Here is a 56099-nt window from a genome sequence, read left to right as displayed (position 1 = left end):
AGGAGATCTTCGGGCCTGTGGTAGCCGTGACGCCGTTTCGTGACTACGACGACGCGATGGGCATCGCCAACGACACGCTCTACGGTTTGGGGGCTGGCGTGTGGAGCCGCGACGGAAACACTGCCTACCGCGCCGGCCGGGATATCCAGGCGGGCCGGGTGTGGGTCAACTGCTACCACGTCTACCCGTCGCACGCGGCCTTCGGCGGCTACAAGCAATCCGGGTTCGGCCGGGAGGGCCACAAGATGGCGCTCGAGCACTACCAGCAGACCAAGAACCTTCTGGTGTCCTACTCCGATAAGGCGCTGGGATTTTTCTGATGGTCGCGACTTCGGCGCTGGGGAGAGCTCCCGCGGGCGTGGTGATAACCGCTGCCGCCGCCGAATTGCTGACCCGACTGCAGGACCGCCATGGCCCGGTGATGTTTCACCAGTCCGGCGGCTGCTGCGACGGTTCGTCGCCGATGTGCTACCCGCGTGTGGACTTTGTCGTCGGTGACCGTGACGTGTTGCTCGGCGTACTCGACGTAGGAGACGGAGTTCCGGTGTGGATCTCCGGTCCGCAGTACCAGGCCCACTATCGGGGAGCGCAGCACACTCAGCTGGTCATCGACGTGGTGCCGGGCCGCGGGGGTGGGTTCAGTCTGGAAGCACCTGAGGGCGTGCGATTCCTCAGTCGGGGTCGGCTGTTCACCGACGCCGAGCAAGAGCTGCTGCGGGCCGTACCGGTGATTACCGGCGCGGCTTTCGAGCGTGGCGAACGGCCGTCGACTCGGGGTTTTATCGTCGATCTCGACGACAAAACCCCGCCGCCCGGAGTGTGCGGGGCCGCCACTGGCCGATAACCGCAGTAAGGTCGTACACCGTGATCCCGCTTCCACGATCATGGCTGTTGACCAGCGCCATGCTGGTGGGTAACGCGGTCGGCGCGCTTGCGGGAGTGGCGGCCACTGTGCTGGTCCACGCTCGGGTGCGCCCGGATGTCGTCATCGCGCTTGTGGTCGGGATTCCCAGCGCGATTGGGCTGTTGGTGATCCTGTTGTCCGGGCGTCGATGGGTGACGACGATGGGTGCGTTCATTCTCGCGTTGGCGCCGGGTTGGTTGGGTGTGCTCGTCGCGATCCAGGTGGTCTCCGGTGGCTGACCAAGACGGTGACCAAGACCGTGAATCAAGCCCGGGGACGGAGCCGTTCGTACCTGATTTCGATGACACGGGTTCGCAGCCGCTGGCTTCGTTCGCCGGCCTCGAAAATGCCGAGACACCCGGCAAGGCGTCGCCGCCCGCGACCCCGGCGGAGGATTCGGACGCCGGGGAAGCGGCAGCCGCAGAGCCGGCCGCACCGGTTGTCGTACCGGGTCGGTACCTCTACCTGAAATGGTGGAAGTTTGTCCTGGTGATCCTCGGCGTCTGGTTCGCTGCGGCCGAGGTTGGGCTCAGTTTGTTCTACTGGTGGTACCACACGATCGACAAGACACCGCCGGTGTTCGTCGTCCTGGTCTACGTCGTCGCTTGTGCCGTGGGTGGCTTGATGCTCTCGATGGTGCAGGGCAGGCCGCTGATCACGGCGTTGTCGATCGCCGTGATGTCGGGACCATTCGCCTCCGTCGCCGCTGCCGCGCCGCTCTACGGGTACTTTTACTGCGAGCGGATGACCCGCTGTCTGCTTGGCGTCCTTCCGTACTAGCGGCCCACCGGGCACAGCTCTCGGTCGGTTGCCGCTCTGGCCTCGGCCAGCGTGTCGAGCCTTATCGCTAGCCGAGCCGTGAATTGGTTCTCCGGTTGTCGGATGTCCAGACCGATCGCGCGCGAAATTCGGTCGAGTTTGTTCAGCAGCGTGTTGCGATGGACATCGAGTGCGCGGGCGGCGTCAGTGATGTTCCCGCCTCGGGCCAGGTAACCCGTCAAGGTTTCCAGAAGATTCGGACCCGACCGCAACGGCTCGACGAACTGCTGAATCAGTTGCCGGCTCTCCTCAGAGTCGGCGATTTCGGCGAGCATCGTGAAGCTGCGCAGGTCCTGATGAGAGGTGGCGCAGGTACGGCCGAGCCGATGCGCGATGTCCAAAGCGATTTGGGCGTCGCGATAGCTGTCGGAGACTTCACCGGCGCCGCGGGCTGGTTGTCCGTAGGCGACGGCTACCGCCTTCCCACAACGCAGCTCAAGTGCACGGCACATTGATTGGGCCAAGGCGGCCATCTCGTGGCTTAGCGCTGACTCGTCAGCACCGCGCAGGGTACGCACCACCACCAAAACATCGCCGATAACGGTCGCATCGGCGCGCACCGACTGGTCCGCGAAGATGTGGGCAGCATCGCGGACCAATCGCAGCGTTCTGGCTGCCCGATTTCGTACCGGTGGCGGTAACAAGCCGCGGGCAACGAACACGCCGAACGTCGAATCCGGGTCGATCTCGTGGTGCTCGGCACGGGCCCGCAGTTCGTGGTCGCTGAAGAAGGCGCCGTGCACCAGCGCTTGGATGAAGTCATCGCGCGCCCGGTCTTCGGCCTCCTCGACGCTGCGCTGGCGCAGCAGTTCGATGCCAACAACGGCAGCCGCCTGTTCGGTGAGGACGCGGTGACGGGCCAGATCGTGGGGGCCCAAGACGGCAAACGGGACGAGGACGATTACCCAGCCCTCGACGGCCTTACCGACCTTGATTTCATGGGCAATCGATGTCCAGGTTCCGCCGCTGGCACCAACGACGCGTTCCATCCGGCTGCCCTGTTCGGTCAAACGACGTGCGGAGGGTATACCGGTTGCAAGCACGTGGCGAGCCGAGTCGGCGAGCGCTTCAATGTCGTTCACGCCAAGTCCAGCCTGGGCAATCACCTGACCGCGAGCGTCGAGGACCATCGCGGGGTTGCGGGCCAGATTGCAAACCTCACGAATGAGGATCTCCAGGCCTGCCCCACGGTGGAACAGCCTCGCCAGCAACGCATGCACGTGCATCGAGTACCGCATCACCGGCACTTCCTGATTCAGGGTCAGCGTCGCGAAAAGGCGGCTAAGGGCGGCAAAGCCGACGCGCGCGGCCATCTCGATGACCACCAGTCCGGTGGGGAGACCCGAGCGTGGAACCTCTGCTGGTATCGGCCCGTCAACCACCAGAACCGCCGCACCCCGGGTGGCTAGCGAGGCAAGCGGGATGCCGCCGCCGGCCAAGGCCTCGGCGCGGGTATACACCGCCACCGCCTCGAGTCGATTCGGCAACGCTGGTACTTCAGTCAGCGGCAGAATCCAGGTCAACGCGCGATCGAGCTGGTCAGCGCCGGTCACAACACGGGCACCGGACATCAGTGCTTCATCGAGCAGCCGGCGAACCGTCAATTCGTTGGTATCGATCGATAGCTCGGAATAGTGGGTAATCGGAGCGGCCATGATCTGCCCTTCTGTGTGCTGCGGCCGGTCGCGTCCCGCGGATGCCGGCGGGCGTAGTCTCGACACGTTAGTTGACAGTTGTCATCATATCTGATTAGTGTCATCTGTCAACTATGTCCATGGATGCCGATACAACCACTGCGCGCGTCCACGCACGGCGCGAATAACCTAGACAAGTGGCACGTCCGAAGCTCATCGAGGAGGTCGAGCTCCTAGACCGCCTACTCGACGCATTCGCCGATCTGGGTTATGAGGGCACGAGTCTGCGTGAGCTATGCCGACACCTCGGGATGAGCCACAATCTGATCCATCGGCGTTATCAATCCAAGGATGCCGCCTGGCACGCCGCGGTCGATCACGGTTTCGCGGACTTGTACGCAGCGCTACAGGTGCCGCCGGATGAGGTGCCGTCGGATCTTTTCGAGGTTCTACGGCTGCTGATGGTCAAATTCTCCGAAGCGACGCTGCGGCGACCGGCGTTGGCCCGGATCATCCAGCACGAAGCCGCAATATCTGGTCCACGGTTCGAATACATGCTCACGCATTACATCGGTCCGACCCGCGAGGCCTCCGCCGCGCTTCTGGCGCAGCTGCAAGCCGCCGGCGTAGTTCGGGAGGGCGCGGTTGAGACCGTGTACTTCTTCTTGACCACATGGGGAATCGGCGGGCTGGCGAGCGCTTCCGACGAGCTGCGCGGAACCGGCGAATCCGAACGTTCTCGCCAACAGCTGGCGCGACTGGCTGTCGACGTGGTGGGGGATGGCCTGCGTGCGCCCGCACCTAATTAGCCGCGAATCTTGGCCCAATGAAGGTCAGGGTATGCGCGCCGCGCATAAAGGTGCGCAAGCGCATGGAAGTCGGCAAGCCGAACAACCAGACTCTCAAATGGTGAGAGTGATATTGCTATCATTCGCTCTTCCGTTGGGTCGATTTCCATCGCTATAAATAGCACTATCCCGCGCAGTCTATTGCGTGACACCGAGGGCGAGATGAAAGGCGAGACTATACCGGCTTGTAGTCCCAGTTCGGATTCCGGAGAATAATCAGTCGGATTGATCCGGCAAGCCTTTGCGACCCGCCGGGGGAGCTGGAATTTCTCAGCTACCTGGTGTAACAAATGACGATTGATCGTGAAGTCACCCACACCGGTGAGCAGGAAGTGCTGTGTGTGGAGACGAACCGTCACTGTTTTGTTGACCAGCAGCGCAGCGTTACTTAAGAGGCCATTGAGCAGGGCTTGCTTCGTGCACGCTTTCACCGAAGGTGGATGCCGAACGATTGCGTTGTATGCCCCGAGATGCGACACGATTTCGTGAATAAGTTCAAAGCTGCGCCAGGAAAGGGTGGCGACACCGAGCAGGTTTTCGCGTTGCTTTAATTGCCCTATTGCTGCAGGATCGGGGAGTGCCGCCCAAATATCCTCAATCGGAGGAAGTGTCTTAATCAGTCGTTCGACGGTGAGGTGCGACCACCTCGGCCACCCATTAACGGCGGGCATGTTGTCCATGGTCATGTTGGCCTCGCCATCATAACCGAGTCCGCAGGCTCGGATCGGCAATCGGCGGGAACGAGACTGGCCGACGTCGTTTCCACTCCTTCGCTCGCAGTAATCCGGAGTGGTGCCACAGGGACGGTGTCGAAAAGAGCGAAAGTCGCCAGTCCTGCCCGCGATCTAGGCAGTTGGAGCCACTAGGGTGGGGGCCGTGACTCACTATGACGTCGTCGTTCTCGGAGCCGGTCCCGGCGGATATGTCGCGGCGATTCGCGCCGCGCAGTTAGGCCTCAACACCGCAATCGTCGAACCCAAATATTGGGGCGGAGTCTGCCTCAACGTCGGATGCATCCCGTCCAAGGCGCTGTTGCGCAACGCCGAACTTGTCCACATCTTCACCAAGGACGCCAAGACTTTCGGCATCAACGGCGAAGCCAAGTTCGACTACGGGGTCGCCTTTGACCGCAGCCGCAAGGTGGCCGACGGCCGTGTGGCCGGCGTGCACTTCCTGATGAAGAAGAACAAGATCACCGAGATCCACGGCTATGGCAGGTTTACCGACGCCAACACGTTGTCGATTGAGCTCAACGATGGCGGTACCGAAACGGTCACGTTCGACAACGCGATCATCGCCACCGGCAGCAGCACCCGACTGGTGCCCGGGACGTCGCTGTCGGCCAACGTCGTGACCTATGAGGAACAGATCCTGTTGCGGGAGTTGCCGAAGTCGATCATCATCGCCGGAGCCGGCGCGATTGGCATGGAGTTTGGCTATGTGCTGAAGAACTATGGCGTCGACGTGACGATCGTGGAGTTCCTGCCGCGTGCGCTGCCCAATGAGGACGCCGAGGTCTCCAAGGAGATCGAGAAGCAGTTCAAAAAGCTCGGTGTCAAGATCCTGACCGGAACCAAGGTGGAGTCCATTTCCGACGATGGTTCGCAGGTCACCGTGGTCGTGAGCAAGGACGGTAAATCCGAGGAGCTTACGGCCGACAAGGTATTGCAGGCCATCGGGTTCGCGCCCAACGTCGAGGGCTACGGACTGGACAAGGCGGGCGTCGCGCTGACCGACCGCAAGGCCATCGGCATCAACGACTACATGCGCACCAGCGTCCCCCATATCTACGCGATCGGCGACGTCACCGGGCTGCTGATGCTGGCGCACGTCGCAGAAGCGCAGGGCGTGGTCGCGGCCGAAACCATTGCCGGTGCAGAGACTTTGGCTCTAGGCGATTACCGCATGTTGCCGCGCGCGACCTTCTGCCAACCGCAGGTCGCCAGCTTCGGGCTCACTGAACAGCAGGCCCGCGACGAAGGTTACGACGTCGTGGTCGCCAAGTTCCCGTTCACCGCCAACGGCAAGGCGCACGGCCTTGGCGACCCCAGCGGTTTCGTCAAGTTGGTGGCCGACGCGAAGCACGGCGAGCTGCTGGGCGGGCATTTGGTTGGCCACGACGTCTCCGAACTGCTGCCCGAGCTCACGCTGGCGCAGAAGTGGGACCTCACGGCCACCGAGTTGGCGCGCAACGTACACACTCACCCGACGATGTCAGAGGCGCTGCAGGAGTGCTTCCACGGCCTGACCGGCCACATGATCAACTTCTGAGCAAGATGAGCACCGATACTCCCCAGACCCCCCAGACCATTGTGGGTGGCATCGGCGGTTTGGCCGCCGGCTACATCCTGTGGCTGGTGGCCATTTCGATCGGCGATGATCTCACGACCGCCAGCAAATGGAGCCTTGCGGTCTTGCTGCTGTCGGGTGTGCTCACGGTCTGCGCCGCGGTGGGGGGCTGGGGGCTGCGCTGGCGCCGCAAGTTTGCCTGGTCGGCGTTTGCGTTCGGGTTGCCGATCTTTCCGGTCATTCTGACGTTGGCCGTGCTGGCCGAGATCTATTTCTAGCAGTCAGCGCGGGTTGTCCAGCGGTATCTCGAGTGCCGTGATCGTGGCCGCCAGCCCGTCGTAATGAGTTGCCAGCATGCAGAATTCGATCAACCGGGGCCGGTTGAGGTGCGTCGCCAGCTGTTGCCAGGTGTCCGCGGTGATCGACCGGTCCTTGATCAACTCATCAGTCGCCATTAACAGCGCCTGTTGTCGGGCGCTCAAAACCTTTCGGGGACCGTCGGTTTCAGGAGTGTCAGGCCAGGCGAATATGGTGGCTTGCGTCTGAGGATCGAGCCCTGCCCCACGCGCCATGCGGCGATGGTGCTGCAACTCGTATTCGCAGGAGCGCAAATGCGCGACGCGCAATATCACCAGCTCGGTATCGATGCGGGCCAGCCGCCCCCGCAACACCCGGCCGCCATAGAGCAGCCAGGCCCAGAACAGGGACTGACGGTAGCCCAGCGTGGTGAACAAATGCATCTCCGGCGCTCGCACAGTGCGTGCACCCAGCTTGGCCAGCACCCAGTTGACCGGCCCCAGTTGGCGGAACCTGCCCGACGGGATGCGCGCGAGCTGGCCGTCTTGAGGGGCGGTCACGGCTGCTTCACCAGGTAAGGGGACACCGTGCTGCGATGCTCGTCGAGATCGAGTGCGCGCCCGAGCGCGGGAAATGCCCGTTGCGGGCAGTTGTCGCGCTCGCAGACCCGGCAACCGGCGCCGATCGGTGTCGCGATATCCCCCGACAAGTCGAGTCCTTCCGAGTAGACGAGCCGGTGCGCATGCCGCAATTCGCAGCCGAGCCCGATCGCGAAGGTTTTACCGGGCTGACCATACCGGGCAGCGCGGCGCTCAACGGTGCGGGCCACCCACATGTAGTTGCGGCCGTCGGGCATCTGGGCGATTTGCACCAGGATCTTGCCGGGGTTGGCGAACGTCTCGTAGACGTTCCACAACGGGCAGGTGCCGCCGCTGGAGGAGAAGTGAAAGCCGGTGGCCGACTGACGTTTTGACATGTTTCCGGCGCGGTCGACCCGGACGAACGAGAACGGCACGCCCCGCATCGAGGGCCGTTGCAGAGTCGAGAGCCGGTGCGCGATCGTCTCGTAGCTCACCGAGTAGAAGGCCGACAGTCGCTCGACGTCGTAGCGAAAATTCTCGGCGACGTCATGAAACTGCCCGTAGGGCAGCACCGCGGCCGCGGCGAAGTAATTGGCCAGCCCGAGCCGGGCCAGGGTGTGCGACTCCTGGCTGGTGAACTTGCCCTCTTCGACCATGCCGTCGATCAGGTCGCCGAACTCGAGATACGCCAACTCGGCGGCCATCTTGAATACCTGCTGACCCAAGGACAGGTGATTGCTGATTTCCAGCGTTTTGGTCTTGGGGTGGTAGCGGTGCAACACCGTGTCGCCGAGATCGATCCTTCTGGTGATGCGGACTCCGTGTACCTCGGTGAGCCGCCGAGTCAACTCGCGGGCCAGGTCGCCGTGATGCATCCGCATCTGAATCGTCAGGTCTTCGGCGGCGCTGTCCAGCTCGTGCAGGTAGTTCTGCCGTTGATAGAAGTAGTCACGTACTTCCTCGTGGGGCATGGTGATCGAGCCGCTGCCGCTGCCGTCGGAATATCGCTCCTCGGTGGCGGCGGCCAGCTGTGCGGTGGTGATTCGGTAGCGCCGGTGCAGATTGACCACCGCGCGCGCGAAGGCGGGATGAGCCCCAACCAATTCGGCCACCTGGGTTGGGTCGATGTCGAGATCCAGATCGCGGTCCATGGTTACCTCGCGTAGCTCGGCAACCAGCCGGGTGTCGTCCTGAGAGGCGAAGAAGGTCGCATCGACCCCGAACACCTCGGTGATCCGCAGCAGAACGGCCACCGTCAGGGGGCGGACGTCGTGTTCGATCTGATTGAGATAGCTCGGTGAGATCTCCAGCGTCTGCGCCAGTGCGGCCTGGCTGAACCCGCGCTCGTTGCGCAGCTGACGGACCCGGGAGCCGACGAACGTCTTGGGCACTCAACTGAGCGTACGCGCGGGTGTGAAGGCACGGTTCGCAGACTTGGCACGGCCCGTCGATTGGTGTTTCGAGGACGGCATTGGCATGATTCGCACCGAAAGCCTGGGTCAACCTGGGAGGCGGACGAGGAGGAAACAGGGAGCGACGCCGTGAGCCTGGACAAAGAGTTGATGCCGGTACCGGACGGTCACCCCGACGTGTTCGACCGCGAATGGCCGCTGCGCGTGGGGGATATCGACCGCACCGGCCGGCTGCGCTTGGACGCGGCCTGCCGGCACATCCAGGACATCGGCCAGGACCAGCTGCGCGAGATGGGCTTCGAGGAGACCCACCCGCTGTGGATCGTGCGCCGCACGATGGTCGACCTGATCCGGCCCATCGAGTTTCAAGACATGCTGCGATGTCGACGCTGGTGCTCGGGCACCTCGAACCGCTGGTGCGAGATGCGGGTCCGCGTAGATGGGCGCAAGGGGGGCCTGATCGAATCCGAGGCCTTCTGGATCCACGTCAACCGGGAAACCGAGATGCCGGCCCGCATCGCCGACGACTTCTTGGCGGGTCTACACAAGACCACTTCGGTTGATCGGCTGCGGTGGAAGGGCTATTTGAAAGCCGGCAGCCGCGATGACGCGACGGAGATTCACGAGTTTCCGGTCCGGGTCACCGACATCGACCTATTCGACCATATGAACAACTCGGTGTACTGGAGCGTGATCGAGGACTACCTGTCCGCTCACCGCGAGCTGCTACAGGGACCCTTGCGGGTGACCATCGAGCACGAGGCGCCCGTTGCGCTTGGCGACAAGCTGGAAATCATCTCGCACATCCATCCGGCCGGCTCCACCGATCAATTCGGTTCCGGACTGACCGACCGGACTGTTACAACGCTCACATATGCGGTTGGCGACGAGACGAAAGCCGTCGCATCGCTCTTCTCCCTGTAGCCGCAGCTACAGCCCAGCTAAATCCATGATGACCTGCGAGTATTCGATTACCGGCTGGTAGCTACTGAAACGGTTCAGTTAACCGTGTCTTTGCAAAGTTAGCAAAATCATGGAAAGTCGTTGCTTAAATTGGCAACGGAAATGGGTGGACCTGCATAGACGGGCTGTGCCATGGTCGTGGCAGCACACCAGTGAAGTTGAGCCTCTAGCACCGCTGGTTGGTGCGGCATCAGCGATTCAGCAAGCATGTTAAGGAGCATTCGATGTCTGTCGTTGGCACGCCTAAGAGCGCCGAGCAGATCCAGAAGGACTGGGACACCAACCCGCGCTGGAAGGGCATCACCCGTACCTATACGCCCGCCGAGGTGGTCGCGCTGCAGGGCAGCGTGGTCGAGGAGCACACCCTGGCCCGCCGCGGTGCCGAGGTCCTGTGGAGCCAGCTGCATGACCTGGAGTTCGTCAACGCGCTGGGCGCGCTGACCGGCAACATGGCCGTCCAGCAGGTGCGTGCCGGCCTGAAGGCCATCTACCTGTCGGGCTGGCAGGTCGCCGGCGACGCCAACCTTTCCGGCCACACCTACCCCGACCAGAGCCTCTACCCGGCCAACTCGGTGCCCCAGGTCGTCCGTCGCATCAACAACGCGCTGCTGCGCGCCGACGAGATCGCCAAGGTCGAGGGCGACACGTCCGTCGAGAACTGGCTGGCGCCGATCGTCGCCGACGGCGAGGCCGGCTTCGGCGGTGCGCTGAATGTCTACGAGCTGCAGAAGGCCATGATCGCCGCGGGCGCAGCCGGGTCGCACTGGGAGGACCAGCTCGCGTCGGAGAAGAAGTGTGGTCACCTCGGTGGCAAGGTGCTCATCCCGACCCAGCAGCACATTCGCACGCTGACCTCGGCTCGCCTGGCGGCCGACGTCGCTGACGTCCCGACCGTCGTGATCGCGCGCACCGATGCCGAGGCGGCCACGTTGATCACCTCCGACGTCGACGAGCGCGACCAGCCGTTCATTACCGGCGAGCGGACCAAGGAAGGGTTCTACCGGGTCAAGAACGGCCTGGAGCCTTGCATTGCGCGGGCTAAGGCCTACGCGCCGTACTCCGACCTGATCTGGATGGAGACCGGCACGCCGGACCTGGAGCTGGCGGCCAAGTTCGCCGAGGGCGTCAAGGCCGAGTTCCCGGACCAGATGCTGGCCTACAACTGCTCGCCGTCGTTCAACTGGAAGAAGCACCTCGACGACGCGACGATCGCCAAGTTCCAGAAGGAGCTGGGCGCGATGGGCTTCAAGTTCCAGTTCATCACGCTGGCCGGCTTCCACGCGCTGAACTACTCGATGTTCGACCTGGCCTACGGCTATGCCCGCAACCAGATGAGCGCGTACGTCGAGTTGCAGGAGCGCGAGTTCGATGCCGAGGAGCGCGGCTACACCGCGACCAAGCACCAGCGCGAGGTCGGTGCCGGTTACTTCGACCGCATCGCCACGACGGTGGACCCGACTTCGTCGACCACTGCGCTGACCGGCTCCACCGAAGAGGGCCAGTTCCACTGAGTTAGGTTGAGTTAGTCTGCCGAGCAGACGCGGAATCGCACTCCTGCAGCCCAATTGATGCGATTCTGCGTCTGCTCGCGCATTTGAGGAGGAACAGTGATCCAACGAGTGGGCGTGATCGGGGCCGGACAGATGGGATCCGGTATCGCCGAGGTGTCGGTGCGCGCCGGCGTCGGCGTGACCGTGTTCGAGACCACCGAGGCGCTGATCACCGCGGGACGCAACCGCATCGTCAAGTCGCTGGAGCGTGGCGTCAGCGCGGGCAAGGTGACGGAGCGCGAGCGCGACCGTGCCCTGGGCCAGTTGACGTTCACCACCGACCTGAATGACTTGGCCGATCGGCAACTCGTCATCGAGGCCGTCGTCGAGGACGAGGCCGTCAAGGCCGAGATCTTTTCCGAACTCGACCGTGTCGTCTCCGACCCCGACGCGGTATTGGCGTCGAACACCTCCAGCATCCCGATCATGAAAATCGCGGCGGCAACCAAGAACCCGCAGCGGGTTTTGGGCCTGCACTTCTTCAATCCGGTGCCGGTGCTGCCGCTGGTCGAGTTGGTGAGCACGCTGGTCACCGACGAGGCCGCCGCCGCTCGCACCGAAGAGTTTGCCAGCGCGGTGCTGGGCAAACAGGTTGTGCGCTGTTCGGACCGGTCCGGCTTCGTGGTGAACGCGCTCCTGGTGCCCTATCTCCTATCGGCCATCCGGATGGTTGAGGCCGGGTTCGCCACCGTCGAAGACGTCGATAAGGCCGTTGTTGCCGGGTTATCTCATCCGATGGGCCCGTTGCGGCTTTCGGATCTAGTCGGTCTGGACACCCTCAAATTAATCGCCGACAAGATGTTCGAGGAATTCAAGGAACCGCACTATGGGCCGCCGCCGCTATTGCTGCGGATGGTCGAGGCGGGTCAATTGGGCAAGAAATCGGGCCAGGGTTTCTACACGTACTGAACGCCGGTCACTTTTCCAATGTGAACTGGTCGATGTCGGTGTAGCCCTCGCGGAATAGTTTCGCGCAGCCCGTCAGGTACTTCATATACCGGTCGTAAACCTTCTCCGACTGGATCGCAATCGCCTGGTCCCGCTTGGATTCGAGCGCCGCCGCCCACAGGTCCAGGGTTCGCGCGTAGTGCAGCTGCAAGGACTGGATCCGAGTCACCTTGAAGCCCGCCGCCCCGGCATGCTCTTCGACCGACGGGATGGTCGGTAGCCAGCCGCCCGGGAAGATCTCCGCCAAGATGAACTGGGTGAAGTGAACGATTTCGTGGGTCAGCGGCAGGCCCTTCGCCCTGGCCTCTTTAAACGTGGGACGGGCGATGGTGTGCAGCAGCATGATGCCGTCGCTCGGCAAGACGTTGTAGGCCATCCTGAAGAAGCGCGGATAGCGTTGGCGGCCGAAATGCTCGAACGCACCGATGGAAACAATGCGGTCGACGGGTTCGTGGAACTTCTCCCAGCCCTCCAGCAGGACCTGCCGGCTCCGGGGGGTGTCCATTTCGTCGAACATCTTCTGGACGTGGGCGGCCTGGTTTTCGGACAGCGTCAGGCCAACGACATTGACGTCGTACTTCTCAATGGCGCGCTTCATAGTGGCGCCCCAGCCGCAGCCGATGTCCAACAGCGTCATCCCGGGCTCGAGCTTCAGCTTTCCCAGCGACAGGTCGACCTTGGCGAGTTGCGCCTCTTCCAGTGTCATGTCGTCGCGCTCGAAGTAGGCGCAGCTGTAGGTCTGGCTGGGGTCGAGAAACAACCGGAAGAAATCGTCGGATAGATCATAATGGGCTTGCACGTTCTCAAAATGCGGCGTGAGCTGCACGGACATTACGCTTCGAGCCTTTCTGTTTCCGGAGGCGAGCATGGCGCTCGGCAATGGCGCACCCTGTTCTGCCCCCGATGCATCTCAAGCATGCTATCTGTTGTAAATAGTTCTAGCCGCATTCCGCGCGGCAATACCGGCCGGTCCGAATTCACCACGAGCGCAGCACAACGCCGATTGTGAGGCCCACAACCAGCAGCGCACCGGCCTGGCGCACGTGTAACCACGCGAGTGCGGCATACCAGAGCGGCCACACCGGAAACTTCGGTGGTGGCTGGTCAGGCGGCTCTCGACGGAAATACGGCCATACTTTGGCCAGCCGGGGCAGCGCCAAGCCGACTAGCAGCGCGGGCCACGCCATCGCCCCCATCGCGACGGCAACAACGACCAGGACGTAGAAGCCGAGCATCATGGCCAACGTCACAGCGCGAGCCCGGGCGGCGCCCAGCAGGACCGGCAATGTGCGGATGCCGAGCGGTTGGTCGTAGGGGATCTTGTCGATGTGCTTGCCCATCAGCACCGTCGTGCACAACAGTCCGTAGGGAAGCGACGCGAGCACCACGTTCCAGCCGACCGCGCCCACCGCGGCGTAGTACGTGCCGCACACCATCAGCGGACCCCATACGACAAAGACGTCGGGTTCGCCCAGACCACGTTTCTTGAGTCGAAGCGGTGGTGCGGTGTAAGCAACGCTCAGCGCGAATCCGCTGAGCGCAAACGCCGCCACGGGCCAGCCGCGAGCCCACGTCAACGCGACGAGGATCGCCAAATCGGCGAGGTTCACCACGAGTATCGCCAGGCCCAGCGTGCGACGGCTGATCAAGCCGGACAACACCGGGTGCGGGGCGTAGAGGGCGCGGGGGTAGTTGGCGCTGTCGGTACCGACCTCGGTGTCGTACAGGTCGTTCATCAGGTTGTTGGAGGTGTGTGCCAGCGTGATCCCGACGACGGCCAGGACCAGCCAGCGCCAGTCGAACCCTGGTTGACCAATCGCCAGGAGCGCCGCGACGAGGCCGGAGACCAAGGTCATCGGCAGCAATGCCGCGCGGGTTACGACGAGCCAGCGCGTCACCGCATCGATCGGCCCGTCGGGTGGCGGGTTGGTGGTGCTCAGTGCGTATGACCACGACTTCAGCCGTGAGCCAACGCTCAGCCCAGGCATCTCACCAGCCTAGACCGGTCTGGAACGATCCCGCGGCGGCACGATGGGCGAGGGATGCGGTTGCTCCCGGAACTTCTCCAGCGATCCACCGACCTCGACGATCCCGCACAGTGCGTTCCAACTGAGCATGGTCAGGTAGTCGATCAGCTCGTCGCGACTCATCCGCGGGTCCGACATCCACGAGTGGGTCGCCAGCTGCACGCCGCCGACAATCAGGTAGGCCCACGGCTCCGCCCCTCCGGCGTCCATGCCCGCCTGCTGCATGCGCCGGCGCATCATTACCGCGAGCATGCGGGCAATGATCCGCTCGGAGTCGGCGATCACCTTGCTCTTGCTAGCCGAACTGTTAGCCATCACGAACCGATACGGCTCGGGTTCGTCCGCCACGGTGTCGACATACACCCGGATGATTTCGCGGGCCAGGTCGAAACCGTCCAGGTCGGACGTCAACGCCGCGGCCATATTGGGAATCAGCGTGGTCTGGGTGAAGCGCATCATCACCGCGGTCGTCAGGTCGTTCTTGTCGACGAAATACCGGTAGAGCACCGTCTTAGAGACCCCGATCTCCGCGGCTATCTCGTCCATGCTCAGGAAGCGGCCGTGCCGGCGTATGGCCACGATCGTGCCATCCACTAACTCATTGCGGCGCTCTACCTTGTGCTGATGCCAGCGCCGTTTGCGACCATCCGTCTTCACTGTCACGGCCGGGATACGCTCCGCCACTCTCGCCGATTCCCATTCACTAGACGACTTGATACTACGGCGTGTGGAGGCTGTTCCGGCGTAGCGGCGGTGTCTGCAGAAGCTTCCGAAAACAGGTGGAGTCACATTAACTGAGCTTTCCGATAGCGGATGATGGTGTGGTGACACATAGAGCCTTCCCGACAGGGGGATCGTCGGGGTCGCCGCGGGTACGCGTGTCTTTCGCGGAGTCGTTCGCCGGGGCCGATCCGGAGGCCGACGCCGAGCGGCGGACGGCGCTGCGCCGGATGAAAGTGGTAGCTCTGAGCTTTCTGGTTGGCGCCACCGTGGTGTTTCTCGCGTGCCGCTGGGCACAGGCGCATGGGGCGGCACCGCTTTGGGTCGGCTACGTCGGCGCCGCCGCGGAGGCCGGCATGGTGGGCGCCCTGGCGGACTGGTTCGCGGTGACAGCGCTGTTCAAGCATCCGCTGGGCATCCCTATCCCGCACACCGCCATCATCAAACGCAAGAAAGACCAGCTCGGCGAGGGCTTGGGCACCTTTGTGCGGGAAAACTTCCTGTCCGCAGAAGTTGTGGAGACCAAGCTGCGTGACGCGCAAGTGCCGAGCCGCTTGGGTAAGTGGCTGTCCGAACCCGTACATGCCCAGCGGGTGGCGAGCGAGACGGCCACGGTGTTGCGGGTGCTGGTCGAGCTACTGCGCGACGAGGACGTCCAGCACGTGATCGACCGGATGATCGTGCGCCGTATCGCCGAACCGCAATGGGGTCCGCCTGCAGGCCGACTGCTGCAGACGCTGCTGGCCGAGAACAGGCAGGAGGCTCTGATCCAGCTGCTGGCCGACCGGGCATTTCAGTGGTCGCTGAACGCGGGCGTGGTCATCCAACGTGTGGTCGAGCGCGACTCACCGACATGGTCGCCGCGATTCATCGACCACCTGGTCGGCGACCGCATCCACCGCGAATTGATGGACTTCACCGACAAGGTGCGCCGCAACCCCAACCACGAATTGCGCCGTTCGGCGACCCGCTTCCTGTTCGACTTCGCCGACGACCTGCAGCACGACCCGGCGACTGTTGCGCGCGCCGACGCGATTAAAGAGCAACTGATGGCGCGCGACGAGATCGCCAACGCCGCCGCGACGGCGTGGAAGACGCTCAAACGGTTGGTGCTCGAGGGTGTCGACGACCCGTCCAGCGCGCTGCGCACCCGCATTGCCGACGCGGTGATCCGAATCGGGGAATCGCTGCGCGATGATGCCGAGCTGCGTGACAAGGTGGACAACTGGATGGTGCGCGCCGCGCAGCAGCTGGTCTCGCAATATGGGGTGGAAATCACCGCGATCATCACCGAGACGATCGAGCGTTGGGACGCCCAGGAAGCCAGTCGGCGCATCGAATTGCACGTCGGTCGCGACTTGCAGTTCATTCGGATCAACGGGACCGTGGTTGGGGCGCTGGCAGGGTTGGTGATCTACGCCGTCGCGCAGCTGTTGTTCTGAGAGGGTGCTAACAAAGCGCTTGCAAAAGCAAGCACCTGTCCGTACCCTGGTGTCCATAAACGACCACGCTGACGCAAGGAGTGCTCCAATGGCACCGGAGGAGAAGCTGGGCGCCAAGGTGTCCAACAAGGCCTCCGACATCGGCAGCTTCATCAGGTCGCAGCGCGAGACGGCCCAGGTTTCGATGCGGCAACTCGCCGAGCGGTCCGGAGTCAGCAACCCGTACCTGAGCCAGGTCGAGCGGGGACTGCGCAAGCCGTCCGCCGACGTCCTAGCCCAGATCGCAAAGGCGCTGCGGGTTTCCGCCGAGGTCCTCTACGTGCGGGCCGGGATTCTCGAGCCCAGCGAGTCCAGTCAGGTGCGCGACGCGATCATCACCGATACGGCGATCACCGAGCGTCAGAAGCAGGTTCTGCTGGACATTTATGCGTCCTTTACCCAACAAAACGAAACCCAACAGAACGAAGCGAACCGCGAGGAGTGTCCGAGCGATCCGACATCGAACGATTGAGTAGGCCGTCGGCCGACTGCAGCGACGCAATCGGTTGAGGGACTTTACATATCGCACGAGTCACCGCGATTACGTCTAGATCACCGGCTGTCGGGTTATCCAAGAGGAAGGGAAGTCGGGCCGGCAGTGTAAGGACTTCGCTCGGCGGCGCCCAGATACACAACCCACCACGAGCTCGAACCAGCAACCGACCCGACGAACCAGGAGGTTTCCCCGCAAGTCGCGTGCACTGTCAATCCGCGGGTCTTGACGATTCCTGTCCGCAGGAGCCGACGCTTGCCTCTACTTCCAGACCACAGATCGAATAACGCCGATAACGAAGAAACAATGAAAGGAAACACCATGGCCGAAAATTCGAACATCGAGGACCTGAAGGCTCCGTTGCTTGCCGCGTTGGGTGCCGCCGATTTGGCCCTGGCCACCGTCAACGACCTGATCTCCAACCTGCGTGAGCGCGCTGAGGAGACCCGCTCGGACACCCGCACCCGCGTTGAGGAGAGCCGTGCTCGCCTGACCACGCTGCGTGAGGACCTGCCCGAGCAGATCACCGAGCTGCGCGAGCGCTTCACCGCCGACGAGCTGCGCAAGGCCGCGGAGGGTTACCTCGAGGCCGCCACCACCCGGTACAACGAGCTGGTCGAGCGCGGCGAGGCCGCTCTGGAGCGGCTGCGCAGCCAGCCGGGCTTCGAGGACGCGTCGGCGCGCGCCGAGGGCTATGTGGACCAGGCTGTCGAGCTGACCCAGGAGGCCCTGGGGACGGTCGCCTCGCAAACCCGCGCGGTCGGTGAGCGTGCCGCCAAGCTGGTCGGCATCGAGCTGCCCAAGAAGGCACAAGCCAAGAAGGCCCCGGCCAAGAAGGCTGCACCGGCGAAGAAGGCGGCCCCGGCCAAGAAGGCTCCCGCGAAGAAGGCAGCGGCCAAGAAGGTCACTCAGAAGTAGTTCGGACCTGCACCATTCGACTCCGAGTCGTCCTCAGGGCGACTCGGACCAGAAAGGGCAATCGACTCCGAGTCGTCCTGTGGGCGACTCGGAGTCGACGTGTTGGACGAAACCCGCATAGTCTTATTGCGTGAGCCACCTCGTGGGTACCGTCATGTTGGTCTTGCAGATCGCCGTCTTGGTGACGGCCGTGTACGCGTTTGTGCACGCGGCGCTGCAACGGCCCGACGCTTATACCGCAGCCGACAAACTGACCAAGCCGGTGTGGTTGGTGATCCTGGGCGTAGCGGTCGCGCTGACCTCCATCCTGGGCTTCGTTTTCGGCGTGCTCGGAATGGTTATTGCCGCATGCGCGGCCGGAGTGTATCTGGTCGATGTGCGGCCCAAGCTTCTCGAAATTCAAGGTAAGTCGCGCTAGCGGATGAAAGCAGTGGTGGCCGCTCCGGCGGCCGTGGTTGTCGCGCTCCTAGCCGCGGCTCCCGCCGTCGCCGACCCGGATACCGGCGTTTCGAGCTCGACACCGTCTCCGCCGTTCGTCGACCACACCGAATGGACGCATTGGGGTGGCCAGAATCTGACTAGCCTGCGGGTTTATCCGACGCCATCGGGGCGCGTGGCCTCACGGCGGCCCGGAATGACCGCGGCCGTCGACGAGGCCTGGGCCGAGGTGCTCACGCGCTCACCGAACGCCGACAGCGCTGGCATGCGCGCACAGTTCGTCTGCCACTGGCAGCTCGCCGAAATCGCAGAACCCGGCAAGACCAGCTGGAACCTCGAGCCGTGGCGGCCGGTCGTCGACGACGCCGAGATGTTCGCCTCCAGCTGCAACCCGGGCAGCCCGGAAGAACCGTTTTAGTGCCCAGCTCTCCTACGCGGAAGCAGCTGGCGGCATTGGTCGATCACACCCTGCTCAAACCCGAGGCGACCCAGGCCGATGTGGCTGCCCTGGTTACGGAGGCCGTCGAGCTAGGGGTCTACGCGGTCTGCGTGTCGCCATCGATGGTGCCGATGGCGGTCCAAGCCGGCCTCCAAGCCGGCCTCCAAGCCGGCCTCCAAGCCGGGAATGTACGGGTCGCGGCGGTCGCGGGGTTCCCTTCGGGCAAGCATCTGTCCGCCGTCAAGGCTTTAGAGGCGGCCGAGGCAGTGGCGTCCGGTGCGAATGAGATCGACATGGTCATCGACGTGGGCGCCGCGCTGGCCGGAGCTTTCGATGCCGTGCGGTCCGACATTGAGGCGGTGCGTGCCGCGGCAGGCGGGGCCGTGCTCAAGGTGATCGTGGAGTCGGCGGTGCTGCTTGCCCAGGCAAACGCGCACACGCTGACGGACGTGTGTCGCGCCGCCGAGGACGCCGGAGCGGACTTCGTCAAGACCTCGACCGGATTTCACCCCGCTGGCGGGGCGACGGTGCGTGCCGTCGCGTTGATGACCAAGGCTGTCGGTGGGCGCCTGGGGATCAAGGCCAGCGGTGGCATCCGCACTGCCGCCGATGCGATCGCGATGCTTGACGCTGGCGCCACCAGGCTGGGCCTGTCCGGCACTCGAGTTGTGCTCGATGGACTCGGGCCGGCCTGACCGAGCCTCAGAGGTTGGCGAAGCAGGGGTTCTGGCCGCCGCTGGGGATGGTGGCGTTCCGGGTGGAGAAGTGGCTCACCACGCCGGTCGGGGTGACCTGCACGCTGTCGGCGTGGATCCCCATCGGATAGTTCTTGGTCAGACTGCCCGTGAACTCGTTGAGCGTCGACTGCACTGACTCCTTTGGCAGCGAGAAGCCCAACGTGTTGAAACTGACGATCTGCAGCTCGATGCCCTTGCCGGAGACCACCGGCTTGGCCACGATGTCGTTCAGCATGCCCTTCAACTCGATCGTGCCGTCGCTGGGGTGAGTGGTCACGCTGTTGGTGACGAACTCGCCAAGAATTGGAATCGCGTTTTGCACCGACTGCTTGATGCCTTCGGATGACCAAGTGATGGTGGCGTCCAGCGCGCCGAGGGTGCCATTGGAGTCAGGGGCGTCTTTGAGCTGAACGTTTTGGATGCTGAGTTGCAGCTTCATGCCTTTGGCGTCGCGGATCTGGTTGCCCGCCGTCTCCACCGAGATGTTGGTGAAATGGCGCGTGGCAACCTGCCACAGCACCAGCGGTGCCACGCCGAACGACGCGGTCGCCTGGTCCTTGACCTCGCACGCCACCGCCGCGGCGACCTTGCTGTTGGCTTGATTGCGAAGGTAGAGCTCGGCGCCGATCAACCCGGCGAGAACAAGCGAAAACACGATGATGAGAACCAGAACGATGGACAGTGGGTCGCGACGCCGGCGTCGTTTGGTTTTTCCCGGTTCCGGTTCTTGCATCGGTGTGGCGAGCGGTGTCGTACGGTTTGCGGACCGGCTGGCCGCGGCTGGGTTTTCGGGTCGCTGAGCGTCGGCATTGGCTGCAGTCAAAGGCTGGGTTTCTTGCGGCACCTGGCTAGCCGCGGTCGGGGCTTCCTGGCCGCGACCAGCTTCGGGCGGGCCCTGATGCAGCCTTCCGCCCGGGGGAGTGCCCGGTACCGGAGGTCGACCGAGAGGGCCTTGATTGCCCGGACGCGCCCACGCCGACGGATCGTTCGGTGGTCCTTGTGGATTCGTCACCCCCGCGATTCTGCCCTATCAACCTGAGCAAAGCTTGAGCGGTTGCGCAGCACCGCGATCTTGTCGCGGGCCGCGGTGACGTTGTCAACGTCGAAATCGCCGACCACCAGCTGCGGATGGGCTCCGGCCGACGCCACCACCTCGCCTAGCGGCGAGACCAGCAGGCTGCCGCCCACTCCGGTCGGTGCTCCGGCGCTGGATAACACGTCACCGGGGTCCGCTTGGCCGACGGCGGCGACGTAGCTAGTCGAATCCAGTGCCCGCGCCCGAGCCAGCAATGTCCATTGCTCGAGCTTGCCGGGACCAGAGCCCCAAGATGCGCAGATCACGATCAACTGGGCTCCGCGATCGGCCAACTCGGTGTAGAGCGCTGGAAACCGGATGTCGTAGCAGATGGTCAACCCCACCGCCACGTCGTCGACCGAGATCACCACGGGCTCGTGCCCGGGGGCGACGGTACACGACTCGGTGAAACCGTACGCGTCGTAGAGGTGAATCTTGTGATAGTGGGCGTCTGGTTGATTGGGTGTGCCCGGGCCGGCCGCGATCAGGGTGTTTGTCACCCGTCCGTTGCCGGCAGGGGCGAACATGCCGGCGATCACGGTGATTTCCGCGTCGGTTGCGATCCGGCGGACACCGTCTGCCCACGATCCGTCGACGGGTTCAGCGATCGGTCGCAGCGGAACCCCGAACCGGCACATGGTCGCCTCCGGGAACACCACCAACTTCGCGCCCGCGTCGGCGGCGCGCTCGGCGTACTCGCGCACCAACTGCAGATTCGCTGCGGGGTCGGTGCCGCTGAGGATTTGCGCCAGTGCGATCCGCATGTGCGCCAGCCTAGGCCCGGCGACGATGCGCGCCGCTTGCGGCGTGAGGAGGAGCTGGGCGATCCAGCCTAGGCCCGGCGACGATGCGCGCCGCTTGCGGCGTGAGGAGGAGCTGGGCGATCCAGCCTAGGCCCGGCGACGATGCGCGCCGCTTGCGGCGTGAGGTGGGGGTACCCCCAGCCGCGGAGCGGCGAGGGGGCGAGCTGGGCGATCCAGACCCGGCGCCCGCTCAGACGTTGTTGGCGATCCACTTCGTGGTGAAGCGCTGTTCAAGTGCCACCAGCTCGCGCAATTGGGTGCCGATGAGCCGCTCCAGCTTCCCGCCGATCAGGGGAATCCGCACCTGGATGGTGATCTGCGCGGACATCCGAGAGCCGCCCGTTTCGGCACTAGGGGACAGCACGGCGGTACCCCACAGGTTTACCGGGGCGCCCACGATCGATCCCGCAATGGACGCGGTTGCGATGCCATCGCTAATCGGGGTCCAGCTCTCCTCTCGCCGCACGGACAGATCGCCGCGATGCAACTGGGTGACCAGGCCCGGCAGGTTATGGCTATGCAACGTCTGGACGGTGACCACCTCGATGGTCCCGTCGTTTCCGGACTCGCCACCGATGCGCAGCGACTCAATGGACGCGACGTCGACCGGGGTTTCGGCCAGCCTCGCCGTCCAGTAGTCGGTCTCGTAGAAAGCCCGGTGAACTTCTTCGACGCTGCCCTCGTAGTTGGCCGACATGTCGAATGAACGCGGCATAGCAGGTGAGGCTACCGTTACGGGCCATGAAACGGCGCGAAGTCGGTTCGCTGTTTGCCGGTGCCCATGTCGCCGAGTCGGTGCCCCTGGCGCCGTTGACGACGCTGCGCGTCGGGCCCGTCGCACGGCGTGTAATCACGTGCGCCAGTACCGATCAGGTGGTCGCGGTGTTGCGGCAGCTCGACGCCGATGCCCGTGCCGAGGGCAGTCGCCGTCCACTGGTGTTTGCTGGAGGTTCCAATCTGGTGATCGGCGATATTGGCGATCTGACCGTGGTCCGGTTGCTGAACAACGCCATCACCGTCGACGGCAACCTGGTCCGTGCCGAGGCGGGCGCGGTTTGGGACGACGTGGTGGTCCGGGCCATCGAGCACGGTCTGGGCGGGTTGGAATGTATGTCCGGAATCCCCGGATCGGCCGGGGCGACTCCAGTGCAGAACGTGGGGGCTTACGGCGCAGAGGTGTCCGACAGCATCACCCAGGTGCGGCTGTTGGATCGAAGCAGCGGTGCGGTGAGCTGGGTACCTGCCGGCGAACTGGGATTTGGTTACCGGACCAGTGTATTGAAGCAAGCTGACGGGCGTCAGATGCCCGCTGTCGTCTTGGAAGTGGAGTTCGCGCTGGATTCGTCGGGCTGCAGCGCGCCGTTGCGCTACGGCGAGCTGACTGCCGCGCTGGGCGTGGCCAGCGGCGAACGCGCCGACCCGCAAGCGGTGCGTGAGGCGGTGCTGGCGCTGCGGGCGGGCAAAGGCATGGTGCTCGACGCGGCCGACCACGACACCTGGAGCGTGGGTTCGTTCTTCACCAACCCGGTGGTCGCCCCTGAGCTGTACCAACGGCTGGCGACCGAGGTGGATGGGCCGGTACCGAACTATCCGGCACCCAATGGAGTCAAGCTGGCCGCCGGCTGGCTGGTGGAGCGGGCCGGCTTCGGCAAAGGGTATCCGCATGACGACAAAGCGCGGTGCCGGCTGTCCACCAAGCATGCGCTGGCTTTGACAAACCGGGGCACCGCCACCGCCGAGGACGTCATGGTACTGGCGCGCACCGTCCGCGACGGGGTTCGTGATGTGTTTGGTATCACACTGAGACCCGAACCTATCCTGGTCGGCTGCACTTTATAGCTGCTATTTTCGTGCCTAGAAACGTTGGAGTACCCCCGGCGCGCTTCTCGGTGGCGGGGGAGTGGGCGTCTCGCCCGGTATCTTTGAGTCTCGTGAGCACATCCAGCACGCCCCAAAACCAGGGGCCGATCAGCCGGCGTCTGGCTTTGACGGCCCTAGGGGTCGGCGTGCTTGCACCGAACGTGCTGGCCGCCTGCGCCGGCAAGGTCATCAAACAGTCCGAGAAAAAGGCGCCCCCGTCGCCCCGCCTGACCTTCCGGCCCAACGATGCCGCCGAGGATGTGGTGCCGGTAGCGCCGATCAGCGTCGAAGTGGGCGACGGATGGTTTCAGCGGGTTGCGCTGACGAACTCGGCGGGCAAGGTCGTGGCCGGCGCATACAACCAAGATCGCACCGTCTACACGATCACCGAGCCGCTGGGCTATAACACGACCTACAACTGGTCCGGTTCGGCCGTCGGCCACGACGGCAAGGCCATTCCGGTGGCGGGCAAGTTCACCACCGTGACGCCCACGAAGAAGATCGATGGCGGATTCCAGCTGGCCGACGGTCAGACCGTGGGGATCGCGGCGCCGATCATCATCCAATTCGATTCACCGATCAGCGACAAGGCCGCCGTCGAGCGGGCGCTCACCGTAACCACCAACCCGCCTGTCGAGGGCAGCTGGGCCTGGCTGCCCGACGAGGCTAAAGGCGCACGCATCCATTACCGTCCCCGCGAGTATTACCCGGCGGGTACCACCGTCAACGTCGACGCCAAGTTCTATGGGCTGCCGTTCGGCGACGGCGCATACGGCCTGCAGGACATGTCGTTAAACATCCAGATCGGTCGACGGCAGGTGGTCAAGGCCGAGGTCTCGTCGCACCGGATCCAGGTCGTCACCGACGCCGGCGTCATCATGGACTTCCCATGCAGCTACGGCGAGGCCGACAAGGCGCGCAACGTCACCCGCAACGGCATCCACGTGGTCACCGAGAAGTACGCCGACTTCTACATGTCGAACCCGGCCGCCGGCTACAGCAACGTGCACGAACGCTGGGCGGTGCGGATCTCCAACAACGGCGAGTTCATCCACGCCAACCCGATGAGCGCCGGCGCTCAGGGCAATAGCAACGTCACCAACGGCTGCATCAACCTGTCCACGGAGAACGCCGCGGAGTATTTCCAAACCGCCATCTACGGTGACCCCGTCGAGGTGACCGGCAGCTCGATCCAGCTGTCCTACTCCGACGGTGATATCTGGGACTGGGCCGTGGACTGGGACACCTGGGTGTCGATGTCCGCGCTGCCGCGGCCTACGCGTACTCCGGGAACCCAGATCCCCGTCACCGCGCCGGCCACACCGTCGACGGCGCCGAGCTTGTCGGGCACGCCTACCACTACTTCGGGTCCAGGTGGTTAAACCTTCGGGTCGCTGAGGCCTGGTCGCGCGGTCGGATGATGATCTGGTCCAGGTTGACGTGCGAAGGCCGCGACGCCACGAACCCGATCACGTCGGCGATGTCGGCGGCCACCAGCGGTGTCATGCCCTGGTACACCGCGTCCGCACGTTGTTGGTCGCCGTCGAAGCGGACCAGGGAAAACTCGGTCTCGACGGCGCCTGGGGCGATTTCGGTGAGCCGCACCGGCTTGCCTAGCAGCTCGCCACGCAGCGTGCGGTGCAACGCCCCCTGCGCATGCTTTGCCGCGGTGTAGCCGGCGCCGCCGTCGTAAACCTCAAGGGCGGCGATCGAAGTGACCGTGACGACCAGGCCGTCACCGGACTCGATGAGCTTGGGCAACAGCGCGCGGGTTACCCGCAGTGTGCCGAGCACGTTGGTCTCCCACATCCAGCGCCAGTGCTCCAAGTCGGCGTCGGCCACGAATTCCAGCCCCCGTGCGCCACCGGCGTTGTTGACCAGCACGTCAACTCGGCTCAAGCCGTGCGCCAGCGCCTCGACCGCTGCGCCGTCAGTGACGTCGGTCACAACTGCGGTACCGCCGATCTCGTCGGCCAATGCGGTGATGCGGTCTGCCCGGCGCGCTACTGCGACCACGTGAAACCCTTGGGCGGCAAGGGTTCTGGCGGTTGCCTCGCCGATTCCGGAACTGGCACCGGTGATTACCGCAACCCGTCCGGGCGCATCGGCTGTCGTCATCGGAATAACTCTAATAACCGTGCTAAATTTTCCGTGTGCACCACAGCGCCTTGTTCAACACGATGACCGCGTGTCTTTTCGCCGCGGGTGCGTGTTGTTGCCGCGCGACTTGCCGCGCCTGACCCAACAGCGTCAGCAGGTGTGGCCAAGGAACCGGCCAGTGAACTAGGACTTAAGGACACCCGTGCACTCACCTACCCTCACCCCCCATTCCCCAATCCGTCGCACGCTACAGGCGCGGCCGCACCGGCACATCGTGCCGCCGTCTTTGCACTTGGCTGACTCCGCGGCGGCGGCCGTCTTCCGGGCTGTGCGGTTACGTGGCCCGGTCGGACGCGACAGTATCGCCAAGGTCACGTCGCTGAGCATCGCTACGGTTAACCGGCAGGTAATCGCGCTGCTGGAGGCTGGCCTGCTGCGGGAGCGCGCCGATTTGGCGATTTCCGGAGCCATTGGGCGCCCGCGGGTGCCCGTGGAGGTCAACCACGAACCGTTTGTGACGCTCGGCATCCACATTGGTGCGCGGACCACGAGCATCGTGGCTACCGACCTGTTCGGTCGCACGCTCGACACCGTCGAGACGCCGACGCCGCTCAATCCGGCGGGCCCCGCGCTGGGCGCGCTGGCCGATAGTGCCGCCCGGTATCTGAGGCGCTGGCATCGGCGCCGGCCGCTGTGGGTTGGTGTGTCGATCGGTGGTGTTGTCGACAGCGCTACCGGTCATGTCGATCATCCACGGCTGGGCTGGCGTCAAGCGCCGGTCGGGCCCGTGCTGGCCGATGTGCTGGGCCTGCCGGTGTCGGTGGCGTCCCACGTCGACGCGATGGCGGGAGCTGAGCTGCTGCTCGGCATGCGGCGTTTCGCGCCCACCTCGCCGACCAGCCTGTACGTCTACGCCCGCGAAACCGTGGGGTATGCGCTGGTGATCGGTGGACGGGTGCACTGCCCGGCCAGCGGCCCAGGCACCATCGCGGCCCTGCCGGCCCACTCTGAGCTGCTCGGCGGCACCGGGCAGCTGGAATCCACCGTCAGCGACGAAGCGGTGTTGGCCGCCGCCCGTCGGCTCCGGATCATGCCGGGCTTGGCCAGTGGGGCCGCACCGACCCGCACCGGCGGGTCCGCTACCGCAATCACCGACCTGCTGCGGGTGGCGCGCGCCGGCAATCAGCAGGCCAAGGATTTGCTGGCGGAGCGGGCCCGGGTGCTCGGCGAGGCCGTCGCGTTGCTGCGCGACCTGCTCAACCCCGACGAGCTGGTGGTCGGCGGTCAGGCGTTCACCGAGTACCCGGAAGCGATGGAGCAGGTGGAGGCGGCTTTCGCCGCGCGCTCGGTGCTTCCGGCGCGCGATATTCGCGTCACCGCTTTCGGCAACCGGGTGCAGGAAGCCGGGGCGGGTGTGGTGTCGCTGGGTGGGTTGTATGCCGACCCGTTGGGTGCGATGCGGCGCTCGGGGGCCCTCGGGACCCGGCTACCGGATACCGAGGCTGTTGCTGAGTAGCGACCGGCCGTCGCGCGGTGTCCTGTAAACATGGGAGTGTGCGCCACGACTCGGCAGTGAACGATCCACGCCGGGTTGCGCTATTGGCGGTGCACACGTCACCGCTGGCCCAGCCGGGCACCGGTGACGCCGGCGGCATGAACGTCTACGTGTTGCAGAGCGCGCTGCACCTGGCTCGCCGGGGCATCGACGTGGAGATCTTCACCCGGGCCACGGCGTCCGCGGATCCTCCTATCGTGCAGGTCGCGCCCGGCGTGCTGGTGCGCAACGTGGTGGCGGGGCCATTCGAGGGTCTGGACAAATACGACTTGCCGACCCAGCTGTGTGCGTTCGCCGCCGGGGTGCTGCGCGCCGAAGCCGCCCACGAACCTGGGCACTACGACATCGTGCATTCGCACTACTGGCTGTCCGGTCAGGTCGGCTGGCTGGCCCGTGACCGCTGGGCGGTGCCGTTGGTGCACACCGCGCACACGCTGGCCGCGGTGAAGAACGCGGCGTTGGCCCACGGCGATACCCCCGAGCCGCCGCTGCGTACCGTCGGCGAACAGCAGGTTGTCGACGAGGCGGATCGGCTCATTGTCAACACCGAAGATGAAGCGCAACAATTGATTTCGATTCATCACGCCGATCCGGCGCGGATCGACGTCGTCCACCCCGGTGTTGACTTGGACGTGTTTCGTCCGGGTGACCGGCGGGCGGCCCGGGCGGCGTTGCGGCTCGGATTGGACGAGCCGGTGGTGGCTTTCGTCGGACGGATCCAGCCGCTGAAAGCACCCGACATCGTGCTGCGCGCCGCGGCGAAACTGCCGGGCGTGCGCATCGTCGTGGCCGGTGGACCGTCGGGCAGCGGTCTGGCCTCACCGGACGGGCTGGTTCGGCTCGCCGACGAACTCGGCATTACGACGCGGGTGACGTTCCTTCCGCCGCAGTCGCGCACGGATCTGACGACACTGTTCCAGGCCGCCGATCTAGTTGCCGTGCCGAGCTATTCGGAGTCGTTCGGCCTGGTCGCCGTGGAAGCGCAGGCGTGCGGCACGCCGGTGGTAGCGGCGGCGGTGGGTGGGCTTCCGGTGGCGGTGCGCGACGGGATCACCGGCAGCTTGGTGTCTGGGCACGACGTCGACCGGTGGGCCGATGCGATCGATCATCTGCTGCGGCTGCGGGCAGGCCCGCAGGGCTGGGCGATGAGCCACGCGGCGGCAAAGCACGCGGCCATCTTCTCCTGGGAGAACACCACCGACGCGCTGCTGGCCAGCTACCGGCGCGCGATCGCCGACTTCACGGCCGAGCGCCAGCACCGGGTTCGCGACCTGGTCGCGATGCGCAAACCACGCCGCTGGACGTCGCGTCGGGGAGTGGGCGCATGACCTCTCGGGTGGAACAAGTAATCGAAGACGCGCTCCGGTCCAGCCAGCTCGAGTACGCCAAACACGCTGGTGCCGCCGGCGGGCTGCCCGGAGTGGTGGTCGCGTTGCCTGGTGAACGTCGGCTCAAGACCAACACCATCTTGAGCATCGGCGAGCATTCGGTGCGCGTCGAGGCGTTCGTGTGCCGGAAGCCCGACGAGAACCAGGAGGGGGTTTACCGGTTCCTGCTCAAGCGCAACCGACGGCTCTACGGAGTGGCCTACACGCTGGATAACGTCGGCGACATCTATCTGGTGGGTCGGATGTCGCTGGCCTCGGTCGACGCCGAGGAGATCGATCGGGTGCTTGGGCAAGTGCTCGAAGCGGTGGATTCGGACTTTAATACGTTGTTGGAGTTGGGTTTTCGCTCGTCGATTCAAAAGGAATGGGAGTGGCGGGTAGCGCGCGGGGAGTCGCTGAAAAACCTAGAGGCGTTCGCTCATCTCATCGAAGACGAGGACGCGTGAGAGACTTGCCGGCATGGGTGACACTGCCACGCTGGTCCTGCTGCGCCACGGCGAAAGCGACTGGAATGCCCTCAACCTGTTCACCGGCTGGGTCGACGTCGGCCTGACCGACAAGGGCCAGGCGGAGGCGGTGCGCAGCGGTGAGCTGCTGGCCGAACACGACCTGCTGCCCGATGTGCTCTACACGTCTCTATTGCGGCGCGCCATCACCACCGCGCATCTGGCGCTGGACCGCGCCGACCGGCTGTGGGTTCCGGTGCGGCGCAGCTGGCGGCTCAACGAGCGCCACTACGGCGCGCTACAGGGCCTGGACAAGGCCGAGACCAAGGCTCGCTACGGCGAAGAGCAGTTCATGGCGTGGCGGCGCAGCTACGACACCCCACCGCCGCCGATCGAAAAAGGCAGCAAGTTCAGCCAGGACGCTGACCCCCGATACGCCGATATCGGCGGCGGCCCGCTGACCGAATGCCTGGCCGACGTGGTAGTCCGGTTTTTGCCCTACTTCACCGACGTCATCGTTCCCGACCTGCGGGCCGGCAAGACGGTGCTGATCGTCGCGCACGGCAACTCGTTGCGCGCACTGGTCAAGGACCTGGATCAGATGTCCGACGACGAGATCGTCGGACTGAACATCCCCACCGGCATTCCGCTGCGCTATGACCTGGATGCTCAATTGCGGCCAGTGGTAGGTGGGGGCATCTATCTCGACCCCGAGGCAGCTGCCGTCGGTGCCGCCGCGGTGGCCAGTCAGGGAGCCGGCAAAGCGTGATTCGCGGTGCCGATAGAGCGGTTGGTTAAACATCACGTGAACAGCAGTCGAATACCTGTAGCGAAGTATGTGACTTGTCCGAATTTGGCCTCGCTCAGCTAGGGCGGCGTTCACCCGATTTGTAGGATTTTGCTTGTGACTGTGTTCTCGGCACTGTTGCTGGCCGCGGTCCTGTCCGCGGCGGCACTGGCCGTAGGCGTCGCGGCTGGAACCCGGCTGTCGTGGCGGATTGTTCAACGCCGGCAACGAGTGACCACCGAGTCGACGGGGATCACCGTCGCACAGATGCTGCAACGAATCGTCGCGCTGATGCCGGTGGGTGTGGCCGTTGTCGATAGCCATCGCGACGTCGTTTATCTCAACGATCGGGCCAGGGAGCTAGGCTTGGTGCGCGACCGTCAGCTCGACGACCAGGCTTGGCAGGCCGCACAACAGGCGCTGAGCGGCCGCGACGTCGAGTTCGATCTGCCCCCGGGCAAGCGCCCCTCTGGACGATCCGGGCTGGCTGTGCATGGACAAGCCCGATTGCTGAGTGAGGAGGACCGCCGGTTCGCGGTGGTCTTCGCCAACGACCACTCTGACTATGCCCGCATGGAGGCGACGCGGCGTGATTTCGTGGCCAACGTCAGCCATGAGCTCAAGACCCCGGTTGGTGCTATGGCCCTACTTGCCGAGGCGCTGCTGGCATCGGCGGATGACTCCGATACCGTTCGGCGATTCGCCGAAAAGGTGCTCATCGAGGCCAATCGATTGGGCGACATGGTCGCCGAGCTGATCGAGCTGTCCCGTCTGCAGGGCGCCGAGCGGTTGTCCAACGTGACCGATGTTGACGTCGATACCATTGTGTCCGAGGCGATTTCGCGTCACAAGGTGGCGGCCGACAACGCCCGCATCGATGTCCGTACCGATGCACCGAGCGGATTACGGGTGCTGGGCGACCAAACACTGTTGGTGACGGCTCTGGCAAACCTGGTGTCCAATGCGATCGCATATTCGCCCCCGGGGTCGCCGGTGTCGATCAGCCGCCGCAGGAGAGGCGACAACATCGAGATCGCGGTCACCGACCGGGGCATCGGCATCGCTCTCGAAGACCAGGAGCGGGTCTTCGAGCGGTTCTTCCGCGGAGACAAGGCGCGATCGCGGGCGACTGGTGGCAGCGGGCTGGGGCTGGCCATCGTCAAACACGTCGCGGCCAACCACAACGGCACTATCGGCGTGTGGAGCAAGCCGGGAACTGGATCGACATTCACGTTGTCGCTGCCGGCCCTAGCGCCGGATCACGCGGAGCCGCAGCACAACGGCGACGAAACCGAGCAATCGCAACGGAGCGACGTGCGGCCTAACAGGCCACAACGAGAGGAAGAGCTAAGTCGATGACCCGCGCTAACGACGATGCAGAGCGCAGCGATGAGGAGGAGTGGCGCAAGTGACAAGCGTATTGATTGTCGAGGACGAGGAGTCATTAGCCGATCCGCTGGCATTTCTGCTGCGCAAGGAGGGCTTTGAGGCCACGGTGGTAACCGACGGTCCCGCGGCACTCGCCGAGTTCGACCGGGCCGGCGCCGACATCGTGTTGCTCGATTTGATGCTGCCAGGGATGTCGGGAACTGATGTGTGCAAGCAGCTGCGAGCCCGTTCCAGCGTGCCGGTGATCATGGTGACCGCTCGGGACAGCGAGATCGACAAGGTGGTCGGCCTGGAACTCGGTGCCGACGATTACGTGACCAAGCCCTATTCGGCGCGTGAGTTGATCGCACGGATCCGCGCGGTGCTGCGCCGTGGTGGCGACGACGACTCCGAAATCAGCGACGGCGTCCTGGAATCCGGGCCGGTACGGATGGACGTCGAACGCCACGTCGTCTCCGTGAACGGTGACACCATCACGTTGCCGCTGAAGGAATTCGACCTACTGGAATACCTGATGCGTAACAGCGGCCGGGTTCTGACCCGCGGACAGCTGATCGATCGGGTCTGGGGTGCGGACTACGTCGGCGACACCAAGACACTCGACGTCCACGTCAAGCGGTTGCGGTCCAAGATCGAGGCCGATCCGGCAAACCCGGTGCACCTGGTAACGGTGCGGGGCTTGGGTTACAAGCTCGAGGGCTAGCTCCGCGACACTAACGCCACGCACACGACTCGCCGACGTGAGGGTGCCTGGTTTTAATTTCGGCGAACGTCGACCATTTGCTCGGCGACCGCCAACGCCATCGCCATGATCGACACCTGCGGGTTCACCTCCGGGCAGCACGGCAGGATCGACGCGTCGGCAACCCACACACCGTCGACACCGCGCAGCCGGCCGGTCTCGTCGACAGGACAGAACTGCTCGTCGGCCCCGGCGGCCGCCGTGCCCGTGGGATGGAAGGCGGCCAGGTGCAGACTGCGCGGGCTGGTCCGCCGCAGCGCGTCCTGCAGCCCAGCCAACGACGTCACGGTCGTCGCGCCGGGCAGGCCGGTGAGCACCTCTACCGCTCCGGCGGCGAAGAGCAGCCGACCGATGGCCTCCTGTGCAACCCGCAACTTGGCGAGGTCGGCCTGGGCGATGTCGTAACGCACCAGCGTTTCGCCCCGCACCGACAACACCGAGCCGACGCCCTGATCCGCCACCAGTGCCCCGAATGTCGCAACCTGGGGTGCCCGGTCGAGCCAGCTGAGCAGCTCGGCTCCGTAACCGGGGAAGACCATCGACCCCATGCCCGGTGGCGTCGAGGTCGCTTCGATCAGCACGCCGTTGGACTCGTGGAACTCGTGCACCGCAGCGCTTTGGAGCACGCCACGCCACGCATAGACATCGTCGTCGAAGCGCCCGGCGAGCATCGTCGCCGGATGCACAGCGAGGTTCCGGCCGAGCCGCGGGTGTCCACCAAGGCCGCTGCGCCGCAACAGCCCCGGCGTCTCGGTCGCACCGGCGGCCACCACGACGGTGTCGGCGAGCACATCGATCGCGGTCCCATCGGGCCGGCGGGCGCGCACCCCGCGAGCCCGTCCATGCTCGTGCAGGACCCGTTCTACCCGCGCCTGCGAAACAATCTGCGCCCCGGCCGCGCAGGCCTGCGGCAGGGCGTTGAGGTGCACACCGAACTTGGCGTTGCGCGGGCAGCCGATCGCGCACTGGCAGCAGCCTTCACAACCGGGCGCGTTGCGTGGAATAGGAGCCGCTTGCCAGCCCAGCGACTTGGCGGCATCCAGCAGCAGGTTGCCGTTGCGTCCCATGACGTCCAGCGGTACCGGCGCGACGCGCAGGGTGCGCTCCACCTCGTCAAGGTGGCCGGCCAACCGGTCCGGGTCGGCCAGCCCGAGGCCGAACTCGTCGCGCCAGCGTCGCTGCACGGCAAGTGGCGGTCGGTAGCAGGTGCCGGAGTTGACGACGGTGGTGCCACCGACCGCTCGGCCCATCGGCAGCATCACCGCCGGACGTCCCAATGCGACGGTTGCTCCGGCGCCGCGGTACAAGCCGGAAAGCCGGTCGATCGGGTGGGTGGTACGGAATTCCTCCACCGTCCAGCGCCGCCCCTCTTCGAGCACGACGGTGTCCATGCCGGCCCGCGTCAGGGTGCGCGCCACCATCGCGCCGCCGGCGCCGGAGCCGACGACCACCGCAGCGGTGGTCACGCCGGACGCGGTCTCGCTCGACGAGGTGACGTGCAACGCCGCGTCGGGGTGCGCCGCGTCGTGCCGCTGCGCACGGGAGAGCAATTCCTGCGCATAGGTGTCTGCACCGCTGGCCAGCAGCACGATGGCCTTCATGCCGTCCACGGCCGCACCGGCATCCGGGCTCAGCGCGGCGACCCGACGCAGCACCACTTCCCGCTCGGCGGGCCCGAGCCGCGACAGTGATCGGCCGGTTGTCAGGTAGCTCGCCGCGGCCAGTGACAGCAGCCCGGCGCGCACCGCCAGCCGCGAGGCGGTAGGCATTCGCATGGCGTAGCGGTCGACACATTCGACGAGTTCCGCCGGTGACGGGCCGCCGTGCTCCTCGGGCAGCAGCGCTGCGCCGAACGAGGCCGTTGCGCGATCTGCCAGACGGCTCATTTAGCGCGTCCGAGCATCCGGCCGAGTTTGAGAAAAAATGGGTAGGTGGCGAATATGCCGCCGGCCGCGGCGTGCAGCGGCCACTCGGCTTTTTCGGTGTTCACGCTGAAAACACCACTGTTCCACATGAAGTCGCGGCCGTTGCGAGAGCGGAACGGCCGCCACAGGAACCCCAGGCCGGGCACGTTGTTGTAGAGGCCGAACGAACCGGCGAAGAACACACCGAGAACGGCGGCCTCGATGACGTCGCGACGCTGTTTGGGGATGCGGCGCTCAATGAGCAGGCCGGAGGCAAACAGCAGGGGTGGGTCGAGGGCGAAACTCATCAGGGCGTCCTTTCATTGACGACGGGTGCTGCGTTACCGCGCAGGCCGACTTCGGCGTGGCCGGTGCCGTGCACCGACCAGTGCCGGTCGTCGATGTCGATGTGGATGTCGGCCTGCTCGGTGTTGGTGCACACCGCCTTGCCGCCGTCGGGATCGGTGTATTGCAGGCTCACGCACCGGTCGGGCGGTTGGTCGACGCGGATCAGCACCGCGCGGCCGCCAATGCGCCCCTCCAGCTGCCAATGCTGCAAGCCGAGCGTTGTCCGCATCCGCAGGGACGGCAGGATGCTTCCGGGGCCCGCGGGCCAGTCTTTGCCGTCGATGCGGAAGCGAACGAACGCCAGCGGGGCGAGTCGGCGTAGACCGGGTTTGTTGGAGACGGCCGCTACCGCTTCCAAGACGTCGCCGTCACCTAGGTCGGCATGGATCCATCCCCAGCGCTTGGCGTTGCCGTGCCCGTAGATGTGGGCGACGCCGCCGCGCCAGCCGTCGATGGAATGGATCGTGTCGTCGACACTCAGTGAGCCGGTGAAGTCGGCGGTGGGGGCGAACGCCACCTGGGCGCCCGGTAGCAGCTCGCGTTCCCACGCCACACGTGGAAATGTCCACAGCGGTGCTGTCGGGTCCTTCCAGGACAGGTCCCCTGCGAGTGATCCCGCCCGCCCGGTCAGCTCTTGCGGCCCCACTCGCGCCCCCGCGTTATCGAACCAGGCGGCCCCGGTCGCGGGCTGAGCAGATTCCGGTCCGAAGCGCTCGGTGCGCGGCGGGCCGTCGGTCGAAGACGCCGGAAACCAGGTTGTCCAGCCGTGTGCATATGGGGGACCGGATGTGGGGGCGACGGTCTCGCAGTGAACCCAGAGGCCGGCGCGGGTCAGCGGATCCGAGAGGGTGGCGTACCACACCTCCAGCCGGCCGGCCTTACCCCGCCAACGCGGCGCGACGGCCGATTGCAGTTCGTCCACACGGCCAGCCTACAATATTGGTTGAGCCAATGAACCAGTCACTGATTCAACCGCCGGATCGTCAGCGTGTGGACGAGCAGATCGCCACGTCGATCGCCGACGCGATCCTCGACGGCGTTTTCCCGCCCGGCTCGACGTTGCCGCCGGAGCGAGAGCTCGCAGAGCAGCTGGGTGTCAACCGCACGTCGTTGCGCCAGGGTCTGGCCCGGCTGCAGCAGATGGGTCTGATCGAGGTCCGCCACGGCAGCGGCAGCGTGGTCTGTGACCCCGAGGGCCTCACTCATCCCGCGGTGGTCGAAGCGCTGGTGCGCAAACTGGGCCCGGACTTCCTCGTCGAGTTGCTCGAGATCCGCGCCGCATTAGGCCCATTGATCGGCCGGCTGGCGGCCGACCGGAACACGCCCGAGGATGCCGAGGCATTGCGCGCTGCGCTGGCCGTGGTGCAAGCGGCGAACTCGGCCGCAGAGCGGCAGGCGGCCGATCTCGCCTACTTCGGGGTGCTCATTCACAGCACCCGCAACCGCGCATTGGGGTTGCTGTATCGCTGGGTCGAGCATGCCTTCGGCGGCCGCGAGCATGAACTCACCGGGGCCTACGGCGACGCCGCGCCCGTGGTGGCCGATCTGCGGGCGATCACCGAGGCGGTAGTTTCGGGCGACGCCGAAAAGGCCGCCGCGACCGTGGAGGCGTATCTGAAAGGCAGCGCGCTGCGCATGGTGGCGGCCTACACGAACGGCGGCCTAGCTACCTGGCCGCCCGCGTTGCGGGATGCACCGCGATGAGCCCCAATTTGCTCCGGCGTTTACACATTGCCGCCAATTCACCGTAAGCCTTCTCGCCCAGCAGTTCGGTGAGTTCGTCGGCAAGGCTTTCCCAGACCTGCTTGGCGCCGACGTGGGCGGCGGGATCGCCGGTGCAATACCAATGCAGGTCCGCGCCCCCGGAGCCCCAGCCGCGGCGATCGTATTCGGTGAGGGTGGTCTTGAGGATCTCTGTGCCGTCCGGCCGGGTCACCCACTCCTGGCTGCGCCGGATCGGCAATTGCCAGCAGACGTCGGGTTTCATCGTCAGCGGCGCCACGCCGAGCTTGAGGGCCTTGCTGTGCAGTGCACAGCCGGGGCCGGCCGCAAACCCCGGCCGGTTCAAGAAGATGCAAGCGTCCTTGTGTTTGCGGGTGCGGAACTGGGACTGGCCGTCATGTTCGTCGAGCTCCAGGTATCCCTTGCGGCCCAAGCCTTTCTCGCGAAATTCCCAATCGTCGGCGGTCAGCTTTTTCACCGCGTCGTCCAACCGGGCGCGATCGTCATCGTCCGACAAGAACGCGCCGTGCGAGCAACATCCGTCGTGCGGCCGGCCCGCGACGGTGCCTTGGCAAGCCGGCGTGCCGAATACACATGTCCAGTGCGACAGCAACCAGGTGAGGTCGGCTGCGATCAGATGTTCAGGATTGTCGGGGTCGTAGAACTCCACCCATTCACGGGCGAAATCCAATTCGACTTCTTGTCGCGGGCGCGAATTTGCCACGGTGTCAACGTTAGACCAAGATCTGGGCCTCGATTGTCTTGCCGCTGCGCGGGTCGTGACACGCGCTTCTCTACGCCCGGCTAGTTTGTGTTTCGTGCGATTAGGCGTGCTGGACGTCGGGAGCAATACGGTCCACCTGCTGGTGGTCGATGCTCATCGTGGTGGGCATCCGACACCGATGAGTTCGACGAAGGCCACACTGCGGCTGTCCGAGGCCACCGACAGCTCGGGCAAGATCACCAGGCGTGGCGCCGACAAGCTGGTTTCCACGATCGACGAATTCGCCAAGATCGCGATCAGCTCCGGTTGTGCCGAGTTGATGGCCTTCGCCACATCCGCGGTCCGAGATGCCGAGAATTCCGACGACGTGCTGGCCCGGGTGCGCAAAGAGACCGGTGTCGAGCTGCAGGTGCTGCGCGGGGTCGACGAGTCGCGACTGACGTTCCTGGCGGTGCGACGGTGGTTCGGGTGGAGCGCGGGGCGCATCATCAATCTTGACATCGGCGGCGGATCGCTGGAGTTGTCCAGCGGCGTGGATGAGGAGCCCGAGGTGGCGTTGTCGCTGCCGCTGGGTGCCGGACGGTTGACGCGTGAATGGCTGCCCGACGATCCGCCGGGTCGGCGCCGGGTGGCGATGCTGCGCGATTGGCTGGACGCCGAGCTTGCCGATGCCGGTGCGACCGTCCTCGAAGCCGGCGAACCCGACCTCGCGGTGGCAACGTCGAAGACGTTTCGGTCGCTGGCGCGCCTAACCGGTGCCGCCCCGTCGGCCGCCGGACCGCGGGCCAAGAGAACCCTTACTGCCAACGGTCTGCGGCAACTAATTGCATTTATCTCTAGGATGACGGCGGTTGACCGTGCAGAACTGGAAGGAGTCAGCGCCGAGCGCGCACCACAGATTGTGGCGGGCGCTCTGGTGGCGGAGGCGAGCATGCGAGCGCTGTCGATAGAAACGGTGGATATCTGCCCGTGGGCGCTACGGGAAGGTCTCATCTTGCGCAAACTCGACAGCGAAGCCGACGGAACTGCTCTCGTAGAGACTTCGGTGCGCGATGCTAGAGGTCAGGTAGTTGATCGGACCGCGGCCACCCGATCGAGAGGCAACAAACCATGACCGAACCAGACTCAGAGTCAGCGAACTCCGAGGACTCCAGCACCAGGCAGATCTCGGTGGCCGAGTTGCTCGCCAGGAACGGAAACATCGGTGCTCCGGCCGTCTCGCGGCGGCGCCGCCGCCGGCGCGGCGACAGCGATGCAGTCACCGTCGCGGAGCTAACCGGCGAGATCCCGATCATCCGTGATGAGCATCAGGAGAAGGCCAAGCCACGAGCCGAGGTTGTTGTCGAGCCGGCCCCGCAACTTGCCCCTGAACCGATTTCAGAACCGACCAAGGCAGCGTACTGGTCTGACCCCGAGCCGCGCTGGCCCAGGTCCGAGCCGGTGCCGCGACGCGCGTCAGGGCCGGAGCGGAGTGAATATCCAAGGCCCCTGCGCCACACCGGGGTAAGCGACGCCGAGCTTGCCGGCCAGCAATCCGGTGCCGAGCACATGAACCCCGATCCGGTAGAGCACTACGGCGATACCTCCGTCGACGTCATGGACACCGAGGTTCGCGACGTGGAATCGGCGGCCGAGGATTCTGCGTACGTGCGTTCCTACCTGCAGGCCGACGAAGGGACGTTATTCGGCGGGCAGTCGATCGCCGATGAGGTGGCTCGCCGGCGCGGCCAGGAGCAGACCCCGGCGCTGTTCGAAGAGGATCTCGCTGACGAAGCTCAGGTCGCTCGCCGTGCGCCGCGGACGATTACGGCATTGTGGCACGCAACGGTGATCGTGTTTCAGTCGATCCTGGCCGTTGTGTTCGGTGCCGGGCTGTTCATCGCCTTCGATCAGCTGTGGCGTTGGAACAGCATCGTGGCACTGGTGCTTTCGGTATTGGTCATCCTGGGCCTAGTGGTCGGCGTGCGCGTCGTCCGCAAGACCGAGGACATCGCCAGTACGTTGATCGCGGTTGCGGTGGGGGCGTTGATCACCCTAGGACCGCTGGCCCTGTTGCAATCGGGCTAGGCGCCGGCAGCCTTGCGCCCAGCCATCAAAGTCGGTTTATCGACGGCCTCGGTGTACCCGTTGCGGGCGGAGGCCGCGTTCGAGTACGCGGCCAGGCTCGGCTATGACGGCGTCGAGCTGATGGTGTGGGGCGAGTCGGTCAGCCAGGACATCCATGCCGTCAAGAAGCTGTCGCGCCGCTACCGCATGCCGGTTTTGTCCGTGCACGCGCCCTGCCTGCTGATCTCGCAGCGGGTGTGGGGTGCCAATCCGATCCTCAAGTTGGACCGCAGTGTGCGGGCCGCCGAACAGCTGGACGCCCAAACGGTCGTGGTGCACCCACCGTTTCGGTGGCAACGGCGTTACGCCGAGGGATTCAGCGAACAGGTTGCCGCCTTGGAGGCATCCAGCGACGTGATGGGGGCGGTGGAGAACATGTTTCCCTTTCGGGCCGATAGGTTCTTCGGTGCCGATCAGTCTCGACAACGCATGCGGAAGCGAGGCGGCGGCCGGGGTCCTGCGATTTCGGCGTTTGCCCCGTCCTACGACCCGCTGGATGGCAACCACGCGCACTACACGCTCGATCTCTCGCACACCGCGACCGCCGGTACCGACGCCCTAGCAATGGCCCGGCGGATGGCCTCGGGGTTGGTGCACCTGCACCTGTGTGACGGCAGTGGGCTGCCCGCCGACGAGCACATGGTGCCCGGGCGCGGCACGCAACCGACCGCCGAGGTGTGCCAAATGCTGGCCAGTGGCGGCTTCGCCGGGCACGTCGTGTTGGAGGTTTCGACATCGAGTGCGCGATCGGCCACCGAGCGCGAGTCCATGCTCGCCGAGTCCTTGCAGTTCGCCCGTACACACCTCCTGCGCTGACATGACGGCTTTATTCACCACCGCGATGGCGCTGCGGGAGGTCGACTGCGGTCGCAGCGCCCGATCCGGGAGAAATGCGTTGCCCTCATGTGCGGGGACTTGTCGGCGCCCGTGGCCGTTGCGGTGGATCGGACCGGCTGGGGCGCCTACCGTTCAGCTCACCGCCTTCCTGCGAGCCATGCCCGTCGACGGCTGGTTGCGAGTGATCGGCACCTGCGTAGAGATCGGGCACGACTGGTTCGACGAAGACCACATCGTCGTCGACCAGATGGGTCGCATCGTGGCGCAGTCGCGGCAATTGGCCCTTGTGCCTTCCCGGCCGCCTGCCCGGTAGGGCTCGTAGCTAGGGCCGTCTGCGATGCTGTCCGGCATGGCAAGAATCGCGATCATCGGCGGCGGCAGCATCGGCGAGGCATTGCTGTCGGGTCTGCTGCGGGCGGGGCGGCGGGTTAAAGATTTGGTGGTGGCCGAGCGGATGCCGGATCGGGCCAAGTACCTGTCGGAAACCTATTCGGTGTTGGTGACGTCGGTAGCAGATGCAGTCGAAAACGCGACGTTTGTTGTCGTCGCCGTAAAGCCCGCCGATGTCGAGGCCGTGATCGGCGATCTCGCCGCCGCGGCGGCCGCGGCCGATAACACCAGCGCTGAGCAGGTGTTCGTGACTGTCGCGGCAGGCATCACGATCACGTACTTCGAATCCAAGCTGCCGGCTGGAACGCCGGTGATACGGGCGATGCCCAATGCGGCGGCGCTGGTGGGCGCGGGGGTAACCGCGCTGGCCAAGGGGCGTTTCGTCACTCCGCAACAGCTCGAGGAGGTCTCCGCACTGTTCGACGCGGTCGGCACGGTGCTGACCGTTCCGGAGTCGCAAATGGACGCGGTCACCGCGGTGTCCGGCTCGGGGCCGGCGTATTTCTTCCTGCTTGTGGAGGCCTTGGTGGATGCCGGTGTCGCGGCGGGATTGAGCCGGCAGGTGGCCACCGACCTGTCCACTCAAACCATGGCGGGGTCCGCGGCAATGCTGCTGGAGCGAATGGATCAACAACGGCGAACCGCCGACGGCGAGCCGCTCGGGTTGCGGGTGGATTCCTCGCCGTCAGAGCTGCGTGCCTCGGTGACCTCGCCCGGCGGTACCACCGCCGCTGCGCTGCGCGAACTCGAACGCGGAGGGTTTCGGGTGGCTGTCGACGCAGCGGTTCAGGCCGCCAAAAGCCGCTCTGAGCAGCTAAGAATTACATCGGAATAATTCAAGATTTTCAAACTGATTGTCCCCCACCAGTACCAGTAACCCCACTAGTCCCGCTATTCTCCTCTGTGTATGCACGTGTGGGGCCAGCGGAGGGGAAGCCGCTGGGTTTGCGCGTGCCTGACACGATTGGGTTGCGATGACGTCTACGAACGGGCCATCGGCACGGGATTCTGCAGCTAAGGGACGGGACGCCGGTCCTGTCGAGGGCCAGCAGGGCCGGACACAATTCCTCACCGTCGCCGAGGTGGCGGCACTGATGCGGGTGTCCAAGATGACGGTCTACCGGCTGGTGCACAATGGCGAGCTGCCCGCGGTGCGGGTCGGGCGGTCCTTCCGCGTGCATGCCAAGGCCGTTCACGACATGCTGGAGACTTCATACTTCGACGCCGGTTAGACGGGCAACCAGCCTTCTGATCCCGTGGCCGGTTTGACGTTCCGTGCGTCGGGCCGGGTAAGGTGACCGGGTCATTTCAACAAGCAGACACGGGTCAGATAGCGGAGTCCATGGGTTCAGTAATCAAAAAGCGGCGCAAGCGCATGTCGAAGAAGAAGCACCGCAAGCTACTTCGCCGCACCCGGGTGCAGCGTAGAAAACTTGGCAAGTAGCGCCGATACCCGGCCCGAGAGCAGGCTGAGCCCGCGCGGACCGTCATACCGCCGTAACGCACCTGTTTCTCCCCGCGGCTAGGCTATCGGGGTGGATTCGACCGACAGCCGGGATGGCGGCGCAACAAGCGGCGCCGACAATGTGCATTACCCGAAGGTCGTACTGGTTACTGGCGCGTGCCGGTTTCTGGGGGGCTACCTGACCGCTCGGCTCGCGCAGAACCCTCTGATCAACGGGGTCATCGCGGTCGACGCAATCGCGCCGAGCAAGGACATGCTGCGCCGCATGGGACGGGCCGAGTTTGTTCGTGCCGATATTCGTAATCCGTTTATTGCCAAGGTGATTCGAAACGGCGACGTCGACACGGTGGTGCACGCCGCGGCGGCGTCGTACGCGCCGCGATCCGGGGGCAGTGCGGCGTTGAAGGAACTCAATGTGATGGGCGCGATGCAATTGTTCGCAGCCTGTCAGAAGGCGCCCTCGGTGCGCCGCGTCGTGCTGAAGTCGACCTCTGAGGTTTATGGTTCAAGTCCGCATGATCCGGTGGTCTTCACCGAGGACAGCGTCAGCCGTCGCCCCTTCCGGGAGGGCTTCGCAAAGGACAGCCTCGATATCGAGGGTTACGTGCGTGGGCTGGGACGGCGTCGGCCCGATATCGCGGTGACTATCTTGCGGTTAGCCAACATGATCGGACCGGCGATGGATACCACGCTGTCACGGTATTTAGCTGGGCCTTTAGTGCCGACGATGTTCGGCCGCGATGCGCGTCTGCAGTTGCTGCACGAGCAGGATGCGCTGGGCGCGCTGGAGCGTGCAGCGATGGCCGGCAAGGCTGGCACGTTCAACATCGGGGCCGAAGGCATCATCATGCTGTCGCAGGCGATCCGTCGCGCCGGGCGAATCCCGATACCGGTACCCGGGTTTGGGGTGTGGGCTCTCGATTCGCTGAGACGAGCTAATCGTTATACCGAAATCAATCGGGAACAATTTGATTACTTGAGTTACGGCCGGGTTATGGACACCACCAGAATGCGTTCTGAACTCGGCTTCCACCCCAAGTGGACGACGGCCGAGGCGTTCGACAACTACGTCCGCGGCCGAGGCTTGACTCCCATTATCGACCCGCATCGGGTACGCTCCCTAGAGGGTCGCGCCGTAGCCTTAGCGCAGCGCTGGGGTAGTCGAAAGCCAATTCCATGGGGTGGGGTCAGGTAGATATCGTGGCGGGTGAATCCAGAGCGAATGTCATTCCACTGCACACCAATCGGGGTCGGGTAGCCGCGCGGCGGCGTGCCGGTCAACGAGCCGAGGCGTCCCGTCAGCATCCCTCGTTGCTCTCCGATCCGAACGGTCGGGCATCGGCCGAACAGATTGCCGCTGTCGTTCGTGAAATCGATGAGCACCGGCGCATCGCCGGTGCGACTCCGACATCCGAGGCGCCGCTCAACGACCTAGCGCAGCGTGTCGCTGCGGTTGCCGGATTTCTGCGGCAACGATTGACCGGTGATTACACCGTCGACGAATTCGGGTTCGACCCACACTTCAATAACGCGATCGTTCGGCCTTTGCTGAGGTTCTTCTTCAAATCGTGGTTCCGAGTCGAAGTTAGCGGTATCGAGAACATCCCGAGCGACGGTGCTGCGCTAGTGGTGGCCAATCACGCCGGGGTATTGCCCTTTGACGGGTTGATGCTGTCGATTGCGGTTCACGACGAGCATCCGGCGGAGCGGGATCTGCGGCTACTGGCCGCGGACATGGTGTTCGACCTGCCCGTGATCGGCGAAGCGGCCCGGAAGGCGGGCCACACCATGGCATGCACGACGGACGCACACCGGTTGCTCGCCTTGGGCGAGCTGACGGCGGTGTTCCCGGAGGGCTACAAGGGCCTGGGTAAGCGTTTCGAGGACCGTTACCGGTTGCAGCGGTTTGGTCGCGGCGGCTTCGTTTCGGCGGCACTGCGCACGAAGGCGCCGATTGTGCCGTGTTCGATCATCGGCTCCGAAGAGATCTACCCAATGCTGACCGACGTCAAGCTGCTGGCGCGGCTGTTCGGATTGCCCTACTTTCCGGTCACGCCGCTGTTCCCGCTGGCCGGTCCCGCCGGCTTGGTGCCGCTGCCGTCGAAATGGCGCATTGCGTTTGGTGAGCCGATCTACACCGCGGACTACACATCCAGCGACGCCGAGGATCCGATGGTCACGTTCGAATTGACCGACCAGGTGCGCGAGACGATCCAGCAGACGCTGTATCGCCTATTGGCCGGGCGTCGCAATATCTTCTTGGGCTAGCGGTTACTTCACCAGGGTGAACTGGCAGACGTCGGTGTATTTGTCGCGGAAAAGGTCCGAGCAGCCCCTCAGGTAATGCATGTAGATGTCGTAGATCTCCTGGCCCTGTAGCTCGATGGCTTTCTCTTTGTGCGCTTCCAGCGCGTCGGCCCAGGCATTCAACGTCGGCACGTAGTTGTCGCCGATCCGGTGGTAACGCTCGACCTTGAAGCCGGCGTTGGAGGAGTAGTGGTCGATCTGCGAGATCTTGGGCAGCCGGCCGCCGGGAAAGATCTCGGTCAAGATGAACTTGATGAAGCGCAGCAGGCTCATCGGCGACGTCAGGCCGAGCGCTTCGGCCTCCTCCTTGTCAGGGATGGTGATCGTGTGCAGGAGCATCCTGCCGTCGTCGGGCATCAAGTTGTAGTACTTCTTGAAGAAGGCGTCATAGCGTTCGAACCCTGCATCGCCGGCACCGTCGGCGAAGTGCTCGAACGCGCCCAGCGATACGATGCGGTCCACCGGCTCGTCGAATTGTTCCCAGCCTTGAAGTCGCACCTCTTTGCGACGAGGGCTGTCCATCTCGGCGAACTTCGCCTTGTCGTGGGCGAGCTGGTTTTCGCTCAGCGTCAGGCCGATCACGTTGACGTCGTAATGCTCGACGGCATGCCGCATCGTCGAACCCCAGCCGCAGCCGATGTCGAGCAGCGTCATGCCCGGCTCGAGGTTGAGCTTGTCGAGCGCTAGTTTGCGCTTTGCGAACTGGGCCTCTTCCAGCGTCATGCCGGGACGCTCTTCGAAGTAGGCGCAGCTGTAGGTCATCGAAGGATCGAGGAACAGCTTGAAAAACTCGTTCGATCGGTCGTAATGGGATTGGACTGCTTCGACCGGTGGCTTGAGCTGCGTGCCACCTGTTTCGCCCTGTGACGTCATTAAATTGACCCTACTTTCCGGCTGATATGGACGCAATTGCGGCGACGGTTTCTTCAGCGCCGGCATCTTGGTGGGCGGCCTCTCCCAGCATCGTGACGATGCTGGTGACCACCGGTTTCCCGTCAGCATCTGTGACTTCGCTGCGGATCTCGGCGAGCACCGTGCCGTGGGATTCGATCACCGAGTCTAGATAGGTGTCGAAGTGCAACCTATCTTGGGCCAGGATCGGCCGGTGAAATCGGAACTTCTGGTCGCGATGGAAGACCCTGGCGATGTTGATGGGGATGTTGAACTTGGTAAAAATCTCCAGCTGCACGCGCCGGCCGGCTACCGCCAGGAAGGTCAGCGGTGCCACCAGCTCCTCGTAACCAGCCTCGGCGGCGGCGGCCTCATCGCAGTGCGTCGGGTGGTCGTCCTTTACCGCGAGCGCGAACTCGCGGACCTTCTCGCGTCCGACCTCGAAATAGTCCGGTGCCCGGTAATGGCTGCCGATGATTCCTTGGGCACCTTCGGGAAGTGTCATGCCGCTGCCGCTCTCCGCTCTAATGGTTGCTAGGCCCCATTGCCCGGCTCCTCCTCGCCCCGCTGCGCGGGCCGCATTGTCGTCGGGCTGGGCCCGATCGCCCGGCTCCTCCTCGCCCCGCTGCGCGGGCCGCATTGTCGTCGGGCTGGGCCCGATCGCCCGGCTCCTCCTCGCCCCGCTGCGCGGGCCGCATTGTCGTCGGGCTAACGGCGCAGCTTATCAGCGGGATTGCCGCCGGGATGCCAGAGCCGCCAGCGCGCCCCCGGCGGCGCCCAGGGCCAGGGCCGACGGCACCCCGATCCGCGCGGCCTTGCGAGCCGTTCGGAAGTCGCGGATCTCCCATCCGCGTTCGCGGGCCAAACTGCGCAGGCGGGCGTCGGGGTTGATGGCGACCGCAGTGCCTACCAGCGACAGCATGGGTACGTCGTTGTAGCTGTCTGAGTACGCGGTGCAGCGCTTGAGGTTAAGTCCCTCGCGGATTGCCAGCGACCGCACCGCGTGGGCCTTGCCGGTTCCGTGCAGGATCTCCCCGACGAGCCTGCCGGTGAATACCCCGTCGACCGACTCGGCGACCGTGCCCAGGGCGCCGGTCAGGCCGAGCCGGCGCGCGATGGTCGCTGCAAGCTCATATGGCGTGGCGGTGATCAGCCACACCTGCTGACCGGCATCGAGGTGCATCTGGGTGAGCTCGCGGGTGCCAGACCAGATCTTGTCGGCAATGATCTCGTCGTAGATCTCCTCGCCCAGCGCTATCAGCTGCTCGACCGACCGGCCCTCGATGAACGCCAGCGCCTTGCGCCGACCGGCAGCGACGTCGGCGCTGTTCTCCTTGCCCAGTAGCTGGAACTTGGCCTGGGCATAGATGAATCCGATGACGTCGCGGTAGGTGAAGTAGTCGCGAGCCGCCAGTCCGCGGCCGAAATGCACCGCCGAGGAGCCCTGCACCAGCGTGTTGTCCACATCGAAGAACGCCGCGGCGGTCAGGTCGACCGGCGGCTGTTGTCCACTGTCATCCGGTGCGGCGCGTCTGTCGTCGAGCGCACGTTCGGCGCTGGCGCTGCCGGCCAGCGACTCCAGGTCGACACGGCCGGCGTGGTCCGCGGTGCCCGCATGTCCGGAGAGACCAGAGGGATCCGTAGCCATAACACACCTCCGATATTGCTCTGCCCGGACCCACCGTCGGCATCAACCCTATCCGGCAGATGCATCGAGGTGGTTTATCTGCCAGGGCTCGGTTGACACTCGGTAGCGTCTAGGCTGTCTGCGGTCCGGTCGGCGCGTTCGCGGTTGCGGCGTTGGATGGAAAGCCGGCACGGCTAGGAACCGCGGTCAGCTCGGCGATCGGGGGCCTGACGTAGCTCTCCAACCGGTGCAACCCCGCCACGGCCACCAAGCCCACGAGAACCAGTGTGCCCCAAATGATTTCGTCGGCATTGAAGCGGTGCGCCGCACTCATCAGGGATCCGATCCCAAAATTGCCGACAAGGACTCCGACTCCGATGATGGTGCCGTAAAACCCCTGGTGGGTCGCCAACAGCCGATCATCCGATAGTAAGGCGACGGTCCGCATCTCGAACGGAAACATCACCGCCGAAGCAGCGGCAAGCAAAACCGCGGTGACTAACAAGGCTGTTACTGCGGCCGCGGTGCCGAACCTCTGGCCGTTCGGGACAAGCGCGAGGGGCACCAACGCCACTGTCATCACCGTCGCCCCGACAACCAGGCTGCGTCCGGCTTCGTACCGCGAGGCGAACCAGCTGGTGATGCGCAGCTGGATGGTGATCGTGATCAGGCTCGATAGCGCGAACATTCCTGCTACCAAGAAAGATTGGTTATGTGGCGCCAAGGCGGACGCCTGGATCGGAAGTGCCAAATAGAATTGTGACGACAACACGTAACGCCCAGTCATTGCGGCGGCGAACCACAGAAAATGCCGGTTGCCAACTATCGTCCGCCAGTCCCGCAGGATCGAGCGCTTTTCCGCGCTTACCGGATTCGGATCGGCTGCGTGCTGGGGTAGTGCCGTCAGCTGAGCGACAGTCAGTGCTGCGAAGGCACCCGCGGCACCCAGGATGGCTATTCTGAAATCCAGTGCCAATAGTGCCGATCCAACTAGCGGTCCGAGCAAGATTCCCGCCTGATAGAAGACGTTGAACAACGCAAATGCCTCGACCTTGCGGTCACCTGACTCAGCAGTGAGATAGGCGCGCACCGCAGGACTGAACAGCGCTGAGGCGAAACCCGTTGCAGCCGCAGCAATTAACAAGCTGGGCAGCGACCGCCCGACTACCAGCAACGCAAAACCGCCAGTTTGCATCAAGCACCCGGCCACGATCGGTGGTTTGTAACCAAATCGATCGGCAAGCGTGCCGCCAACGAAGAACATGCCCTGGTGGGAAAAGTGGCGCACGCCTATCACCAGACCCACCGCCCACGCAGCCAGCCCAAGTGGCCCGCTTAGGTAGTCCGCCAGATAGGGCATCAACATGAAGAACCCCATGTTGATGCCGAGCTGGTTGATCATCAGAAGACGACTCGGATAGTTGAAACTACGGAACTGAGCGAATAGCCCCATCAGCAGGCCGCTTCGGTTGGGCTAACCACTTTGGCGGTGCGTGTCCATCGAATTCCGGTAGCTAGACCGGCTCCAGCTTTTTGTGTGAGCCGCGAGATCAGCAACAGGTTGTAGTCGGATACTGTGGCCAGGAGAAGAATCACCGCCCGTGCCGGAACGGTCCGGTACAGCAAAGATGCCGAGGATGTCCTGCCGTCGTTCGGCGGCAGCCCGGCCGCAATTTCGGTATCAGTCTCAAGCATGGCGTACAATTAATGGACCTTCCGCGAAACTCATCTCAGCTTTGTGTGCGAATCACCTATGCGGCGCGCGAACATATATAAGGTCAACGACGCACTCTGGGTTGACCGACATCTACTGATGCCGACAAGAACTCAAGAAAGCCCAAAAATTGGGTCGTCCAACGCCATTTCAGGTTCGGAAGTTAACTAACTTCTGCGGAAGAATACTAGGATATCAACCCTCGCCCAGGGTGTGACTTTGCTTGGATTTTGCTGTATGGCTGGTATTCGATCGTGATGCGCACTTCGGGCCTGGTGGAGGCCGCTGACCGCTCTTGACGGGAGTACCCCGGGAGAGTATATAACTTATGCATCCGTAGATACCCGCACGCGGACACTGCGGCGCCGCAATTCGGGGCGAGGTATCTGGGAACTCGCGCGCTTTCGGCGTGGAAATCAGCGCGCGAACTCGCAGGCTTTTCGTCATAAGGTCGTCGCCGATCGGGGTAACGGCCGGACTCGACGCGATTGACGAGGCTGCGCTATAAGCAGGGACCGGCCCAGCCAGAGGGAAACGGCTCTGCGACCCGATATAGCTGACGAAGGAAGTCGAATGCCGAAAGCTGAATCGATCAATCGGCGTGCCGTAGTGACCGGTGGGGCAGGATTCCTGGGTTCCCATCTTGTGGATGCGCTTGTTCTGGACTCCTGGCAAGTGGTAGTGATTGACGATTTATCGACGGGTTCGCCGCAGAATCTCACGAAACATCTGGGTCGTCCCTATCTCGAGATGATGGTGACCAACGTCTGCTCTGACTGGACGGTGGAAGGTCCCGTCGATCTCATCCTGAACTTCGCGTGTGTGGCGTCGCCTCCGCAGTATCTGAAGCGGCCGATCGAAACGCTGCATACAGGTTCGGTCGGTACCCAGAAGGTAATCGATTTGGCGCTCGAGAAGGGCGCCAGGCTGGTGCACGCCTCCACGAGCGAGGTGTACGGCGACCCGCTTATGCATCCACAGTCGGAGGAGTACTGGGGCAATGTGAACCCGATTGGCCCTCGCAGTGTCTACGACGAGTCGAAACGATACGCGGAGGCGCTGATTGCAGCCCACGTCCGGGCCAACGGGCTGGACGGTGGCATAGTGCGAATCTTCAACACCTACGGCCCCAGGCTGCGGCCTGGCGACGGACGGGTCGTGTCGAATTTTGTATGGCAGGCGCTGTCGAGTGCCTCGTTGACTATCTACGGCGACGGCGAGCAGACCCGGTCTTTCTGCTATGTCGATGACATGACCCAGGGGATTCTGGATTTCGCGCGTCTTTCTGGCGAACTGGGTCCCGTCAATCTCGGCAATCAGGAAGAGACCACCATCGCCGAACTTGCCACGCTGATCTGCGACATCACCGGCATTGGAGCCTCAGTCGTGCACCGGCCGTTGCCGATCGATGATCCGACACAGCGTTGCCCCGAGCTTTCCCGGGCGCGCGAACTCTTGAACTGGAGTCCGGAAATTGGGCTCCGTGAGGGCTTGAGCCGCACTCTTGACTGGTTTCAATCGTCAGTGCGAATTGCGAAGTAATCCGACGATGGTTGGTAACGGTTCAGAGGCGGGCTTCGTGCGCTGGCCATATCAGCAATCCTGCATAGATCAGCATCATGTCTAACGTCAGCGACAAGGTTGTGGTTGTCGGTGCCGGCTATGTGGGTCTCACAACTGCGGCGTGCCTGGCATCGTTGGGTCATACCGTCGATTGCGTCGACATCGACGAGGCGAAAGTCGCCGCGTTAACAACCGGGATGGTGCCGATTGTCGAACAGGGCCTGCCGGAACTGGTTCAACAGGGTGTCTCGTTGGGCCATCTGCGATTCCGGAGCGATCTGGCAGTGGCAATCGCCGACGCTGGATACGTGATCCTGTGCCTGCCGACCCCGCTCGGGGACGACGGTGCCGCGGACCTGTCCGCGGTGTGGGTTGTGGTGCGCGAATTGGGTCCGTTGTTGCCCAGCGGATGTGCCGTTGTGGCCAAATCGACGGTGCCGGTCGGCACGACACGGCGCATCGCGGCGCTGATCGACCGCCCGGATATCGCAGTGGTGAGCAATCCGGAATTCCTGAGCGAAGGCACCGCGGTCTTCGATTTCTTCCACCCGTCCCGGATCGTCATAGGTGCCGACGATTCGCGAGCGGCGGAGCGGGTGCTCGCCCTCTACGACGGGATCAATAGTGACGTCGTAGTCACTGACCCGCCCACCGCGGAGCTGACTAAATACGCGGCCAATTGTTTCCTGGCCTTGAAGCTGTCCTACGCGAATGCGATGGCCGAACTGGCCGAGGTCCTAGACGCCGACGGCGTGGCGGTTCTCGATGCAGTCGGGCGCGACGCGCGGATTGGTGTCGGATACTTCAATCCGGGGCCCGGCTGGGGCGGTTCATGTCTACCCAAGGACACCGCCGCCCTGCGTCACATGGCGCGGTCGGTCGCGATGCCGTTCTCGCTGCTGGATGCGGCGATCGAGACGAATGCCCGGCAATCCCGGTTGGTGGTGGACAAAATACGCGAGGCAGCCGGCGGCGTCCTGACGGGATCCGCGATCGGAGTTCTTGGGCTGACCTTTAAGGCGGGTACCGACGACCTACGAGATTCACCCGCACTCGCCGTTGTCGACGGCTTGGTCGCCGAAGGAGCGGTGGTGCGGGCCTACGATCCCACCGTGGCAACGCCGGCGCCGGGCTGGACGAACGCTCTGACCATAGTCAAGTCGGCCTACGACGCCTGCGAGGATGCGGCGGTGTTGGTTGTACTTACCGAGTGGCCGGAATTCCGGAAATTGGAGTGGTCACGGGTGGCCGCCGGGGGGACACGGCGTGCTGTGGTCGACAGCCGCAACCTGCTAGATCCCGATATCCTCACCGAGGCCGGTTTGCGATGGATCGGGGTCGGACGGTCATGCGAGTGATGGTGCGATCCGCGCCAGAGCAGTACCGGAGCGGGGATCACCTGGGGTGCCGATCGTGCGCGAGCCCGTAACGAGATCTATTCGAATTTCGAAATGGTTAGCGATGCTTACCGCGTCAGCGGTAGCGTCTACGTGCTAGCGCAATAAGACGTCAGGCTAATACGCAAATTGGAGATCTTCGGGAGATACAGGGTCGAGCGATCGGCACGTCCAGCCGATCTCGGCGAGAGGCCGAGCACTGGCTGGCGGAGCCGATCGAGCAGGCAGTTACCGGTGGCGGAACACGAAGGTGAGGATGATTCGGGTTACTGGCATTGTGAAACGAATATGGCTACTGCTGGCCATCGTCGCTGTTACCGTCGTCGCGGGGTCCACTATCTATCGGCTGCACCGAATCTTCGGCGTTCATGAGCAACCCGTAGCCAGGGTCAAGGCCGATGACGATGCCCCACAGTTCAACCCGAAGATCGTGACCTATGAAGTCTTTGGCGCCGCCCCGACGGCAAAGATCTCATTCTTGGACCCGGATGCGAGGGTGAAGAAGCTCGACGGAGTACCCCTTCCGTGGTCCGAAACATTTTCGACGCCGCTTCCCGCGGTCAGTGTCAACCTATTGGCGCAGAGCAACGGCGACGTGCTCAGCTGCCGGATCCTCGTCAACGGTGTCGTCAAGGACGAAAAGACTGAGACCGGACTCAAAGCCCTGACCGTCTGTCAGGTGACAGCCGCATGAGCGAAACCGACGCCGCGCCGCAGTCCGAGCCGCCTCTCCTCCCGCGGATGATCAAACGGTTCGCCGTGCCGATCGTCCTGCTCTGGGTGGGGCTCACCGCCATCCTCAACATCGCTGTACCGCAACTGGAAGTGGTCGGAAAAGCGCATTCGGTATCGATGAGTCCGAAGGATGCCGCATCGATTCAGGCGGTAAGGCATGTTGGCCAGGTTTTCGGTGAGTTTGACTCCGATAATGCTGTGACCATTGTGCTGGAAGGCGAACAGCAACTCGGTGACGATGCTCATCGCTTTTATAGCGACCTGATGAAGCGGCTTTCCGCCGATACCCGGCATGTTGCGCATATCCAAGACTTTTGGGGGGACCCGTTGACGGCGGCGGGCTCGCAAAGCAGCGATGATAAAGCCGCCTATGTCGTGGTCTATCTCGTCGGCGACAATGAAACGGCAGCATACAAGTCGGTAGCCGCGGTGCGGCATATTGTGGACACCACACCGGCACCACGCGGGGTCAAGGCCTATGTCACCGGTCCGACCGCGCTCAATGCGGATCAATCCGAGGCCGGAGATAAAAGCATCGCTAAGGTCACCGCGATTACCAGTTTGGTGATCGCCGTGATGCTGCTCTTCATCTACCGCTCCGTCGTTACCATGATTCTCGTCCTGGTCATGGTCGGAATTGACCTCGGTGCGATCCGTGGAGTCATCGCCTTTCTCTCGTACAACAACATTTTCAATCTTTCAACGTTCGCGACCAACCTGCTCGTGCTGCTGGCCATTGCGGCGAGCACCGACTACGCGATATTCATGCTCGGCCGTTACCACGAAGCGCGCTACGCCGGACAGGATCGGGAAACCGCTTTCTACACGATGTTCCACGGGACCGCCCACGTCATCTTGGGCTCGGGCCTGACCATTGCCGGCGCCATGTATTGCCTCAGCTTCGCCCGGCTGCCCTATTTTCAAACGCTCGGCGCGCCATGCGCTATAGGCATGTTTGTCGCGGTCTTGGCGGCGCTCACGCTCGGTCCGGCTGTGCTCGCGCTCGGCAGCCATTTCAAGCTGTTCGACCCCAAGCGAAGAATGAACACTCGGCGGTGGCGCCGAGTCGGGACGGCGATTGTTCGTTGGCCCGGGCCGGTTTTCGCCATGTCAATCTTGATCGCCCTTATTGGCCTGCTGGCTTTGCCGAGTTACAAGACAACTTACGATCTGCGTAAATTCATGCCGGCTAGCATGCCATCCAATGTCGGGGATGCGGCTGCCGGCCGGCACTTTTCGCAGGCCCGGCTGAACCCCGAGGTGCTGCTGATCGAGTCAGATCGGGACATGCGTAATCCGGTGGACATGCTGATATTGGACAAGGTGGCCAAAGGTATCTTCCACAGCCCCGGCGTCGCGCAAGTCAAAGCGATAACCCGGCCTCTGGGAACGTCCATGAAGCACTCGTCGATACCGTTCGTGATCAGCATGCAGGGCGTCTCGAACAACGAGCAAATGCAATTCATGCGAGACCATGTTGATGACATGCTGGTTGAGATAGACGCGATGAATACAACTATCGCAACGATGCATACCATGTATCGCCTGATGGGCGAGATTATTGACACAACGGTGCACATGGATCATCTGACGCATGACATGTCGAATATCACGGATAACTTAAGAGATCACCTCGCAGATTTTGAGGACTTCTTCCGGCCGATCCGCAGCTATTTCTACTGGGAAAAACATTGCTTCGACATCCCCCTCTGCTGGTCGATAAGGCAGATATTCGACATGTTCGATAGTGTCGACCAGTTGAGCGAGAAGCTTGAATATCTCGTCCAAAATCTGGATATTCTCGTTACGCTATTGCCTCAAGTACGTGCGCAGATTCCGATCATGATACACACGATGGAGATCATGCGGGACCAGGTCAAGGTGTGGCACAGCACACTCTCGTCGTTGTATAAGGCGTCCGACTCGAATAATAGTGACCCTGGCGCAATGGGCCGGGTGTTTGACGCCGCCCAGATCGACGATTCGTTCTATTTGCCACAGTCGGCTTTCGAGAACCCCGATTTCAAACGTGGCCTGAAAATGTTCCTCTCCCCGGATGGCAAGGCAGCCCGCTTTATCATCGCCCTCGAAGGAGATCCGGCGTCTCAGACGGGCATATCCCGCGTCGAGCCGATCAAACAGGCGGCAAGGGAGGCCATAAAGGGAACACCCTTGCAGGGAGCCGCCATCTATATGGGTGGCACCGCCGCCACATTCAAGGACATTCAACAGGGCGCTGTATACGACCTGCTGATCGCGGGCATAGCTGCGATCAGTTTGATTTTGATCATCATGATGATCATCACCCGAAGTATCGTCGCCGCGGTGGTCATTGTGGGGACCGTGTTGCTTTCAATGGGCGCTTCTTTCGGGCTTTCTGTGCTGGTCTGGGAGGACATTCTCGGCATCGAGTTGTACTGGATGGTGTTGGCGATGTCGGTCATCCTGCTCTTGGCGGTGGGATCCGACTACAACTTGTTGCTGGTGTCCCGGCTCAAAGAGGAAATTGGCGCCGGTTTGAATACGGGAATCATCCGGGCCATGGCGGGCACCGGGGGAGTAGTAACAGCCGCCGGCATGGTGTTCGCCGTCACCATGTCCCTCTTTGTGTTCAGCGACTTGCGGATTATTGGTCAGATCGGTACGACCATCGGCCTTGGCTTGCTGTTCGACACCCTGATCGTGCGCTCGTTCATGACGCCGTCGATCGCCGCGTTGCTCGGACGCTGGTTCTGGTGGCCGCAACGGGTGCGTCCGCGCCCAGCGAGCCGGATGCTTCGCTCCGCCGGACCACGCCGTTTGGTTCGTGCCCTGTTGTTGCCGCCCGCTAACGGTAAATCGCCGGCTTCGCGAGTCGATCTGGTGTGAATCCCGACGTGCACGCTCACCGAAGGACCTGAGTTCGTCCTCGATCTCGAGGCCGGGGACTCGTCATGGTGTTCCGCCGGCTCCGGGTACGCCGTCAGTACCGCCCGGTCCACCCGTTCCCGCCAAGCCGGCGGCGCCGCCGCTGGCCAGAGCAGGTGAGCCGACGTGGTTGCCGTTGCCGCCGTTGCCGCCGTCGCCGCCGTTGCTGAAGGGTTCCGAACCGCTGCCGCCGCTGCCCCCGTCGCCGCCGGTCGCGGTCGACGCAGAGGCGGCGTTCTCGATAGACGCGAAGCCGCCGTCCCCGCCCTTGCCGCCTGTGCCGCCAGCGGTGCCAGGGGCGCCGCCATCGCCGCCATCGCCAGCGGTAGTGCTTCCGGCTCCGTAGTTCACCGCCGTACCGCCAATGCCGCCGTTGCCACCGCTGGGCCCGGCCCCACCAGCGCCACCGTTGCCGCCGACGACCTCAGCCGTCGAGCCCTCGTTGAGGACGGTCGCGCTGCCGCCGACACCACCTTCGCCGCCGATGCCGCTGGTAGCGGTGCCGCCCTTGCCGCCATCGCCGCCAAACGTGCGTCCGGCTCCTTCGTTGTACGCCGTACCGCCGGCGCCTCCGGCCCCGCCGTCTGTGCCGCTGCCACCGGCCCCGCCGAACCCGCCGGCCCCGGTAGCGGTAGCGGCGCTGCCGCCGCCGGTGTCCGTACGGCTTTCCGCGAAGCCGCCGTCGCCGCCGTCCCCGCCTGCACCGGCGCTGCCCGAACCGCCAGCTCCGCCAACGCCACCGATAGCGTCGCCGGTTCCGAAGTTCACGGTCGAACCTCCGGTCCCGCCGGACCCGCCAATTGTTCCGTCGCCGCCCTGGCCGCCGACGCCTCCCGTAGTGGTACCCGTAGCTGTGCCCTGATCGACCACCCCGACGCCGCCGGTGCCGCCGCCCCCGCCGGTCCCATTGCTGCCCGTGCCGCCTGCTCCGCCGGCGCCGCCGGTAGCGCTTCCGGTTCCGTCTCCGAAGAAGTTGAACGCAAACGCCGCACCGCCATCGCCGCCGGCGCCGCCTCCGGCCTCGCCGCCGCCGCCGGCCCCACCGGTGCCGCCGAACGCGTTCCCGGCTGCCACGGTCTGCGCGTCGCCTCCGCGGCCGCCCTCTCCGCCGATACCCGCGGTGCCGCCGGTGCCGCCTGCACCGCCGGCGCCGCCGAAGGCGTCGGGCGTCCCGGCCTTGCCGGCGACCACCGCGGCACCGCCGCGGCCGCCATCACCGCCGTCGGCCGTGGTGGCGCTGCCTCCTGCCGCGCCGAGGCCTCCGGTGGCCGTTCCGGTTCCTTGGTTGAACGCATCACCGCCCCGACCGCCGTGCCCGCCGGCCGCGCCGTCGCCGCCGAGCCCGCCGTCGCCGCCGATGGCGCTTCCCGTTCCCTTGGTGATGCCAACACCGCCGACGCCGCCCTCCCCGCCGATGCCGGTGGTGCCGGTGCCGCCTGCTCCGCCGGCCGCACCAGCGGCGTCAGCCGTCGAGTTCAGGTTCTCGATGATCGCCGTCCCACCAATTCCACCGCGACCGCCGTCCACGTCGCCGGCGCCGCCAGCGCCGCCCGTACCGGCGGCGAGATTTCCGAGTCCGGAGTGTTTGACGCTCCCACCAGCCCCGCCGTTACCGCCGGTGGTGCCAGCACCACCGGCCCCACCCTGTCCGCCGGTGGCAGTAGCCAGCGAATCGCTGTTCGAGATACTCGCGAGCCCGCCATCTCCGCCGACCCCGCCGACCCCGGTGGCACCACCGCTGGTGCCGTCCGCGCCGGCCCCACCGATGGCGTTCCCGGTGCCATGGTTGCGCGCCTCACCGCCGCCACCACCGGCCCCG

Annotated in this window: 57 protein-coding genes and 2 pseudogenes (1 of these 59 only partly in view); 38 read left to right on the top strand and 21 right to left on the bottom strand. The window is 64.4% G+C overall.

Features of this window, described 5'->3' with window-relative positions:
• The 4 genes in view from exaC to MSIMFI_RS02740 are tightly spaced (at most 20 nt apart) and all read left to right on the top strand, a layout consistent with a single transcriptional unit that may run on beyond the window.
• On the top strand, nt 1–320 hold the 3' portion of the coding sequence (exaC, locus tag MSIMFI_RS02755) for an acetaldehyde dehydrogenase ExaC (protein ID WP_191496031.1). Its footprint begins 1204 nt before the window's first position; 320 of the gene's 1524 nt are visible here — the last part of the coding sequence; its start codon lies off the left edge, out of view; the stop codon is at nt 318–320.
• Entirely contained in the window at nt 320–844 is a 525-nt protein-coding gene (locus tag MSIMFI_RS02750; protein WP_191496030.1) for a DUF779 domain-containing protein, read from the top strand. Before exaC ends, MSIMFI_RS02750 begins: the two co-directional genes overlap by 1 nt.
• A gap of 20 nt (nt 845–864) precedes the next feature.
• Nucleotides 865–1143: a putative holin gene (locus MSIMFI_RS02745; RefSeq protein ID WP_186241485.1), complete on the top strand. Its 279-nt coding sequence runs from the start codon at nt 865–867 to the stop codon at nt 1141–1143.
• Complete coding sequence (locus MSIMFI_RS02740; protein WP_191496029.1) at nt 1136–1684, top strand: hypothetical protein; 549 nt, start codon at nt 1136–1138, stop codon at nt 1682–1684. Before MSIMFI_RS02745 ends, MSIMFI_RS02740 begins: the two co-directional genes overlap by 8 nt.
• Here the strand turns inward: MSIMFI_RS02740 and MSIMFI_RS02735 are convergent.
• Nucleotides 1681–3378 carry a PucR family transcriptional regulator gene (locus MSIMFI_RS02735; RefSeq protein ID WP_191496028.1) on the bottom strand — a complete coding sequence of 566 codons (1698 nt, stop codon included), beginning with the start codon at nt 3376–3378 and terminating at the stop codon, nt 1681–1683. The two genes, MSIMFI_RS02740 and MSIMFI_RS02735, sit on opposite strands and share 4 nt — an antisense overlap.
• A 176-nt stretch (nt 3379–3554) precedes the next feature.
• On the opposite strand from MSIMFI_RS02735, the gene MSIMFI_RS02730 reads away from it, so the two are divergent.
• Nucleotides 3555–4166 carry a TetR/AcrR family transcriptional regulator gene (locus MSIMFI_RS02730; RefSeq protein WP_191496027.1) on the top strand — a complete coding sequence of 204 codons (612 nt, stop codon included), beginning with the start codon at nt 3555–3557 and terminating at the stop codon, nt 4164–4166.
• Here MSIMFI_RS02730 and MSIMFI_RS02725 read toward each other — a convergent pair.
• Nucleotides 4163–4891: a hypothetical protein gene (locus MSIMFI_RS02725; RefSeq protein ID WP_191496026.1), complete on the bottom strand. Its 729-nt coding sequence runs from the start codon at nt 4889–4891 to the stop codon at nt 4163–4165. The two genes, MSIMFI_RS02730 and MSIMFI_RS02725, sit on opposite strands and share 4 nt — an antisense overlap.
• A 190-nt stretch (nt 4892–5081) precedes the next feature.
• Here MSIMFI_RS02725 and lpdA point away from each other — a divergent pair, with 190 nt between their 5' ends.
• The gene (gene lpdA / locus MSIMFI_RS02720; RefSeq protein WP_191496025.1) at nt 5082–6476 is read left to right on the top strand and encodes a dihydrolipoyl dehydrogenase; all 1395 of its coding nucleotides are present in this window, start codon (nt 5082–5084) and stop codon (nt 6474–6476) included.
• A gap of 5 nt (nt 6477–6481) precedes the next feature.
• The gene (locus tag MSIMFI_RS02715) at nt 6482–6772 is read left to right on the top strand and encodes a hypothetical protein (RefSeq protein WP_191496024.1); all 291 of its coding nucleotides are present in this window, start codon (nt 6482–6484) and stop codon (nt 6770–6772) included.
• Between the two features lie 3 nt (nt 6773–6775).
• On the opposite strand, the gene MSIMFI_RS02710 is transcribed toward MSIMFI_RS02715, so the two are convergent.
• Nucleotides 6776–7351: a carboxymuconolactone decarboxylase family protein gene (locus tag MSIMFI_RS02710; protein WP_191496023.1), complete on the bottom strand. Its 576-nt coding sequence runs from the start codon at nt 7349–7351 to the stop codon at nt 6776–6778.
• Entirely contained in the window at nt 7348–8763 is a 1416-nt protein-coding gene (gene ramB / locus MSIMFI_RS02705; protein WP_191496022.1) for an acetate metabolism transcriptional regulator RamB, read from the bottom strand. The genes MSIMFI_RS02710 and ramB overlap by 4 nt, the downstream gene beginning before the upstream one ends.
• 150 nt (nt 8764–8913) lie before the next feature.
• On the opposite strand from ramB, the gene MSIMFI_RS02700 reads away from it, so the two are divergent.
• From MSIMFI_RS02700 to fadB2, 3 genes are all read left to right on the top strand, one after another.
• The gene (locus tag MSIMFI_RS02700; RefSeq protein WP_186241494.1) at nt 8914–9708 is read left to right on the top strand and encodes an acyl-[acyl-carrier-protein] thioesterase; all 795 of its coding nucleotides are present in this window, start codon (nt 8914–8916) and stop codon (nt 9706–9708) included.
• Nucleotides 9709–9971: 263 nt separating this feature from the next.
• On the top strand, nt 9972–11258 hold the full coding sequence (gene aceA, locus MSIMFI_RS02695; RefSeq protein WP_191496021.1) for an isocitrate lyase: 1287 nt from the start codon (nt 9972–9974) through the stop codon (nt 11256–11258).
• A 96-nt stretch (nt 11259–11354) separates the two neighbouring features.
• On the top strand, nt 11355–12206 hold the full coding sequence (gene fadB2, locus MSIMFI_RS02690; protein WP_224770044.1) for a 3-hydroxybutyryl-CoA dehydrogenase FadB2: 852 nt from the start codon (nt 11355–11357) through the stop codon (nt 12204–12206).
• A 7-nt stretch (nt 12207–12213) separates the two neighbouring features.
• On the opposite strand, the gene pcaA is transcribed toward fadB2, so the two are convergent.
• The 3 genes from pcaA to MSIMFI_RS02675 all read right to left on the bottom strand — a co-directional run bounded on the left by pcaA (nt 12214) and on the right by MSIMFI_RS02675 (nt 14956).
• Complete coding sequence (gene pcaA / locus MSIMFI_RS02685; protein ID WP_186241496.1) at nt 12214–13077, bottom strand: cyclopropane mycolic acid synthase PcaA; 864 nt, start codon at nt 13075–13077, stop codon at nt 12214–12216.
• Nucleotides 13078–13222: 145 nt separating this feature from the next.
• A complete protein-coding gene (locus tag MSIMFI_RS02680; protein WP_191496020.1) occupies nt 13223–14233 on the bottom strand; it encodes a prenyltransferase in 1011 nt (336 codons plus the stop codon).
• 9 nt (nt 14234–14242) lie between these two features.
• Nucleotides 14243–14956, bottom strand: coding sequence for a TetR/AcrR family transcriptional regulator (locus MSIMFI_RS02675; RefSeq protein WP_186241498.1), 714 nt, complete (start codon nt 14954–14956; stop codon nt 14243–14245).
• Nucleotides 14957–15093: 137 nt separating this feature from the next.
• Here MSIMFI_RS02675 and MSIMFI_RS02670 point away from each other — a divergent pair, with 137 nt between their 5' ends.
• The 6 genes from MSIMFI_RS02670 to deoC all read left to right on the top strand — a co-directional run bounded on the left by MSIMFI_RS02670 (nt 15094) and on the right by deoC (nt 19456).
• Nucleotides 15094–16434: a DUF445 domain-containing protein gene (locus MSIMFI_RS02670; RefSeq protein ID WP_191496019.1), complete on the top strand. Its 1341-nt coding sequence runs from the start codon at nt 15094–15096 to the stop codon at nt 16432–16434.
• Between the two features lie 88 nt (nt 16435–16522).
• Nucleotides 16523–16945, top strand: a complete 423-nt coding sequence (locus tag MSIMFI_RS02665) for a helix-turn-helix domain-containing protein (protein WP_186241500.1) — start codon at nt 16523–16525, stop codon at nt 16943–16945.
• Between the two features lie 342 nt (nt 16946–17287).
• On the top strand, nt 17288–17884 hold the full coding sequence (gene hbhA / locus MSIMFI_RS02660) for a heparin-binding hemagglutinin HbhA (RefSeq protein WP_186241501.1): 597 nt from the start codon (nt 17288–17290) through the stop codon (nt 17882–17884).
• A gap of 130 nt (nt 17885–18014) precedes the next feature.
• On the top strand, nt 18015–18302 hold the full coding sequence (locus MSIMFI_RS02655) for a DUF2516 family protein (protein WP_186241502.1): 288 nt from the start codon (nt 18015–18017) through the stop codon (nt 18300–18302).
• A 3-nt stretch (nt 18303–18305) separates the two neighbouring features.
• Nucleotides 18306–18740, top strand: coding sequence for a DUF2599 domain-containing protein (locus MSIMFI_RS02650; protein WP_186241503.1), 435 nt, complete (start codon nt 18306–18308; stop codon nt 18738–18740).
• Nucleotides 18740–19456, top strand: a complete 717-nt coding sequence (gene deoC, locus MSIMFI_RS02645) for a deoxyribose-phosphate aldolase (protein ID WP_191496018.1) — start codon at nt 18740–18742, stop codon at nt 19454–19456. Before MSIMFI_RS02650 ends, deoC begins: the two co-directional genes overlap by 1 nt.
• A 7-nt stretch (nt 19457–19463) precedes the next feature.
• On the opposite strand, the gene MSIMFI_RS02640 is transcribed toward deoC, so the two are convergent.
• From MSIMFI_RS02640 to MSIMFI_RS02630, 3 genes are all read right to left on the bottom strand, one after another.
• Nucleotides 19464–20510, bottom strand: a complete 1047-nt coding sequence (locus MSIMFI_RS02640; RefSeq protein WP_191496017.1) for an LmeA family phospholipid-binding protein — start codon at nt 20508–20510, stop codon at nt 19464–19466.
• Nucleotides 20507–21337 carry a carbon-nitrogen hydrolase family protein gene (locus tag MSIMFI_RS02635; protein WP_191496016.1) on the bottom strand — a complete coding sequence of 277 codons (831 nt, stop codon included), beginning with the start codon at nt 21335–21337 and terminating at the stop codon, nt 20507–20509. Before MSIMFI_RS02635 ends, MSIMFI_RS02640 begins: the two co-directional genes overlap by 4 nt.
• A gap of 229 nt (nt 21338–21566) precedes the next feature.
• Nucleotides 21567–22091 carry a DUF2505 domain-containing protein gene (locus tag MSIMFI_RS02630; RefSeq protein ID WP_186241507.1) on the bottom strand — a complete coding sequence of 175 codons (525 nt, stop codon included), beginning with the start codon at nt 22089–22091 and terminating at the stop codon, nt 21567–21569.
• Nucleotides 22092–22117: 26 nt separating this feature from the next.
• Here MSIMFI_RS02630 and MSIMFI_RS02625 point away from each other — a divergent pair, with 26 nt between their 5' ends.
• Nucleotides 22118–23215 carry a UDP-N-acetylmuramate dehydrogenase gene (locus tag MSIMFI_RS02625; protein WP_191496015.1) on the top strand — a complete coding sequence of 366 codons (1098 nt, stop codon included), beginning with the start codon at nt 22118–22120 and terminating at the stop codon, nt 23213–23215.
• Between the two features lie 50 nt (nt 23216–23265).
• Nucleotides 23266–24618 (top strand): L,D-transpeptidase, encoded by a 1353-nt coding sequence (locus MSIMFI_RS02620; RefSeq protein ID WP_186245552.1) that lies wholly within the window; start codon nt 23266–23268, stop codon nt 24616–24618.
• Here MSIMFI_RS02620 and MSIMFI_RS02615 read toward each other — a convergent pair.
• Nucleotides 24596–25354, bottom strand: coding sequence for an SDR family NAD(P)-dependent oxidoreductase (locus tag MSIMFI_RS02615; protein WP_191496014.1), 759 nt, complete (start codon nt 25352–25354; stop codon nt 24596–24598). The genes MSIMFI_RS02620 and MSIMFI_RS02615 overlap by 23 nt on opposite strands.
• A gap of 184 nt (nt 25355–25538) precedes the next feature.
• Between MSIMFI_RS02615 and MSIMFI_RS02610 the strand changes: the two genes are divergently transcribed.
• The 6 genes from MSIMFI_RS02610 (at nt 25539) to regX (ending at nt 31604) form a co-directional block, all read left to right on the top strand.
• A complete protein-coding gene (locus tag MSIMFI_RS02610; RefSeq protein WP_191496013.1) occupies nt 25539–26852 on the top strand; it encodes an ROK family protein in 1314 nt (437 codons plus the stop codon).
• Between the two features lie 17 nt (nt 26853–26869).
• Nucleotides 26870–28219: a D-inositol-3-phosphate glycosyltransferase gene (gene mshA / locus MSIMFI_RS02605; RefSeq protein ID WP_224770043.1), complete on the top strand. Its 1350-nt coding sequence runs from the start codon at nt 26870–26872 to the stop codon at nt 28217–28219.
• Complete coding sequence (locus MSIMFI_RS02600; RefSeq protein ID WP_191496011.1) at nt 28216–28725, top strand: type III secretion system chaperone family protein; 510 nt, start codon at nt 28216–28218, stop codon at nt 28723–28725. The genes mshA and MSIMFI_RS02600 overlap by 4 nt, the downstream gene beginning before the upstream one ends.
• Before the next feature lie 13 nt (nt 28726–28738).
• Nucleotides 28739–29494 carry a phosphoglyceromutase gene (locus tag MSIMFI_RS02595; RefSeq protein WP_191496010.1) on the top strand — a complete coding sequence of 252 codons (756 nt, stop codon included), beginning with the start codon at nt 28739–28741 and terminating at the stop codon, nt 29492–29494.
• A 135-nt stretch (nt 29495–29629) separates the two neighbouring features.
• Nucleotides 29630–30871 carry a sensor histidine kinase gene (locus MSIMFI_RS02590; protein ID WP_191496009.1) on the top strand — a complete coding sequence of 414 codons (1242 nt, stop codon included), beginning with the start codon at nt 29630–29632 and terminating at the stop codon, nt 30869–30871.
• A gap of 49 nt (nt 30872–30920) precedes the next feature.
• On the top strand, nt 30921–31604 hold the full coding sequence (gene regX, locus MSIMFI_RS02585) for a two-component sensory transduction protein RegX (protein WP_085077597.1): 684 nt from the start codon (nt 30921–30923) through the stop codon (nt 31602–31604).
• A 53-nt stretch (nt 31605–31657) separates the two neighbouring features.
• Here regX and MSIMFI_RS02580 read toward each other — a convergent pair whose 3' ends face one another.
• From MSIMFI_RS02580 to MSIMFI_RS02570, 3 genes are read right to left on the bottom strand one after another with little or no spacing between them, the layout of a single operon-like run.
• Nucleotides 31658–33529 carry a GMC family oxidoreductase gene (locus tag MSIMFI_RS02580; RefSeq protein WP_191496008.1) on the bottom strand — a complete coding sequence of 624 codons (1872 nt, stop codon included), beginning with the start codon at nt 33527–33529 and terminating at the stop codon, nt 31658–31660.
• Nucleotides 33526–33855, bottom strand: coding sequence for a hypothetical protein (locus MSIMFI_RS02575; protein WP_191496007.1), 330 nt, complete (start codon nt 33853–33855; stop codon nt 33526–33528). Before MSIMFI_RS02575 ends, MSIMFI_RS02580 begins: the two co-directional genes overlap by 4 nt.
• Entirely contained in the window at nt 33855–34817 is a 963-nt protein-coding gene (locus tag MSIMFI_RS02570) for a hypothetical protein (RefSeq protein WP_191496006.1), read from the bottom strand. Before MSIMFI_RS02570 ends, MSIMFI_RS02575 begins: the two co-directional genes overlap by 1 nt.
• A 29-nt stretch (nt 34818–34846) precedes the next feature.
• On the opposite strand from MSIMFI_RS02570, the gene MSIMFI_RS02565 reads away from it, so the two are divergent.
• Nucleotides 34847–35599, top strand: a complete 753-nt coding sequence (locus MSIMFI_RS02565; protein ID WP_191496005.1) for a FadR/GntR family transcriptional regulator — start codon at nt 34847–34849, stop codon at nt 35597–35599.
• On the opposite strand, the gene MSIMFI_RS02560 is transcribed toward MSIMFI_RS02565, so the two are convergent.
• Nucleotides 35562–36341 carry a hypothetical protein gene (locus MSIMFI_RS02560; protein ID WP_191496004.1) on the bottom strand — a complete coding sequence of 260 codons (780 nt, stop codon included), beginning with the start codon at nt 36339–36341 and terminating at the stop codon, nt 35562–35564. The genes MSIMFI_RS02565 and MSIMFI_RS02560 overlap by 38 nt on opposite strands.
• A 94-nt stretch (nt 36342–36435) precedes the next feature.
• Between MSIMFI_RS02560 and MSIMFI_RS02555 the strand changes: the two genes are divergently transcribed.
• From MSIMFI_RS02555 to MSIMFI_RS02515, 9 genes are all read left to right on the top strand, one after another.
• Nucleotides 36436–37455, top strand: a complete 1020-nt coding sequence (locus MSIMFI_RS02555) for a Ppx/GppA family phosphatase (RefSeq protein ID WP_191496003.1) — start codon at nt 36436–36438, stop codon at nt 37453–37455.
• Nucleotides 37452–38408 carry a hypothetical protein gene (locus MSIMFI_RS02550; RefSeq protein WP_191496002.1) on the top strand — a complete coding sequence of 319 codons (957 nt, stop codon included), beginning with the start codon at nt 37452–37454 and terminating at the stop codon, nt 38406–38408. Before MSIMFI_RS02555 ends, MSIMFI_RS02550 begins: the two co-directional genes overlap by 4 nt.
• 12 nt (nt 38409–38420) lie before the next feature.
• A complete protein-coding gene (locus MSIMFI_RS02545) occupies nt 38421–39263 on the top strand; it encodes a sugar phosphate isomerase/epimerase family protein (protein ID WP_191496001.1) in 843 nt (280 codons plus the stop codon).
• Between the two features lies 1 nt (nt 39264).
• The gene (locus MSIMFI_RS02540; protein WP_263597325.1) at nt 39265–39597 is read left to right on the top strand and encodes a thioesterase family protein; all 333 of its coding nucleotides are present in this window, start codon (nt 39265–39267) and stop codon (nt 39595–39597) included.
• Between the two features lie 36 nt (nt 39598–39633).
• Nucleotides 39634–40509, top strand: a complete 876-nt coding sequence (gene proC / locus MSIMFI_RS02535) for a pyrroline-5-carboxylate reductase (protein ID WP_191496000.1) — start codon at nt 39634–39636, stop codon at nt 40507–40509.
• A gap of 139 nt (nt 40510–40648) precedes the next feature.
• Nucleotides 40649–40906 carry a cell division/environmental response transcriptional regulator gene (locus tag MSIMFI_RS02530; protein WP_186241524.1) on the top strand — a complete coding sequence of 86 codons (258 nt, stop codon included), beginning with the start codon at nt 40649–40651 and terminating at the stop codon, nt 40904–40906.
• Between the two features lie 110 nt (nt 40907–41016).
• Nucleotides 41017–41118 carry a 30S ribosomal protein bS22 gene (locus MSIMFI_RS02525; protein ID WP_003402602.1) on the top strand — a complete coding sequence of 34 codons (102 nt, stop codon included), beginning with the start codon at nt 41017–41019 and terminating at the stop codon, nt 41116–41118.
• A gap of 91 nt (nt 41119–41209) precedes the next feature.
• Entirely contained in the window at nt 41210–42334 is a 1125-nt protein-coding gene (locus MSIMFI_RS02520) for an SDR family oxidoreductase (protein ID WP_191495999.1), read from the top strand.
• The gene (locus MSIMFI_RS02515) at nt 42316–43407 is read left to right on the top strand and encodes a lysophospholipid acyltransferase family protein (RefSeq protein ID WP_191495998.1); all 1092 of its coding nucleotides are present in this window, start codon (nt 42316–42318) and stop codon (nt 43405–43407) included. The genes MSIMFI_RS02520 and MSIMFI_RS02515 overlap by 19 nt, the downstream gene beginning before the upstream one ends.
• A gap of 3 nt (nt 43408–43410) precedes the next feature.
• On the opposite strand, the gene cmaA2 is transcribed toward MSIMFI_RS02515, so the two are convergent.
• The 5 genes and pseudogenes from cmaA2 to MSIMFI_RS29505 all read right to left on the bottom strand — a co-directional run.
• Nucleotides 43411–44319, bottom strand: coding sequence for a cyclopropane mycolic acid synthase CmaA2 (gene cmaA2, locus MSIMFI_RS02510; RefSeq protein WP_186245553.1), 909 nt, complete (start codon nt 44317–44319; stop codon nt 43411–43413).
• A 10-nt stretch (nt 44320–44329) separates the two neighbouring features.
• Nucleotides 44330–44842: an FAS1-like dehydratase domain-containing protein gene (locus MSIMFI_RS02505; protein ID WP_191495997.1), complete on the bottom strand. Its 513-nt coding sequence runs from the start codon at nt 44840–44842 to the stop codon at nt 44330–44332.
• Nucleotides 44843–45061: 219 nt separating this feature from the next.
• On the bottom strand, nt 45062–45985 hold the full coding sequence (locus MSIMFI_RS02500; RefSeq protein WP_191495996.1) for an HAD family hydrolase: 924 nt from the start codon (nt 45983–45985) through the stop codon (nt 45062–45064).
• Nucleotides 45986–46094: 109 nt separating this feature from the next.
• The gene (locus MSIMFI_RS02495; protein WP_191495995.1) at nt 46095–47417 is read right to left on the bottom strand and encodes an MFS transporter; all 1323 of its coding nucleotides are present in this window, start codon (nt 47415–47417) and stop codon (nt 46095–46097) included.
• Nucleotides 47418–47467: 50 nt separating this feature from the next.
• A pseudogene (locus MSIMFI_RS29505) lies at nt 47468–47609 on the bottom strand (MMPL family transporter); the annotation flags it as partial.
• A 642-nt stretch (nt 47610–48251) separates the two neighbouring features.
• On the opposite strand from MSIMFI_RS29505, the gene MSIMFI_RS02485 reads away from it, so the two are divergent.
• The 4 genes from MSIMFI_RS02485 (at nt 48252) to MSIMFI_RS02470 (ending at nt 54241) form a co-directional block, all read left to right on the top strand.
• Entirely contained in the window at nt 48252–49220 is a 969-nt protein-coding gene (locus MSIMFI_RS02485; protein ID WP_224770042.1) for an NAD-dependent epimerase/dehydratase family protein, read from the top strand.
• Nucleotides 49221–49297: 77 nt separating this feature from the next.
• Nucleotides 49298–50599, top strand: a complete 1302-nt coding sequence (locus tag MSIMFI_RS02480; protein WP_191495994.1) for a UDP-glucose dehydrogenase family protein — start codon at nt 49298–49300, stop codon at nt 50597–50599.
• A gap of 289 nt (nt 50600–50888) precedes the next feature.
• Nucleotides 50889–51332, top strand: coding sequence for an MmpS family transport accessory protein (locus MSIMFI_RS02475; RefSeq protein WP_224770041.1), 444 nt, complete (start codon nt 50889–50891; stop codon nt 51330–51332).
• Nucleotides 51329–54241 (top strand): MMPL/RND family transporter, encoded by a 2913-nt coding sequence (locus tag MSIMFI_RS02470; RefSeq protein ID WP_191495993.1) that lies wholly within the window; start codon nt 51329–51331, stop codon nt 54239–54241. Before MSIMFI_RS02475 ends, MSIMFI_RS02470 begins: the two co-directional genes overlap by 4 nt.
• A gap of 63 nt (nt 54242–54304) precedes the next feature.
• On the opposite strand, the pseudogene MSIMFI_RS28855 reads toward MSIMFI_RS02470, so the two are convergent.
• Nucleotides 54305–56099, bottom strand: a pseudogene (locus MSIMFI_RS28855) (PE family protein); the annotation flags it as partial.

The organism is Mycobacterium simulans (assembly GCF_900232995.1).
Lineage (GTDB): Bacteria > Actinomycetota > Actinomycetes > Mycobacteriales > Mycobacteriaceae > Mycobacterium > Mycobacterium simulans.
This window is presented reverse-complemented; position numbering and strand designations above follow the sequence as displayed.

Excerpts from the sequence above, each read along its gene's own strand:
- MSIMFI_RS02615 (WP_191496014.1), bottom strand. The coding sequence starts at position 25,354 with ATGACGACAGCCGATGCGCCCGGACGGGTTGCGGTAATCACCGGTGCC.
- MSIMFI_RS02725 (WP_191496026.1), bottom strand. The coding sequence starts at position 4,891 with ATGACCATGGACAACATGCCCGCCGTTAATGGGTGGCCGAGGTGGTCG.
- cmaA2 (WP_186245553.1), bottom strand. The coding sequence starts at position 44,319 with ATGACGTCACAGGGCGAAACAGGTGGCACGCAGCTCAAGCCACCGGTC.
- MSIMFI_RS02635 (WP_191496016.1), bottom strand. The coding sequence starts at position 21,337 with ATGCGGATCGCACTGGCGCAAATCCTCAGCGGCACCGACCCCGCAGCG.
- MSIMFI_RS02715 (WP_191496024.1), top strand. The coding sequence starts at position 6,482 with ATGAGCACCGATACTCCCCAGACCCCCCAGACCATTGTGGGTGGCATC.
- MSIMFI_RS02575 (WP_191496007.1), bottom strand. The coding sequence starts at position 33,855 with ATGAGTTTCGCCCTCGACCCACCCCTGCTGTTTGCCTCCGGCCTGCTC.
- MSIMFI_RS02550 (WP_191496002.1), top strand. The coding sequence starts at position 37,452 with ATGACCGAACCAGACTCAGAGTCAGCGAACTCCGAGGACTCCAGCACC.
- MSIMFI_RS02530 (WP_186241524.1), top strand. The coding sequence starts at position 40,649 with ATGACGTCTACGAACGGGCCATCGGCACGGGATTCTGCAGCTAAGGGA.
- MSIMFI_RS02500 (WP_191495996.1), bottom strand. The coding sequence starts at position 45,985 with ATGGCTACGGATCCCTCTGGTCTCTCCGGACATGCGGGCACCGCGGAC.
- MSIMFI_RS02625 (WP_191496015.1), top strand. The coding sequence starts at position 22,118 with ATGAAACGGCGCGAAGTCGGTTCGCTGTTTGCCGGTGCCCATGTCGCC.
- MSIMFI_RS02505 (WP_191495997.1), bottom strand. The coding sequence starts at position 44,842 with ATGACACTTCCCGAAGGTGCCCAAGGAATCATCGGCAGCCATTACCGG.
- aceA (WP_191496021.1), top strand. The coding sequence starts at position 9,972 with ATGTCTGTCGTTGGCACGCCTAAGAGCGCCGAGCAGATCCAGAAGGAC.
- MSIMFI_RS02580 (WP_191496008.1), bottom strand. The coding sequence starts at position 33,529 with ATGAGCCGTCTGGCAGATCGCGCAACGGCCTCGTTCGGCGCAGCGCTG.
- MSIMFI_RS02665 (WP_186241500.1), top strand. The coding sequence starts at position 16,523 with ATGGCACCGGAGGAGAAGCTGGGCGCCAAGGTGTCCAACAAGGCCTCC.
- MSIMFI_RS02600 (WP_191496011.1), top strand. The coding sequence starts at position 28,216 with ATGACCTCTCGGGTGGAACAAGTAATCGAAGACGCGCTCCGGTCCAGC.
- MSIMFI_RS02525 (WP_003402602.1), top strand. The coding sequence starts at position 41,017 with ATGGGTTCAGTAATCAAAAAGCGGCGCAAGCGCATGTCGAAGAAGAAG.
- MSIMFI_RS02750 (WP_191496030.1), top strand. The coding sequence starts at position 320 with ATGGTCGCGACTTCGGCGCTGGGGAGAGCTCCCGCGGGCGTGGTGATA.
- MSIMFI_RS02540 (WP_263597325.1), top strand. The coding sequence starts at position 39,265 with ATGACGGCTTTATTCACCACCGCGATGGCGCTGCGGGAGGTCGACTGC.
- MSIMFI_RS02650 (WP_186241503.1), top strand. The coding sequence starts at position 18,306 with ATGAAAGCAGTGGTGGCCGCTCCGGCGGCCGTGGTTGTCGCGCTCCTA.
- MSIMFI_RS02480 (WP_191495994.1), top strand. The coding sequence starts at position 49,298 with ATGTCTAACGTCAGCGACAAGGTTGTGGTTGTCGGTGCCGGCTATGTG.
- MSIMFI_RS02680 (WP_191496020.1), bottom strand. The coding sequence starts at position 14,233 with ATGCCTGGGCTGAGCGTTGGCTCACGGCTGAAGTCGTGGTCATACGCA.
- pcaA (WP_186241496.1), bottom strand. The coding sequence starts at position 13,077 with ATGTCCGTGCAGCTCACGCCGCATTTTGAGAACGTGCAAGCCCATTAT.
- MSIMFI_RS02595 (WP_191496010.1), top strand. The coding sequence starts at position 28,739 with ATGGGTGACACTGCCACGCTGGTCCTGCTGCGCCACGGCGAAAGCGAC.
- hbhA (WP_186241501.1), top strand. The coding sequence starts at position 17,288 with ATGGCCGAAAATTCGAACATCGAGGACCTGAAGGCTCCGTTGCTTGCC.
- MSIMFI_RS02630 (WP_186241507.1), bottom strand. The coding sequence starts at position 22,091 with ATGCCGCGTTCATTCGACATGTCGGCCAACTACGAGGGCAGCGTCGAA.
- MSIMFI_RS02470 (WP_191495993.1), top strand. The coding sequence starts at position 51,329 with ATGAGCGAAACCGACGCCGCGCCGCAGTCCGAGCCGCCTCTCCTCCCG.
- MSIMFI_RS02565 (WP_191496005.1), top strand. The coding sequence starts at position 34,847 with ATGAACCAGTCACTGATTCAACCGCCGGATCGTCAGCGTGTGGACGAG.
- MSIMFI_RS02735 (WP_191496028.1), bottom strand. The coding sequence starts at position 3,378 with ATGGCCGCTCCGATTACCCACTATTCCGAGCTATCGATCGATACCAAC.
- MSIMFI_RS02515 (WP_191495998.1), top strand. The coding sequence starts at position 42,316 with ATGGGGTGGGGTCAGGTAGATATCGTGGCGGGTGAATCCAGAGCGAAT.
- proC (WP_191496000.1), top strand. The coding sequence starts at position 39,634 with ATGGCAAGAATCGCGATCATCGGCGGCGGCAGCATCGGCGAGGCATTG.
- MSIMFI_RS02495 (WP_191495995.1), bottom strand. The coding sequence starts at position 47,417 with ATGGGGCTATTCGCTCAGTTCCGTAGTTTCAACTATCCGAGTCGTCTT.
- MSIMFI_RS02485 (WP_224770042.1), top strand. The coding sequence starts at position 48,252 with ATGCCGAAAGCTGAATCGATCAATCGGCGTGCCGTAGTGACCGGTGGG.